This window comes from Chelativorans alearensis (genome assembly GCF_010993735.1).
Lineage (GTDB): Bacteria > Pseudomonadota > Alphaproteobacteria > Rhizobiales > Rhizobiaceae > Chelativorans > Chelativorans alearense.
In genome coordinates, this window is sequence record NZ_WQNI01000018.1 from 1 (window position 1) to 56,900 (window position 56,900).

At 65.8% G+C, this 56,900-nt stretch carries 52 protein-coding genes, 2 tRNA genes and 3 pseudogenes (1 of these 57 running past the window's edge); 44 read left to right on the forward strand and 13 right to left on the reverse strand.

The genetic code is table 11. The annotated features are described in order from the left end of the window. A pseudogene (locus tag GPJ75_RS23390) lies at nt 1–480 on the forward strand (bifunctional proline dehydrogenase/L-glutamate gamma-semialdehyde dehydrogenase); the annotation flags it as partial. Nucleotides 481–641: 161 nt separating this feature from the next. Here the strand turns inward: GPJ75_RS23390 and hmuQ are convergent. From hmuQ to GPJ75_RS23430, 8 genes are read right to left on the reverse strand one after another with little or no spacing between them, the layout of a single operon-like run. After that, a complete protein-coding gene (hmuQ, locus tag GPJ75_RS23395) occupies nt 642–956 on the reverse strand; it encodes a heme-degrading protein HmuQ (protein ID WP_163271918.1) in 315 nt (104 codons plus the stop codon). 11 nt (nt 957–967) lie between these two features. After that, a complete protein-coding gene (locus GPJ75_RS23400; RefSeq protein WP_163271916.1) occupies nt 968–1,198 on the reverse strand; it encodes a hypothetical protein in 231 nt (76 codons plus the stop codon). A gap of 15 nt (nt 1,199–1,213) precedes the next feature. Then, nucleotides 1,214–2,125 (reverse strand): energy transducer TonB, encoded by a 912-nt coding sequence (locus tag GPJ75_RS23405; protein WP_163271920.1) that lies wholly within the window; start codon nt 2,123–2,125, stop codon nt 1,214–1,216. After that, nucleotides 2,122–2,526, reverse strand: coding sequence for an ExbD/TolR family protein (locus GPJ75_RS23410; protein WP_163271922.1), 405 nt, complete (start codon nt 2,524–2,526; stop codon nt 2,122–2,124). Before GPJ75_RS23410 ends, GPJ75_RS23405 begins: the two co-directional genes overlap by 4 nt. Nucleotides 2,527–2,531: 5 nt before the next feature. Continuing rightward, complete coding sequence (locus tag GPJ75_RS23415; protein WP_163271924.1) at nt 2,532–2,915, reverse strand: biopolymer transporter ExbD; 384 nt, start codon at nt 2,913–2,915, stop codon at nt 2,532–2,534. Further along, nucleotides 2,905–3,606, reverse strand: coding sequence for a MotA/TolQ/ExbB proton channel family protein (locus tag GPJ75_RS23420; RefSeq protein WP_163271926.1), 702 nt, complete (start codon nt 3,604–3,606; stop codon nt 2,905–2,907). Before GPJ75_RS23420 ends, GPJ75_RS23415 begins: the two co-directional genes overlap by 11 nt. A 43-nt stretch (nt 3,607–3,649) precedes the next feature. After that, complete coding sequence (locus GPJ75_RS23425; protein ID WP_246249231.1) at nt 3,650–4,048, reverse strand: hypothetical protein; 399 nt, start codon at nt 4,046–4,048, stop codon at nt 3,650–3,652. Between the two features lie 29 nt (nt 4,049–4,077). Then, on the reverse strand, nt 4,078–6,189 hold the full coding sequence (locus GPJ75_RS23430) for a TonB-dependent hemoglobin/transferrin/lactoferrin family receptor (protein ID WP_205602622.1): 2,112 nt from the start codon (nt 6,187–6,189) through the stop codon (nt 4,078–4,080). A 283-nt stretch (nt 6,190–6,472) separates the two neighbouring features. Between GPJ75_RS23430 and hemP the strand changes: the two genes are divergently transcribed. The 12 genes from hemP (at nt 6,473) to GPJ75_RS23490 (ending at nt 18,376) form a co-directional block, all read left to right on the forward strand. Continuing rightward, on the forward strand, nt 6,473–6,676 hold the full coding sequence (gene hemP / locus GPJ75_RS23435; protein ID WP_159585992.1) for a hemin uptake protein HemP: 204 nt from the start codon (nt 6,473–6,475) through the stop codon (nt 6,674–6,676). Nucleotides 6,677–6,687: 11 nt separating this feature from the next. Next, nucleotides 6,688–7,746, forward strand: a complete 1,059-nt coding sequence (locus GPJ75_RS23440) for a hemin-degrading factor (RefSeq protein WP_163271932.1) — start codon at nt 6,688–6,690, stop codon at nt 7,744–7,746. 220 nt (nt 7,747–7,966) lie between these two features. After that, nucleotides 7,967–8,860, forward strand: a complete 894-nt coding sequence (locus GPJ75_RS23445; protein ID WP_163271934.1) for a heme/hemin ABC transporter substrate-binding protein — start codon at nt 7,967–7,969, stop codon at nt 8,858–8,860. Between the two features lie 142 nt (nt 8,861–9,002). Next, complete coding sequence (locus GPJ75_RS23450; protein WP_163271936.1) at nt 9,003–10,091, forward strand: FecCD family ABC transporter permease; 1,089 nt, start codon at nt 9,003–9,005, stop codon at nt 10,089–10,091. 112 nt (nt 10,092–10,203) lie between these two features. After that, nucleotides 10,204–10,995 (forward strand): heme ABC transporter ATP-binding protein, encoded by a 792-nt coding sequence (locus GPJ75_RS23455; protein ID WP_163271938.1) that lies wholly within the window; start codon nt 10,204–10,206, stop codon nt 10,993–10,995. A 316-nt stretch (nt 10,996–11,311) separates the two neighbouring features. Beyond that, nucleotides 11,312–12,652, forward strand: coding sequence for a DEAD/DEAH box helicase (locus tag GPJ75_RS23460; protein WP_163271940.1), 1,341 nt, complete (start codon nt 11,312–11,314; stop codon nt 12,650–12,652). A 182-nt stretch (nt 12,653–12,834) separates the two neighbouring features. After that, nucleotides 12,835–14,058, forward strand: a complete 1,224-nt coding sequence (locus GPJ75_RS23465; RefSeq protein ID WP_163271942.1) for an MFS transporter — start codon at nt 12,835–12,837, stop codon at nt 14,056–14,058. A gap of 151 nt (nt 14,059–14,209) precedes the next feature. After that, nucleotides 14,210–15,250, forward strand: coding sequence for a cysteine synthase A (locus GPJ75_RS23470; protein WP_163271945.1), 1,041 nt, complete (start codon nt 14,210–14,212; stop codon nt 15,248–15,250). A 239-nt stretch (nt 15,251–15,489) separates the two neighbouring features. After that, nucleotides 15,490–16,251: an alanyl-tRNA editing protein gene (locus GPJ75_RS23475; RefSeq protein WP_343036364.1), complete on the forward strand. Its 762-nt coding sequence runs from the start codon at nt 15,490–15,492 to the stop codon at nt 16,249–16,251. 142 nt (nt 16,252–16,393) lie between these two features. Continuing rightward, entirely contained in the window at nt 16,394–17,245 is an 852-nt protein-coding gene (gene sseA, locus GPJ75_RS23480) for a 3-mercaptopyruvate sulfurtransferase (RefSeq protein WP_163271947.1), read from the forward strand. Nucleotides 17,246–17,304: 59 nt separating this feature from the next. Then, nucleotides 17,305–17,814, forward strand: coding sequence for a GNAT family N-acetyltransferase (locus GPJ75_RS23485; protein ID WP_163272071.1), 510 nt, complete (start codon nt 17,305–17,307; stop codon nt 17,812–17,814). An 88-nt stretch (nt 17,815–17,902) separates the two neighbouring features. Beyond that, on the forward strand, nt 17,903–18,376 hold the full coding sequence (locus GPJ75_RS23490) for a DUF1203 domain-containing protein (protein WP_163271949.1): 474 nt from the start codon (nt 17,903–17,905) through the stop codon (nt 18,374–18,376). 54 nt (nt 18,377–18,430) lie between these two features. Here GPJ75_RS23490 and ald read toward each other — a convergent pair whose 3' ends face one another. Beyond that, nucleotides 18,431–19,546: an alanine dehydrogenase gene (ald, locus tag GPJ75_RS23495; protein ID WP_163271951.1), complete on the reverse strand. Its 1,116-nt coding sequence runs from the start codon at nt 19,544–19,546 to the stop codon at nt 18,431–18,433. Nucleotides 19,547–19,692: 146 nt separating this feature from the next. Here ald and GPJ75_RS23500 point away from each other — a divergent pair, with 146 nt between their 5' ends. Next, nucleotides 19,693–20,166, forward strand: a complete 474-nt coding sequence (locus GPJ75_RS23500) for an Lrp/AsnC family transcriptional regulator (protein WP_163271953.1) — start codon at nt 19,693–19,695, stop codon at nt 20,164–20,166. A gap of 16 nt (nt 20,167–20,182) precedes the next feature. Here the strand turns inward: GPJ75_RS23500 and GPJ75_RS23505 are convergent, their stop codons facing one another. Continuing rightward, the gene (locus tag GPJ75_RS23505) at nt 20,183–21,520 is read right to left on the reverse strand and encodes a mechanosensitive ion channel family protein (protein WP_163271955.1); all 1,338 of its coding nucleotides are present in this window, start codon (nt 21,518–21,520) and stop codon (nt 20,183–20,185) included. A 181-nt stretch (nt 21,521–21,701) separates the two neighbouring features. On the opposite strand from GPJ75_RS23505, the gene GPJ75_RS23510 reads away from it, so the two are divergent. Both GPJ75_RS23510 and GPJ75_RS23515 read left to right on the forward strand, forming a co-directional pair. Continuing rightward, complete coding sequence (locus GPJ75_RS23510; protein ID WP_163271957.1) at nt 21,702–23,678, forward strand: bifunctional 2',3'-cyclic-nucleotide 2'-phosphodiesterase/3'-nucleotidase; 1,977 nt, start codon at nt 21,702–21,704, stop codon at nt 23,676–23,678. A 94-nt stretch (nt 23,679–23,772) separates the two neighbouring features. Next, on the forward strand, nt 23,773–24,096 hold the full coding sequence (locus GPJ75_RS23515) for a Dabb family protein (RefSeq protein WP_163271959.1): 324 nt from the start codon (nt 23,773–23,775) through the stop codon (nt 24,094–24,096). Between the two features lie 176 nt (nt 24,097–24,272). Here the strand turns inward: GPJ75_RS23515 and GPJ75_RS23520 are convergent. Continuing rightward, nucleotides 24,273–24,347: transfer RNA gene (locus tag GPJ75_RS23520), tRNA-Asn, on the reverse strand. 193 nt (nt 24,348–24,540) lie between these two features. Here GPJ75_RS23520 and GPJ75_RS23525 point away from each other — a divergent pair. From GPJ75_RS23525 to GPJ75_RS23570, 10 genes are all read left to right on the forward strand, one after another. Then, nucleotides 24,541–24,831 carry a hypothetical protein gene (locus GPJ75_RS23525; RefSeq protein WP_205602623.1) on the forward strand — a complete coding sequence of 97 codons (291 nt, stop codon included), beginning with the start codon at nt 24,541–24,543 and terminating at the stop codon, nt 24,829–24,831. A gap of 197 nt (nt 24,832–25,028) precedes the next feature. Continuing rightward, nucleotides 25,029–25,102, forward strand: a tRNA-Cys gene (locus GPJ75_RS23530). Nucleotides 25,103–25,187: 85 nt separating this feature from the next. Next, nucleotides 25,188–25,862 (forward strand): protein-L-isoaspartate O-methyltransferase family protein, encoded by a 675-nt coding sequence (locus tag GPJ75_RS23535; RefSeq protein ID WP_163271961.1) that lies wholly within the window; start codon nt 25,188–25,190, stop codon nt 25,860–25,862. 181 nt (nt 25,863–26,043) lie between these two features. After that, complete coding sequence (locus GPJ75_RS23540; protein WP_163271963.1) at nt 26,044–27,408, forward strand: TolC family outer membrane protein; 1,365 nt, start codon at nt 26,044–26,046, stop codon at nt 27,406–27,408. A gap of 175 nt (nt 27,409–27,583) precedes the next feature. After that, entirely contained in the window at nt 27,584–28,210 is a 627-nt protein-coding gene (locus tag GPJ75_RS23545) for a PopZ family protein (protein ID WP_163271965.1), read from the forward strand. Between the two features lie 331 nt (nt 28,211–28,541). Continuing rightward, nucleotides 28,542–31,325 carry a valine--tRNA ligase gene (locus GPJ75_RS23550; RefSeq protein WP_163271968.1) on the forward strand — a complete coding sequence of 928 codons (2,784 nt, stop codon included), beginning with the start codon at nt 28,542–28,544 and terminating at the stop codon, nt 31,323–31,325. A gap of 368 nt (nt 31,326–31,693) precedes the next feature. After that, entirely contained in the window at nt 31,694–32,845 is a 1,152-nt protein-coding gene (locus GPJ75_RS23555; protein ID WP_163271970.1) for an OmpP1/FadL family transporter, read from the forward strand. Between the two features lie 239 nt (nt 32,846–33,084). Beyond that, the gene (locus tag GPJ75_RS23560; RefSeq protein WP_163271972.1) at nt 33,085–34,014 is read left to right on the forward strand and encodes a TerC/Alx family metal homeostasis membrane protein; all 930 of its coding nucleotides are present in this window, start codon (nt 33,085–33,087) and stop codon (nt 34,012–34,014) included. Nucleotides 34,015–34,212: 198 nt separating this feature from the next. Then, nucleotides 34,213–35,937: a dihydroxy-acid dehydratase gene (gene ilvD / locus GPJ75_RS23565; RefSeq protein ID WP_163271974.1), complete on the forward strand. Its 1,725-nt coding sequence runs from the start codon at nt 34,213–34,215 to the stop codon at nt 35,935–35,937. Next, nucleotides 35,924–36,718 carry a tetratricopeptide repeat protein gene (locus GPJ75_RS23570; RefSeq protein WP_163271976.1) on the forward strand — a complete coding sequence of 265 codons (795 nt, stop codon included), beginning with the start codon at nt 35,924–35,926 and terminating at the stop codon, nt 36,716–36,718. The genes ilvD and GPJ75_RS23570 overlap by 14 nt, the downstream gene beginning before the upstream one ends. 253 nt (nt 36,719–36,971) lie before the next feature. On the opposite strand, the gene xth is transcribed toward GPJ75_RS23570, so the two are convergent. Then, entirely contained in the window at nt 36,972–37,751 is a 780-nt protein-coding gene (xth, locus tag GPJ75_RS23575) for an exodeoxyribonuclease III (protein WP_163271978.1), read from the reverse strand. 122 nt (nt 37,752–37,873) lie between these two features. On the opposite strand from xth, the gene GPJ75_RS23580 reads away from it, so the two are divergent. Next, nucleotides 37,874–39,244 (forward strand): uracil-xanthine permease family protein, encoded by a 1,371-nt coding sequence (locus GPJ75_RS23580; protein ID WP_163271980.1) that lies wholly within the window; start codon nt 37,874–37,876, stop codon nt 39,242–39,244. Nucleotides 39,245–39,295: 51 nt separating this feature from the next. On the opposite strand, the gene erpA is transcribed toward GPJ75_RS23580, so the two are convergent. After that, nucleotides 39,296–39,646: an iron-sulfur cluster insertion protein ErpA gene (gene erpA / locus GPJ75_RS23585; RefSeq protein ID WP_163271982.1), complete on the reverse strand. Its 351-nt coding sequence runs from the start codon at nt 39,644–39,646 to the stop codon at nt 39,296–39,298. A 71-nt stretch (nt 39,647–39,717) separates the two neighbouring features. On the opposite strand from erpA, the gene GPJ75_RS23590 reads away from it, so the two are divergent. The 17 genes and pseudogenes from GPJ75_RS23590 to GPJ75_RS23665 all read left to right on the forward strand — a co-directional run. After that, complete coding sequence (locus GPJ75_RS23590; RefSeq protein WP_163271984.1) at nt 39,718–40,938, forward strand: deoxyguanosinetriphosphate triphosphohydrolase; 1,221 nt, start codon at nt 39,718–39,720, stop codon at nt 40,936–40,938. Nucleotides 40,939–40,998: 60 nt separating this feature from the next. Then, complete coding sequence (argS, locus tag GPJ75_RS23595) at nt 40,999–42,756, forward strand: arginine--tRNA ligase (RefSeq protein WP_163271986.1); 1,758 nt, start codon at nt 40,999–41,001, stop codon at nt 42,754–42,756. Nucleotides 42,757–42,855: 99 nt separating this feature from the next. Then, the gene (locus GPJ75_RS23600; protein ID WP_163271988.1) at nt 42,856–45,717 is read left to right on the forward strand and encodes an SPOR domain-containing protein; all 2,862 of its coding nucleotides are present in this window, start codon (nt 42,856–42,858) and stop codon (nt 45,715–45,717) included. Nucleotides 45,718–45,857: 140 nt separating this feature from the next. After that, nucleotides 45,858–46,877, forward strand: coding sequence for a beta-N-acetylhexosaminidase (gene nagZ / locus GPJ75_RS23605; RefSeq protein WP_163271990.1), 1,020 nt, complete (start codon nt 45,858–45,860; stop codon nt 46,875–46,877). Nucleotides 46,878–47,004: 127 nt separating this feature from the next. Then, entirely contained in the window at nt 47,005–47,859 is an 855-nt protein-coding gene (locus GPJ75_RS23610; RefSeq protein ID WP_163271992.1) for a segregation and condensation protein A, read from the forward strand. After that, nucleotides 47,856–48,593, forward strand: a complete 738-nt coding sequence (gene scpB, locus GPJ75_RS23615; protein ID WP_163271994.1) for an SMC-Scp complex subunit ScpB — start codon at nt 47,856–47,858, stop codon at nt 48,591–48,593. Before GPJ75_RS23610 ends, scpB begins: the two co-directional genes overlap by 4 nt. A 48-nt stretch (nt 48,594–48,641) precedes the next feature. After that, nucleotides 48,642–49,745 (forward strand): ABC transporter ATP-binding protein, encoded by a 1,104-nt coding sequence (locus tag GPJ75_RS23620; protein WP_163271996.1) that lies wholly within the window; start codon nt 48,642–48,644, stop codon nt 49,743–49,745. Nucleotides 49,746–49,787: 42 nt separating this feature from the next. Next, nucleotides 49,788–50,006 (forward strand): twin-arginine translocase TatA/TatE family subunit, encoded by a 219-nt coding sequence (locus GPJ75_RS23625; protein ID WP_163271998.1) that lies wholly within the window; start codon nt 49,788–49,790, stop codon nt 50,004–50,006. Between the two features lie 42 nt (nt 50,007–50,048). Further along, nucleotides 50,049–50,609, forward strand: coding sequence for a Sec-independent protein translocase protein TatB (tatB, locus tag GPJ75_RS23630; RefSeq protein ID WP_163272000.1), 561 nt, complete (start codon nt 50,049–50,051; stop codon nt 50,607–50,609). A 44-nt stretch (nt 50,610–50,653) separates the two neighbouring features. Further along, nucleotides 50,654–51,451, forward strand: coding sequence for a twin-arginine translocase subunit TatC (tatC, locus tag GPJ75_RS23635; RefSeq protein ID WP_163272073.1), 798 nt, complete (start codon nt 50,654–50,656; stop codon nt 51,449–51,451). Nucleotides 51,452–51,544: 93 nt separating this feature from the next. Beyond that, nucleotides 51,545–51,910 carry an endonuclease domain-containing protein gene (locus GPJ75_RS23640; RefSeq protein ID WP_163272002.1) on the forward strand — a complete coding sequence of 122 codons (366 nt, stop codon included), beginning with the start codon at nt 51,545–51,547 and terminating at the stop codon, nt 51,908–51,910. Nucleotides 51,911–52,359: 449 nt separating this feature from the next. Beyond that, complete coding sequence (locus tag GPJ75_RS23645) at nt 52,360–53,220, forward strand: hypothetical protein (protein WP_163272005.1); 861 nt, start codon at nt 52,360–52,362, stop codon at nt 53,218–53,220. 296 nt (nt 53,221–53,516) lie between these two features. After that, nucleotides 53,517–54,203, forward strand: a pseudogene (locus GPJ75_RS27680) (serine--tRNA ligase); the annotation flags it as partial. A 132-nt stretch (nt 54,204–54,335) separates the two neighbouring features. After that, a pseudogene (gene serS, locus GPJ75_RS27685) lies at nt 54,336–54,959 on the forward strand (serine--tRNA ligase); the annotation flags it as partial. A gap of 2 nt (nt 54,960–54,961) precedes the next feature. Further along, the gene (gene surE, locus GPJ75_RS23655) at nt 54,962–55,720 is read left to right on the forward strand and encodes a 5'/3'-nucleotidase SurE (protein ID WP_163272009.1); all 759 of its coding nucleotides are present in this window, start codon (nt 54,962–54,964) and stop codon (nt 55,718–55,720) included. 5 nt (nt 55,721–55,725) lie between these two features. Beyond that, a complete protein-coding gene (locus GPJ75_RS23660) occupies nt 55,726–56,367 on the forward strand; it encodes a protein-L-isoaspartate(D-aspartate) O-methyltransferase (RefSeq protein WP_163272011.1) in 642 nt (213 codons plus the stop codon). A gap of 77 nt (nt 56,368–56,444) precedes the next feature. Further along, nucleotides 56,445–56,900: the beginning of a M23 family metallopeptidase gene (locus tag GPJ75_RS23665; protein ID WP_163272013.1), read on the forward strand. 792 nt of this gene lie beyond the right edge of the window; 456 of the gene's 1,248 nt are visible here — the first part of the coding sequence; the start codon lies at nt 56,445–56,447; the stop codon falls past the right edge of the window.

Sequence of the window (56,900 nt, forward strand, 5' to 3'; positions counted from 1 at the left end):
CCCGACGCGCTCGCGGCCGCCGCCGCGCTCGACCACGGCCCCGTCGACCTGCCGGGGCCGACCGGCGAGGCAAACGCCCTGCAGCTCGTCCCGCGCGGCCGCGTCCTTTGCCTGGGCGCGGAGGGTGAGGCGCTCGCCGCGCAGGTGGTGCAGGCGCTCGCTGCGGGCAACGCGGTCCTGGCGGTCGGCGAGGGTGCGAGCGCGCTCCTGCAGCCGCTCATGAAGGAAAACCTGCCGCTTGCGGTCATCGACGGCGCGGTGGCGCCGGAGAGCCTGGAAAACCTGCCGGTCGATCTCGTCGCCGCCACCGGCGACAAGGCGTGGCTTGCCACGCTGAGACGCGCGCTCGCCCGTCGCGAAGGGCCGATCGTGCCGCTGGCGACGGAGACCATCCTTCCCGCCGCCTACGTGCACGAACGGGCCGTCTGCGTCGACACCACGGCAGCGGGCGGCAACGCGAGCCTTCTGGCGGCTGTGTGAGAATTTGGTTCCAGGCGCAGCCTAACCAAGCGCGGCATCCCGCCCTCGTCCTTCGACAGACTCAGGATGAGGGCTGTGTTTTGCGCCCTTACGTCGGCGTTGGGGCTTGCGCCGGCGTCGCCTTGCCTTCACCCTCATCCTGAGCCTGTCGAAGGCACGCACTATGCCCCCTCGACCGCCGTAAACCCTTCAAACACCGGCGGACCCTTATACAGCCCCCTGTTCTGGCCGGCGTTCTTGTGCGCATTGCGAAAATTCTCCGACTTCGTCCACGCCACGAAATCCTCGTGGCTCCGCCAGATCGTGTGCGAGGCGTAGAGCGTGTAGCCTTCCTCGGCATTGCTCGGCCCGCGCAGCAGGCGGAACTCGACGAAGCCGGGCATCTCCTTGAGGCTCGAATCCCGGTTCTTCCATACGTCTTCGAACGCCGCCTCGGAGGCTTCGAGCACCTTGAAGCGGTTCATCGCGATGAACATGCCTGATCCTTTCACTCGCTCTTTGCGCCTGCCTTGGCTTCCGGCACGGGAAACGGCAGCACATTGCCGGAAAGCGCTCCGGCCAGCGCCGGTATCGGGCTGGGCCCAGCCTGCCGGCCAATCTCGGCCATCTTGGGATTTGCTTCAATGGCGGTGCGGTGACGCAGGAGCGCCAGCAGTTCGGGCCTGAGCCCGTCGCCACGCGGAGCGGCCAGTTGGTGGAGCCTTTCGAAGGGAAGCATCGTCGATCCTTGTTCTTAGCGGGTGAAGGCGAGCGGCACCGTGAAGGGCCAGGACGAGCGTCCGGCGCCGTCGGGAATGGCCGGGAAGGGCGCGGCCCGCTGCACGCTCTCAATGGCCGCCTGGTCGAGGATCGGCGAGCCGGAGCTGCGCACGACGCGGATGCCGCTCACCGCCCCGTTGCCGGCGACGGTGAAGGCCACGCCCACCTCGCCGCGCAGCCGCTCGCGCTGCGCGGCACGCGGATAGCGCAGCGCCCGCCGCAGCCTGGAGACGATCTTGCCGGGATAGTTCGAGACGGCGGCGTTGCCGATCGCCGTTGCGCGGGCGGCCGTCCGGCCGCTGTTCGCCCTGGCGCTCTGCCCATCCTCTGAGGAGCCGCGCCTGGCGTCCTGGCTGTCGCGCCCGCCGGAGCCGGCGGAACGTTGCGCCTGTCGCCGCACCGGCGGCTGCACCGCGGCCTGCCTCGTCTCCTTCGGCGGCTCGTAGTCGGGGCGCGGCGTCGGGCGCGGGACGTCCACTATCGCCGTCACCGTCTCCTCGGGCTCGGCGGGCTCGATCTCGGCCGCCTCCGGCTCGGAGGGTTCGGCCTCCTGCGTTTGCGCGTCGGGCGTCGTCTCGGCCTCGGCCGGGACTACGGTCTCGACCGGAGGAACCGCCGTTACGACCGGCGCTTCGACCGCCGTCGTCTCGGTGGGCTCGACCGGTGCGGCCTCCACCGGCGCCTCGGTCACGGGCTCCACCGTCTCGGCCGGCGTTCCCGCCGCCGAAAGATCGGCGAAGGCGTTGCCCGCCATGGCGATCTCGATGCTGGAGCCCCCGGCAATCTCCACCTCCGGCTCGCGCGGCAGCATGAAGACCGCCGCGCCGGCATGGATCACGCCGGAAAGGCCGAGCGCCAGGCCCCATTTCCACGCATTGCCCTTCATTCGGCCGTCCGCTCCGTGACGATGCTGATCTTGCCGGCACCGGCCTGCCGCAGGGCGCCGACGATCTCGATCAGCCTGGTCGCCGGTAATTCGCGGTCGGCCGCCATCTTCACCTCGAGAGCGCCTTCCGCCGCATCCTCCGCCTTGAGCGCATCCACATAGCTCGCCGCGTCCGTCGCCCGCCCGTGGGCGCGCAATTCGCCATCGCGCGTCACGAAAAGCGCGTCCGGGGGCTCGGCGTGTTCGGCCGCCGCCGTCGAGATCAGGTCGACATCGCGCTCGAGCGGCGGCGTCAGGGTGCCGGCGACCAGGAAGAAGATCAGCATCAGGAACACGACGTTGATCAGCGCGATCGTGCTTTCGCGCCGGCGGGCGGGCAGGGGACGGGAAAGACGCAGCATGGCATTCACCTCGCGACGGTAAGGTTGAGGGTCGTCTCGCCCCGGATGCGCTCGATCGCCGTGACGAGCTCCTGTGAGGTCACCTCGCCGCGCACCAGGAGAACGGCGCGCGCGGCGCCTCGTTCCTGCAAACGTTTCAACTCGGCCACGGCCTCGTCGGCGCCTGCCGAAACACCGTTCACCTGCCAGTCGCCGCCGTCGAGGCGGATCAGGACGTCCGGCGCCTCGGCGGCCGTCCCGGCGGAGGCTGCCCCGCCGGTCACCTCCACCTCGGCGAAGCGCACGAAGGTGGAGGACAGCATGAAAAAGAGCAGCAGCAGGAAGATGACGTCGATCAGCTGCGTCAGCGGCAGCGGGCGGCGGCGGGCGGCGGCAAGGTCAATGCGCATGGCCGACCCCCGCGACCGCATCCAGTGCTCCATCCCTCGCCCGCTCCCGCCCGCGGCTTTCAACGCCGTGCGAAAGCACCGCACCGGTCATGGTCTCGATCGCCACGCGCTCGTTTTCCAGCCGCGTCTCGAACCAGGTGAGCACCAGCGAGACGGGCATGGCGACGGCAAGGCCCGTCGCCGTGGTGAGCAGCGCCACCCAGATGCCGCCGGCCAAAAGCGACGGGTCGACCGCGTTGCCCGCCTCCTGGAGCTGGCGGAAGGCCTCGATCATGCCGAGCACCGTGCCGAACAGGCCGAGCAACGGCGCCACCTGGGCGATGGCGTCGAGCGCCCGGAAGCCGCGCTGCAGGTCGTGCAGACGGGTCAGCGCGATGCGGCCCACGTCGTCCTCGATCTCGGCTTTCGGCACGTTCCTGAGGGCGGCAAGGCGCATGCAGGCGGCAAGCGCCGTGCCGGCCGGCGAGCGGTCGCCCTCGAGCGCGCCGCGCGCCTCGCCGTAGCCCTCGTGGAACCAGGCGTGGAGCGCGCGCTCGGCGCGCCCGTGCCGGCCGACGCGCTCGCGCCAGAACTGCACGAGCTTCAGGAGGATGAGCGCCAGCGCGAAGACCGACAGGACGATCAAGAGGGCGACCACGGGGCCGCCCAGCGTCAGGAAGGAGGCGATGGTATCGAACAGTCCGGCGGGCATCTTTGTCTTATCCTTTCGCTGGCTTGTCTGCTTGCTTGAATGTTCAGGTGCCGAAGGCGACGCTGCCGCGCGTTTCGGTCTTGAGTGCGTCCATACAGGCGTTCTCGCCGCCCTCGCAGGCCGTCGCCCCGTTGATAAGGACGCGGCCGAGCCCTTCGCAGTCGATGTCGGGAAGGTCGAACTGGCGCACCTTGGTCTGGCCGTCGGGCAGGTCCTTGAAGTCGAGCACCGTCAGGCGCTCGACCAGCCCGTCCGTGCCGAACAGCGCCACCTCGTAAGCGGCCCGCTCGATGTCCTCGCCCAGCCGGTTGGCGGCGACGAAGGTCAGCCGGCAGCCGCGCTCCGTCGCCTCCGCCCCGTTGAGCTCGAGGGAAAGGGAAGGCGGCTCGCCGCCGCCCTGGGCGCCGGCGGTGAGGGTGCCCGCCGTCAAAAGAAGCGCCATCGAGGATGTCCGTGCAACGCGCCCCATGATCACCACCCGAACTGCTTGGCCAGCGAGACCTTGAAGGTCCGGCCCTTGGCGGGATCGTTGTGGAGGAACTCCTTGTACTGCTTGTCGAAGATGTTATCGACGCCGAGCCCCGCCTCCCAGCCGGCGAACTTCCCGTCGTCCGGCTTCCAGGTCAGGAAGACGTCGTGAACGTCGAAGGACTTGGCGAAGCGGCGCGAGCTGTCGGTCCAGTTTGCCTCCGACGAGCGCCGTGCCCGGTCCTGCGGCGCGGCCACGATGCGCGCCCTCCAGCCGAAGCGCAGGTCGTGCTGGGGTAATTTGCCGCCGAGCGTCAGGGACAGTTCGTGCGGGGCGATGGTGGTCAGATAGTCGTCCGTGTCCCGGTCCTTGCCGACCACATAGGAGTAGCCCGCTTCGGCGAAGACGTGGTCGGCGTCGTAGGCTGCCTCGACCTCGAAGCCGTAGATTTCGGCGCTTTCGATGTTCACATAGCCCGGCACCGGGACGAAGCCCGTCTGCCCGTCGAGCGCCGGGTTGGTGTCGATGAGGTCGTTGACGCGGTTGTAGAAGCCGGTCGTCTTGATCTGCAGGCTGTCGCCCGGCTGCGCCAGATCGTAACCGGAAACGGCGAAGCCGGCTTCGAAATTGTTCGAGCGCTCCTTCTTCAGGTCATAGCTCGGCAGATAGGCCGTGCGCGAGCCGGCGGTCGAGAACACTTCGTCGATCGTCGGAAAGCGCTCGGTGTGCGCGATGGAGCCGAAGATGGCGAAAGTGTCGTTGAAGCGGTAGTGCGCGGCGATCTTGGGCGAGAAGGCGAAGTCTTCCTCCGCCTCGCCGAGGTCGGTCGAATCGTCGGGCGACAGCCGGTGCCAGTCGATGCGCATGCCGGGGATGAGGGTCAGCCGCTCGTTCCAGACGAACTCGTTCTGGACGAACACGCCCGACTTCAGGTCCTCGCCCTCGGGGTGGAAGGTGATGCCCACCGGCGTGCCCGTGAGGTCCACCGCCTCGGCGCTGCGGATCTGATAGGCGGTCTGCCAGCCATAGGTGAGGTAGTTTTCCCAGCCCTCGCCGTGCCATTCGCTGGTGTTCTCGGCGTTGAACTGCCAGGTCTGGTAGCCGTAGTCGGTGTCGCAGAAGAGAGCGCTGGTGGCGCAGGTGAGGAAGGGCGGAACGCCGGAGGCATCCCTCTGCTCCACTGTCGTGTCGGAGAAGGAGGCCGACAGCTTCAGGTCGAGCCAATCGTTGTCCGAGAACGGGTTTTCATAAGAGACGACGGCCGTCTTGTCGATCACGTGGCGGTCGACCGTGCCGAAACCCGACACCGTGCCGCCGGAGACGGATCCGCCCACCTGCGCATAGTCCTGGTCGTCCGCGTCCGAATCCCACTGCTGGTAGGAAAGCCGCAGCGTTCCCTCGTCGCCGACCTTGAACGTGCCCTTGGCAAGGCCCGACCAGGCCTCGAAATCGGAACTGCGGATGGTGGTTCCGTTACCGGTGACATAGGGATCGGCGCGGCGGTAGTTGCCGGTGAGCAGGAACTCGGCGTTCTCGCCCATGCGCTGGGCGAGGATGACCGAGCCGAGCCAGCCATCCTTGTTGGAGTTGTAGCTGCTCTTCAGGCGCAGGGCGCCGTTCTGGCCGTCGGCGATGAAGTCGGAGGCGTCCTTGGTCTCGAACCGGATGACACCGCCCAGCGCGCCCGAGCCGTAGAGCGTGGAGGAGGCGGGACCGCGCAGCACCTCCACCCGCTTGTAGAGCTCCGGCTCGGAGAAGAAGCCGCCCATGCGGTATTGCTCGTAATATTTCGTCACCCCGTCGACGGTGACGATGATGCGGCCCTCCTCGTTGGCCGATTCGGGCGCGCCGATGCCGCGGATGTTGAACGTCTGGCCGAAGACGCGGTCGGAACCGGAGGTGTTGACGCCCGGCACGCGCTTCAGCATCTCGCCCACGGTCATGGGCTGCTCCTCGTCGATGTCTTGCTGGTCGACAACGGTCACCGATTGCGGCGTGTCGATCGCCACCTTCTCGACGCCCGCACCCACCACCAGCCGCTGCAGCGCGGTGACGCCGATCGCGTTGTCGGCGGCCTGTTGTGCCGCAGCACCATGCATTGAAAGAACGGTCATGACAGCCGCCCCGCCGAGCGTCGCCGTCCTGTGTCGAGCCAGTAGCCCCTTCATCTCTTTACCCCTGATGTTCACGCGGCCTGATGCTGGCTCGCCCTGAAATCCAGGCTTGCTGGCGTGCCTTGCCCCCGGCGGGCTAATTTGTTGACTTGATTTGTCCGGTATTGCAGTGTCTATAAAACATGATACTTTCTGTCAACAAATGCTCCGTGCGAAATATTCCGCCGTTGCGGCGGGGCGGGCGGGCGAAGATTTCACGTGACGAGGAGAGAGGGTTCAGACCATGAGAAGCGACATTTCGGCCGACAGGATTCAGCCCGTGCCCGTCCGTCAGGGCGTCGATTTTCGCAATAGCGGCGCAATCCCGGATCGCACCGTCACCAGCGACGACCTTTTCTGCGGCCGCCGCGAGATCGCCATCGAGCATGCCGGATCGTTCTACCGCCTGAAGATCACGCGGCAGGGCAAGTTGATCCTCAACAAGTGACGGTGGCGGACATGACGGTGAAGACGGTTCTTCAGCCCGAGGACATCCGGCGCAAGCGCGCCGAGAACCCGAAGATGCGCGAGCGCGACCTTGCCCGGATCCTGGGCATTTCCGAAGCCGAGCTGGTGGGCGCCCATTGCGGCCACGGTGCAACGCGCATCGCCCCGCGCGTGGCGGATTTTCTCGCCGGCATGCCGGCCGTCGGCAACGTGATGGCGCTGACGCGCAACGAAAGCGCCGTGCACGAGAAGATCGGCGTCTACGAGAATGCGAAGGCAACGGACAAAAGCGCCATCGTGCTCGGCAAGGACATCGATCTGCGGATCTTCCCCTCGCAATGGGCGCACGCCTTCGCGGTGGAGAAGCGGGACGGCAGCGACGTGCGCCACTGCCTGCAGTTCTTCGACCAGGCGGGCGATGCTGCGCACAAGGTGCACTTGCGGCCCGATTCGAATTTCTACGCCTACCAGAACCTTATCGAGGCGCTGGCCTCGGCGGACCAGAGCCCCGATGTGCAGGTGGGGCCCGTCAAGGAAAGCGGGCCGCCGCAAGAGAGCGACGACACGGTGACGCAGACGCTGCGCGAGCGCTGGAGCGCCATGACCGACGTGCACCAGTTCGCCGGCATCCTGCGCACGCTGAAGCTTTCGCGCCGCCAGGCCGTGCGCATGATCGGCGAGGAGTACGCCTGGCGGCTCGACGAAGGGGCGCTGCCGGCGATGATGAGCCATGCCGTGCAGCAGGAAATCCCCATCATGTGCTTCGTCGGCAGCCGCGGCTGCATCCAGATCCATTCCGGCCCGATCGCCAATGTGAAGACGATGGGCCCTTGGCTCAACGTCATGGACCCGACCTTCCACCTGCATCTGAGGCTCGACCACGTGATGGAGGTGTGGTCGGTGCGCAAGCCCAACAGCGACGGCCACGTCACCTCGCTCGAAGCCTACGACGGCAACGGCCGCCTCATCATCCAGTTTTTCGGCAAAAGGCAGGAAGGCGAGGACGAACGCGGCGAATGGCGCTTCCTCATGGAGCACCTGCCGCGCGTGCCGCGGGCGACGGCGGCTTGACGTTATGGGACTCCTTATGGCCGCGCGTCATCCCGGAAGCCAGAGCGAAGCGGAGGCTGTCCGGGACCCATTCCGGAACATGGAAGAGTCACGGAATGGGTCCCAGCTCGCGGTCGCTCTGCTCCCTTGGCCGGGATGACGCGCGGTTGTGGAGCAACGCGTGGAAGAGGGAACAAGGGCTCCGCGGTACCTCCGAGAGGCGATCATTAGGATAAAGGCTATGTTGAAAAATTCCGTTCCCCTCCGCCTACTCGGCGCCCTCATCGCCGCCGCTCTCCTGGCAGCCCCCACCAACGCCGCCGAAGACCTCCCCCAGCCCTTCGAGGACACCTCGCGCCTCGTCTCCATCGGCGGCTCGCTGACGGAGATCGTCTATGCGCTGGGCGAGGAAGAGCGCCTCGTGGCGCGTGATTCGACCGGCACCTTCCCGCCCGAGGCGCAAGACCTGCCCGATGTCGGCTACATGCGCGCCATTTCGCCGGAGGGCGTGCTTTCCGTCACGCCGAGCGCCATCCTGGCGCTGGAAGGCAGCGGCCCGCCCGAGGCCATGGAGGTGCTGGAAAAGGCGAGTGTGCCGCTCGTCGTGGTCCCCGAAACCTTCGACCGCCAAGGCATCCTGCGCAAGATCCGCTTCGTCGGCGCCGCCCTCGGCGCGAGGGAGAAGGCGGACGCGCTTGCCGCCACGGTGGAACGGGACATCGAGACCGCCGAGCGCCTGACGGACGGCGTCGCCGAGCCCAAGCGCGTGCTCTTCATCCTCAGCATGCAGGGCGGGCGCATCATGGCGTCGGGGAAGGGCACCGCCGCCGACGGCATCATCGCCATGGCCGGCGGCGTCAACGCCGTCGACGGGTTCCCCGGCTACAAGCAGGTCTCGGAAGAAGCGGTGGCCGAGGCACGGCCCGACGTCATCCTGATGATGGACCGCGGCGGCGACCACGGGGCCGCCGACGAGGAGCTTTTCAGCCATCCGGCCATCGCGCCGACGCCGGCTGCCCGCGACAGGGCGGTCGTGCGCATGGACGGCGGCTATCTCCTCGGCTTCGGCCCGCGCACCGCCAGCGCCATCCGCGACCTTGCCGCCGCCCTCTACGGCCCGCCGGCGGCGAACTGAGACGAGGACACGCACCGATGGCCCCCTCTCTTGCAAGTTCCAAGGGCTTGGCTTCGCCAAATCCAAGAATTTGCTTCCGAGCTTGTCGACGAACTCCCCCGCCGGCCGTTTCCTCCTTCTTGCCCTCCAACAGGCCTCACCCATGCCAGCCGGGATGATCTCCCTGCGCGGCCTGAGCAGCGCCCCTGTGGGCGACCGCTCGGCGCGGGCGCGGCTGGCGATTGCGCTTCTTGTCGCAATGCTTGTCGTGGTCGCCGCGGTCAGCACCGCCACCGGCGCCTCGGATGCCTCCGTCCTCGGCGTCATCAAAGGCTGGTTCCATACCAGCGAGGAGGCGCTATCGGCGCGCGACCGGCTCATCGTCTATGAAATCCGCCTGCCGCGCGTCGCGCTCGGCATCCTCGTCGGCGCCGCACTCGCCGTCTCCGGGGCTCTCATGCAAGGGCTGTTCCGCAATCCCCTGGCCGATCCGGGCATTGTCGGCGTTTCGGCGGGCGCGGGGCTCGGCGCCATCACCGTCATCGTTCTGGGAAGCACGGTGCTCGGCCCCGTCGTCGCCGTGTTCGGCATCTACGCCCTGCCGCTCGCCGCTTTCGCCGGCGGCCTGGTGACCACGCTAACCCTCTACCGTATCGCCACGCGCCAGGGCCAGACGTCGATTGCCACTATGCTCTTGGCCGGCATCGCGCTCGGCGCGCTTTCCGGCGCCCTGTCGGGCATCCTGGTCTACATCGCCGACGACCGGCAGTTGCGCGATCTCACCTTCTGGGGGCTGGGTTCGCTCGGCGGCGCCACCTGGACCAAGATCTGGGCCGCCGGTCCCATCATCCTTGCAGCGCTCGCCGCCGTTCCCTTCCTCGCCCGTGGCCTCAACGCCCTGGCGCTCGGCGAGGCCTCGGCCCGCCATCTCGGCATCCCCGCCCAGCGCATGAAGAACACCGCCATCCTCGCCGTCGCCGCGGCCACGGGCGCGGCCGTCGCCGTTTCCGGCGGCATCGGCTTCGTCGGCATCGTCGTGCCGCACCTGCTCAGGCTCGTCATCGGCCCCGACCACCGCTACCTGCTGCCGGCCTCGGCACTCCTCGGCGCCAGCCTGCTTCTCCTGGCCGATGCCGTCAGCCGCACCATCGTCGCGCCGGCGGAGCTGCCCATCGGCATCGTCACCGCCGTCTTCGGCGCTCCCTTCTTCCTGTGGGTGCTCCTGCGCCGCCGCGGCATCCTGGACCTCTAGAGCATGATCCCGAAAAGTGGACACCGGTTTTCGGAAAAGATCATGCTAAAACAAAAGGATGGACCATGATGGCGATTCAGCGAAGCGTCATCGTGATCCAGCGGAAAAAACCATGATCGAAGCCCGCAACGTCACCGTCTCCTTCGGCCGCACGCGCATCCTTTCCAGCGTCGGCTTCACCGCCGAGCCTGGCCGCGTGACGGCCATCGTCGGCCCCAACGGCTCGGGCAAGTCGACGCTCGTCAAGGCGCTCTCGGGCGATCTTCCCTATGGCGGCAGCATCACCCTCAACGGCCGCGAACTGGCGCAGATGAAGCCGGTGGAAGCGGCAGCCTTGCGCGCCGTGCTGCCGCAGGCCGTCGCGCTCTCCTTCCCCTATACGGTGCGCGAAGTGGTGCGGCTGGGGCTGATGGGCGGGCGCTCGGGCGCGCTCGCCGGCCAGGACGAGCACCTGCCGGAACGCGCGCTCGCCAAGGTGGACCTCTCCGGCTTCGCTGGCCGCTTCTACCAGGAGCTTTCCGGCGGCGAGCAGCAGCGCGTGCAGCTTGCCCGTGTGCTATGCCAGGTGTGGGCGCCGGTGCTCGAAGGCCGCCCCCGCTACCTCATCCTCGACGAGCCGATCTCCAGCCTCGACATCAAGCACCAGCTTCTCGTCATGAAGATCGCCCGCGAGTTCGCGGCGCGCGGGGGAGGGGTGGTCGCCGTCCTGCACGATTTGAACCTGACCGCCGCCTTCGCCGACCACGTGCTCGTCATGCGCCGCGGCACGAGCGCGGCGGCGGGAGCGCCGGACGCGGTGATGCAGGACGCGCTTCTGTCCGAAGTATTCGACTGCCCCTTGAAGGTCGGCGCTGTGCCGGCAGGGGCGACACCGTTCGTCCTGCCGCAGGCCGTACTGGCCTGAGCGCCCTTTTTGCGCCGCACAATTATTCGTTTGCACTTTCGCCCGTCATGCGCCATATGGGCCCCATAGGCGCATGGGCCGGACCCTCCGGCTTTCTCGCAAAGAGACTGGTTGCGTCTCATTCTCCCTAACGTTCCCTTTGGACCGGCAGGCGGGAAAAGCCCCGGGCGGCAACGCTTCGGGCGCGACAGCGCAGCCGCGCGGAGCACGTCTCCGCCGCCTTGTCGTCCATCCAGAACCCATTTCGGCAGGTTGCGCCCTGCCGCAATCCGATTCGCGCGCCGAACCCCGGCGCCGCTTATGAAAGAGATAAGAATTGACCAATGACAACAACGCGAAGCCGCTTGGCTTCGCACAGCTCGGGATCTCCGGCACACTGCTCGACGCGGCCATTGCCGCCGGCATGTCCACGCCCAAGCCCATCCAGGAAAAAGCCATTCCCGCCTTCCTTGAAGGCCGCGACATCCTGGGCGTCGCCCAGACCGGCTCCGGCAAGACGGCGGCGTTCTCGCTGCCCATCCTGTCGAAGATCATCGGCCTCGGCAACAAGCGCCGGCCGCGCACGGCGCGTGCCCTGGTGCTGGTGCCGACGCGCGAACTCGCGGTGCAGATCGAGAAGGTCGTGCGCGAACTCGCCAAGGGGGCGCATGTCTCCACCGCACTCGTGCTCGGCGGCGTCTCGCGCCGCAGCCAGGTAAAGCGCATGGCGCCCGGCGTCGACGTCCTGATCGCCACGCCCGGCCGCCTGACCGACCTCGTGCGCGAGGGCGAGATCGTGCTTTCCGACACCACCTGGCTCGTCCTCGACGAGGCCGACCGCATGCTCGACATGGGCTTCATCAACGACGTGCGCCGCATCGCCAAGGCGACACACCCCGCGCGCCAGACGGCGCTCTTCTCGGCCACCATGCCGAGCGAGATCGAGAAGCTTTCGGCAAGCCTTCTGCGCGAGCCCGTGCGTGTCGAGATCGCCCGCCAGGGCACCACGGCGGCCGAAATCCGCCAGAGCGTGGTGATGGCGCGCACCAAGCAGAAGCGCAAGGTGCTCTCCGACATGCTGGCCGACGATAAGATGCGCCAGGTGATCGTCTTCGCCCGCACCAAGCACGGCGCCGACCGCGTGACGCGCGATCTTTCGCGCGACGGTTTCGAGGCCGCCGTCATCCACGGCAACAAGTCGCAGAACGCCCGTCAGCGCGCGCTCGACGGCTTCCGCAGCGGTTCGGTGCGCATCCTCGTCGCCACCGACATCGCCGCGCGCGGCATCGACGTGCCGGGCATCAGCCACGTCGTGAACTTCGACCTGCCGGACGAGGCGGAAAGCTACGTCCACCGCATCGGCCGCACCGGCCGAAACGGCGCGACGGGCGAAGCCATCACGCTCTGCGACCCCGCCGAGGCCTCCAAGCTCCGCCAGGTGGAGCGCATCATCCGCATGCGCCTCGACGTGACGCAGGACGTCACGCGCGAGCCCGATCCCGTGCACCGCGATCCCGCGCCGGCCCGTCAGGAGCCCGCCAACGACCGCCCGCGCGCCTTCAAGCCGAAGGGCAACGGCGCCGGCGAGCGGCCGGGTTCCAAGCCTCCACGCCGCAAACGCAACCGCCGCGGCGGACCCAAGAACGGCGCCGTCCGCTTCGGCTCGAAGGCCGCCTGACGCACCTGAGCCGGCGATCGCAACGGTCGCCGGCCTCCCGCCAGGCGCATCGCCGCATTCTGGCCCCCGTCACCGCCCATCCTGGCACAATTGCCTGGCCACTCCCCCTGCGATAGACCTCGAGCCGGCCCGCGCACCGCTTCGCACGCCTGCGCGCAAAAGGGCCGGGAGGAGGAGCATCGATGGCAGGAATTGCCGCGCTGGCGGCGGCTTACGTCCTTTCGCAGTTCTACCGCTCCTTCCTTGCCGTCCTCACCCCCGCGCTGACCGCGGAGCTTGGCGCTACCAAGGCCGATCTCTCCGCCGCCTCTGGCGCCTGGTTCGCCCTCTTCGCGCTGATGCAGTTCGCCGTCGGCGTGTCGCTCGACCGTTACGGCCCGCGCCTGACGGCCGGCATATTGCTTGGCCTTTGCGGAGGCGGCGGCGCCTTCCTCTTCGCCTTCGCAACCCAGCCCTGGATGGTGATCGCCGCCATGGCGCTGATCGGCATGGGCTGCGCGCCCGTGCTCATGGCCTCCGTCTTCATCTTCGCGAAATCCTTTTCGCCGGCCCGGCTGGCGGTCCTCACCTCCTGGATGATGGCCATCGGCACGATGGGCAACGTCGTCGGCGCTTCGCCCCTGGCGGCCGCGGCCGAGGCCTTCGGATGGCGCGAGGTGATGGCGGGGTTGGGCATCATCACGCTCCTCGTGGCCGGCGGGATCCTCCTGATCGTGCGCGACCCGGTACGCGAGGAAGGTGCTGCCGGCAACCCCGGCCTCGGCGGCTATCTCGAACTCATCCGGCTCAGGGCCCTGTGGCCGATCATCCCGCTCGCCGCGCTGAACTACGCCGCCGCCGCCGGCATCCGCGGCCTGTGGGCGGGGCCGTATCTCGCCGACGTCTATGGCGCCGACGCGCTGCTCATCGGCCAGGTCACCCTTTTCATGGCGCTCGCCATGGCCGCCGGCACCTTCATCTACGGCCCGCTCGACACAATCTTCAGAACGCGCAAATGGGTGGCGGCGGCGGGCAATACGCTCGGCGCCGCCGCCGTCGCCTGGCTCGCCGTCTTTCCGCTCGCCGGAGTCGGCGCGGCGACGGTCGCCCTCGTCTTGGTCGGGCTCACCGGCGGCAGCTACGGCGTGATCATGGCCCATGGCCGCGCCTTCATGCCCGCGCATCTGACGGGGCGCGGCGTCACGCTGCTCAATTTCTTTTCCATCGGCGGCGTGGGCCTGATGCAGTTCGCCACCGGCGCCGTCGTCACCGCGTCCACCGTGCCGGCGGAGCCGGCCGTCGCCTACCGCACGCTGTTCGTCTTCTATGCCGGCGTGCTTCTGGCGAGTGTTCTGGTCTATCTTTTTTCGCGCGACGCCCGGCCGGAGCCTATCTCTCGGCCGTCCCCCCGGCCGGCGGAGCGCTGAAACCTTGAGGGAAAATCGTCTTCCCACCGCCGCCCGCGCCGAACCGTATGCCAGCAGGGGGTATGCCGGCGCAAAAACACGCCTTGTCGAGGCTGACGGCGGCTTTTAGGCTTCGCCGGCAAAACGAGGCCGGAAAAACGAGGAATCCCCCATGCAGCCTTCGGTGATCGAAACCATCGGCAACACGCCGCTCATCCGCCTCAAACGCGCCTCCGAGGAAACGGGGTGCGAGATCTACGGCAAGGCCGAGTTCATGAATCCCGGCCAGTCCGTGAAGGACAGGGCAGGGCTCTTCATCATCCGCGACGCGGAGAAGAAGGGCCTGCTTCGGCCCGGCGGCGTCATCGTCGAGGGGACGGCGGGCAACACCGGCATCGGCCTCACCGTGGTCGCCAAGGCGCTCGGCTACCGCACGGTGATCGTCATCCCCGAGACCCAGAGCCAGGAGAAGAAGGACGCGCTGCGCGTCCTCGGCGCCGAATTGATCGAGGTGCCGGCGGTGCCCTACCGCAACCCCAACAACTACGTGAAGGTCTCCGGCCGCCTTGCCGAACAGCTCGCCCGCACCGACCCCAACGGCGCCATCTGGGCCAACCAGTTCGACAATGTCGCCAACCGCGACGGCCACCGGGCGACGACCGCGCAGGAGATCTGGCGCCAGACGGAAGGCAAGGTCGACGGCTTCGCCTCCGCCGTCGGCACCGGCGGCACGCTCGCCGGCGTCGCCGACGGCCTCAGGGAGAAGAAGCCGGGCGTCAAGATCGCGCTCGCCGATCCCATGGGCGCGGCGCTCTACAGCTACTATACGACCGGCGAATTGAAGGCCGAGGGAAGCTCCATCACCGAAGGCATCGGCCAGGGCCGCGTCACCGCCAATCTCACCGGCTTCCGCCCCGACTTCTCCTACCAGATCCCCGACGCCGAGGCGCTGCCCATCGTCTTCGACCTCGTTCAGGAGGAGGGCCTGTGCCTGGGCGGCTCCACCGGCATCAACATCGCCGGCGCCATCCGCCTGGCAAAGGAGATGGGCCCCGGCCACATGATCGTCACCGTGCTCGCCGACTACGGCACGCGCTACCAGTCCAAGCTCTTCAACCCCGTTTTCCTCCGCGAAAAGGGGCTCCCCGTCCCGGACTGGATGGAGAAGGAGGTGGCGATCCCGGTGCCGTACGAGGAGGTGCCGGCGCAGTAAGGTGGATGGAGGGCGCGGTGTGACCCCCTCAAACACGCGTTTGGAAGATCTGGGCAGCCCTTCCGACTCACCTCTCCCCCTCGAAGGGGAGAGGAGTAGGCGCCCGGCACTACGGCCGGCACTCCTCGCCCCCACAAACGGGCGCGTCCACCGGCATTCCGCCACGGCTTGAACGGAAATCGAAAACGCGCCGGTTCCAATATGATTATCGCCGGATTACGGTTCGCCGGACCGTTTCATTGGAGGATGCCGTGGAGCAGATGACGCGCACCGAAGCGCTTTTTCGCGACCAGCCCTATCTCACCTCGACGCAGGCCGCCGTTCTCGGCATAAACGACCGCGGCGGCGTCATCCTCGACCGCACGGTCTTCTACGCCACCTCCGGCGGCCAGCCAGGCGATACGGGCCGCTTTTTGCGCTCCGACGGCTCGAAGATCGCCGTCGCGGCCACCGTGACCGGCCTCACCAAGGACGAGATCATCCATGTGCCGGCGGCGGGCGAGCCGCTGCCCGAGGTGGGCGAAACGCTGAAGCTCGAGCTTGATTGGGACCGCCGCTACCGGCTGATGCGCATGCACACCGCCTGCCATCTCTTGAGCGCCATTTGCCCCTTTCCCATCACCGGCGCCTCGGTGGGGGAGGAGGATTCGCGCCTCGATTTCGACCTGCCGGACGCGGGCTTCACCAAGGAAGGGGTGACGGAAGAGCTGATGGCGCTGGTCGCCGCCGACCATCCCGTCTTCACGCGCTTGATCGACGAGGAGGAACTTGCCGCCAACCCATCGCTGGTGAAATCGAAGAACGTGCGCCCGCCGGTCGGCACCGGCCGCATCCGCCTCGTCTGCATCGGCGAGGGCTCCTCAGTCGACAGCCAGCCCTGCGGCGGCACGCATGTGGGGCGCACGGGCGAGATCGGCGAGATCCACATCGGCAAGATCGAGAAGAAGGGGCGGGAGAACCGCCGCTTCCGCATCCGCTTCGGGCCGTTGCCAGGCAAGTGAGTAGTGATTAGTGAGTAGCGAGTAGAGGTTTGCCGACACGTTGGCTCTAAATCATGTCGGATCCGCATATGGCTGTTTGTTCACTATTCACTACTCACTATTCCCTACTCACTGGTGCCACTCCATATCCCTGGAGAACCACATGAGCCAGAAGAGCCCTTTCATCGTTTCCGCCGACTGGCTGGAAGAACGCCTCCACGAGCCGGGACTGTCGATCCTCGATGGTTCCTGGTATCTGCCTGCGCAAGGGCGCAACGCGCGCGCGGAATACGAAGCGGCCCACATCCCGCGCGCCGTGTTCTTCGATCACGATCTGGTGGTCGATCCCGACTCCGACCTGCCGCACGCCCTGCCGGAACCGCTCACCTTCGAGCGCTTCGCCAGTTCCATGGGCATTTCCGAGCGCGATACCATCGTCGTCTACGACGGTTCGGGTCTCTTCTCCGCTCCGCGCGTGTGGTGGCTGTTCCGGGTGATGGGTGTGGAGGAGGTGTTCGTGCTCGACGGCGGGTTCGACCGCTGGCGCGCGGAAGGCCGCCCGGTGACGAGCGAGCCGACGAAGATCGCGCCCACCGCCTTCCTGCCGCATTTCGACAGGACCCGCGTTGCCCGGCTCGCCGACATGCGGCGGATCGTCGAGGAAGGCAGCGCGCAGGTCGCCGATGCGCGGCCCGCCGGGCGCTTTACGGGCGCGGAGCCGGAGCCGCGCGCCGGCATGCGCTCCGGCCATATGCCGGGCGCGATCAACGTGCCGGCCACATCGCTTTCCGAGGACGGCAGCCTGCTGCCGCCGGGCCGCCTGCGCAAAAGACTGGAGGACGCGGGGCTCGACCTTGAAAAGCCGGTGGTCACCTCCTGCGGATCGGGCGTGACGGCGGCGGTCATCACCTTGGCGCTCGAATCGCTTGGCCACCGCGACAACCGCCTCTACGACGGCTCGTGGAGCGAGTGGGGCGGGCGCGACGACACGCCGGTCGTCGCGGGGTCCGAGTGAACGCCGTCCTCAAGCAGCGCGGCGGCCGCACGCTGCGCGCCACCGTCATCCATCTGGAGATGGCGGCGCCGCCGCGCACCTATCCGGCCATACCCTCGGGGCGGCAGCTTGCGCTCCTGCGCTGCCACGACATGCCGCTTCACTTCTACCGCTACCTATACGACCGCGTGGGCCGCGAATGGCACTGGACGGCGGCGCTGAACCTTTCCGACACGGCGTTGGCCGAGCGTCTTCAAAGCGCGCAGACGGACATCCACGTCCTCAACATGGAGGGATGTCCCGCGGGCTTCTTCGAATTGCGGCTTCTGCAGGGCGAGGAATGCCGGCTGGTGCATTTCGGCCTGATGGCGCATGCCGTCGGCACCGGGCTCGGCCGCTGGTTCCTGGGTGCCGCCATTCGCACCGCCTGGTCGCATGGGCCGCGCCTGGTCTCGGTGGAGACTTGCACGCTCGACCACCCGGCCGCACTCGGGCTCTACCAGAAGATGGGCTTCAGCCCCGTATGGCGACGGGAGGAGACCGTCACCGTGCTCTCTCCCGAGGCGCGGGCGGCGGTGCTTCTGCGCTGATCGCATCGTTCTCGACCGCTCGTGAATCGGGTGGCCGGGCGGCCGGCGATCGCTAGTCTTCTTCTCCTTCGAAAGCTGGAGAAGAACCATGGGCCTCATACGTTTCATCGCCATGCCGACGCGGCAGGCGCGCGCTTTTCAAGGTGGCGGCATCGACGCCTACGGCAACCCGCCGGAGCGCCGCATCTCGGACGGCGACGGCGTTCCCTGCCGCCACTGCCTGCGCCATGTGCCGGCAGGGCGGCCCTACCTGGTGCTCGCCTACCGGCCATTCCCCGACCTCCAGCCCTACGCGGAGACGGGACCGGTCTTCCTGTGCGCGGATGAATGCCCGCAGGCGGAAGAGAGCGACGTGATGCCGGAAATGCTTCGCGCCTCCACGGAATTCCTGCTGCGCGGGTATGGCGCCGACGACCGCATCGTCTACGGCACCGGCGCGGTGACGCCGAAGCAGCACGTCTGCACGCGGTCGCATGAACTCCTGCAGCGGCCAGAGGTCGCCTACCTTCACCTGCGTTCGGCGAAAAACAATTGCTACCAGTGCCGCATCGAACGCGCATAAAAAAATGCCCGCCAGGGGTGGCGGGCAGTTTTTTCGGGAGGAAAGGCGGCAGGCTCAAGCGGCCAGCGCGGCCTTCGGCTCGGCCATCTCGTAGCCCAGCGCCTCGGCCACCGCGCGATTGGTGATGCGGCCCTTGTGGACGTTGAGGCCGCCCCGCAGGTTGGGGTCGTCGGCGAGCGCCTTCAGGCCCCTGTCGGCGAGTTGCAGGCCGTAATGGAGCGTGGCGTTGTTGAGGGCGTGGGCCGAGGTGACGGGGACCGCTCCCGGCATGTTGGCAACGCAGTAGTGGATGATGCCGTCCACCGCGTAGGTGGGGTCGGAATGGGTGGTCGGATGCGAGGTCTCGAAGCAGCCGCCCTGGTCGATGGCGACGTCGACGAGCACGGCGCCGGGTTTCATGCCCGACAGCATCTCGCGGGTGACGAGCTTGGGTGCCGCGGCACCCGGAATGAGCACGGCGCCGACGATCACGTCGGAGGAGAAGCATTCCTCTTCCAGCGCCTCGACGGTGGAATAGCGTGTATGCACGCGCCCGGCAAAGATGTCGTCGAGCTGGCGCAGGCGCGGGATGGAGCGGTCGATGATGGTGACGTCGGCTCCCAGTCCCACCGCCATCTTGGCGGCGTTGAGGCCGACGACGCCGCCGCCGATGATGGCGACCTTGCCCGGCAGGACGCCCGGCACGCCGCCCAGGAGGACGCCGCGCCCGCCATTCGCCTTCTGAAGTGCGGTAGCGCCGGCCTGGATGGCGAGCCGCCCGGCGACCTCGGACATCGGCGCCAGGAGCGGCAGGCCGCCGCGCTCGTCCGTCACCGTCTCATAAGCGATGGCGCTCACGCCCGATGCGACCAGCCCCTTGGTCTGCTCCGGGTCCGGGGCGAGATGCAGATAGGTGTATAGGATCTGGTCCTCGCGCAGCTGCACCCATTCGGAAGCCTGCGGCTCCTTGACCTTCACGATCATGTCCGCCCTGGCAAAAACCTCGTCGGCGGTCTTGGCGATCGCGGCGCCGGCTGCACGGTAAGCATTGTCGTCGGCGCCGATGCCAGCACCGGCGCCCGTCTCCACCAGCACGTCATGGCCATGCGCCACGTATTCGCGCACCGAGCCGGGGGTGAGGCCCACGCGGTACTCGTGGTTCTTGATTTCCTTGGGGCATCCGACGCGCATTTCGAGCGATCTCCAGCATGTGACGGGTTCGATACGCAAAGGTATCGCAAGTAGCCCCGCACGTCCTTGCGAAGTGGTTTGCCTTGTCGGCCCGCTTTCGTTATTTCTTGCGTAAAATATAGGTATCGATGGAGAAAATACGAAGGATGCCGCTCGACAGGATTGATATTGCCATTCTCGACACGCTCCAGCAGGACGGCCGCATTTCCAATGCAGCGCTTGCGGAAAAGGTGGGGCTTTCGCAATCGGCCTGCTCGCGCCGGCTCGACAATCTGGAGAAAACGGGCGTCATACGAGGCTATCACGCCCAGCTTTCCAACGCCGCATTAGGACATCGAATGACGGTGATCGTGCACATCTCGCTCACCGGCCAGTTCGAGAAGACGCTGACCGAGTTCGAGGCGGCGGTGAAGCGCTGCCCCAACATCCTGTCCTGCCACCTGATGTCGGGTGAATACGATTACATCCTGAGGATCGCCGCACGCGACCTGGAGGACTACGAGCGCATCCACAAGGAATGGCTGACGGGGATGCCGCACGTCATCAAGATCAATTCCTCCTTCGCGCTGCGCGAGGTGATCGACCGCACGGCGATCGGCATCCGGCCGGAAATGGCTTGATGTTCGAGCCCTGCTGTCAGTCGGCCGGCAGGCCGGCTATCCCGTCTGGCAGCTTTTGCGGCTGTTTCATGATGATCTCGCGGTGCGGGTAGGGGATCTGGACGCCGTTTTCCTTGAAGGCGTCCCATAGAGCCAGGAACACCTTGCCGCGGATATTGGTCAGTCCCTGCTGTGGATCGCGGATCCAGAACCGCAGCACGAAATCGAGGGACGAATCGCCGAAGCCGGTGAGCCAGCAGACCGGGCGGCGGCTCTCTTCCACACGGCCGACACCCGCTGCGGCCTCGATCGCCAGTTCGATGACCTTGTGCGGGTCGGCGTCATAGGAGACGCCGAATTCCACGTCGAGACGAACCAGCTCGTCCGAGAACGACCAGTTGATCACCCGCTCGGTGATGAAATCCTCGTTGGGAATGAGGTATTCGCGCCCGTCGCGCGTTATCACGGAAACGAAACGCGCCCGCAGTTCGCGGATCCAGCCGAATGTCTCACCGAGCGAGATCGTGTCGCCCGGCTTGATCGACTTGTCGAGCAGGATGATGATGCCGGAAATGAAATTGGAGACCACCTTCTGCAGGCCGAAGCCGAGCCCGAGGCCGACGGCGCCGGAAAAGACGGTAAGGGCGGTAAGGTCGATGCCGACGGTGGAAAGGGCGACGGCGCCGGCGATCAGGATCACGCCGATCTTGGCGACCTTGCCGACCAAGACGCGGATCGATGGCGTAAGGTCCGTCGTCTGCTGCACCCTTTCGTCGAGAAAATTGCCGGCAAGCACTGAGATCCACAGTGCAGCCGCCAGCACCAGCAGCGATTTCAGGACAACCAGTGCCGACAGCCTGAAGTCGCCCAGGGGGAGGGCGAGCGAATCGAGAAGGGCCGCGATCGGCTGGTCGAGGCCGAGGATGACCAGCGCGGCATAGACCCACACCAACCAAGCGACAATGCGCGCGGCGAGCCTGTTGCGGATGACGCGCGACAGAACGGAGGCAGCGATCCAGGCCGCGGAGAGCGACAGCACCACCGCGATCAGCCAGCTGCGGCTCGGCCAGGTGACGGCGCGCATGACCGACAGAGCCAGGAACAGGAGCGCCGCGAAGATGATCCAGTCCGTCTGCTGGATAAGCGCTACCGCGATGCGCATGAAGCCCCGGTGGCCGTGGATCTGGCGTGCCCGGTCCTCCAGCCTCGGCACGACCCTGCGCGACAGGAACTTGGCGCCCGAAAAGACGATCAGGATGATGACAAGCTGATAGGCGAACCAGGGTTCGGTTACCTGGTTGAAACCTTGCTCCAGCAGGCCGAGGAGCGAATTCGCAAGCCCGCCCAGATCGGGAGCCTCAACTGGCTGTTCCATAACCAACCCCTTGCCTTTTGCGCCCCTCGACCGTCGAATACTAAGGTCACCGCCACGGCCCGACAACTGTGGCGGAAGGGGCCCGCTTCGTCACGCTGCCGTCACTCGAATTTGCTGGACTGGGCAGGCATTAGGCGCAACACTTCTTCCTTGTTATCAAGGCCTGCCAGAGAGGGAATTCATGTCCGCGACGCACCATCCCATTTCCCGCCGTTCCTTCCTTGCCGGAGCCGGAGCGACGGGTGCGCTGATCGCTCTTCACCCCTTCTCCGCGCGGGCGGCCGCCAATCAGGCGCACCTGCGCATCATGGAGACGACGGACCTGCACGTGCACGTCTTCCCCTACGACTATTACGCCGACAAGCCCAATGACACGATGGGACTGGCCCGCACGGCGACGATCATGGACCAGATTCGCGCCGAGGCGACCAATGCGATGCTGATCGACAACGGCGATTTTCTCCAGGGCAACCCGATGGGCGACTACGTCGCCTACGAGCGCGGCATGAAGGAGGGCGACGTCCACCCGATCATCAAGGCCATGAACACGCTCGGCTACGACTGCTCCACCCTCGGCAACCACGAATTCAACTACGGCCTCGACTTCATGTTCAAGGTGCTGGCCGGCGCCAATTTCCCGTTCGTCTGCGCCAACCTGACCAAGGGCGGGCTTGCCGCCAACGCGCGCGACGACGAGCTTTTCCTCAAACCCTACATCATCCTCGACAAGACGCTTACGGACGGAGCGGGGGAAGAGCATCCCATCCGCGTCGGTCTCATCGGCTTCGTGCCGCCGCAGATCATGACCTGGGATTCGAGGCACCTCACCGGCAAGGCGATGACGCGCGACATCGTCAGGTCCGCCGAGGCCTGGGTGCCGCAGATGAAGGAGGAGGGCGCGGACATCGTCATCGCGCTTTCGCACTCCGGCGTCGGCCCGGCGCAATACGAGGAGAACCTTGAGAATGCCTCGCTGCTGGTGGCCGGCGTCGATGGCATCGACGCGGTTGTGACCGGTCATAGCCATCTCGATTTTCCGGGATCGAAGTTCGACGGCGTTGAAGGGGTGGACAATGCCAAGGGCCTGATCGGCGGCAAGCCCGGCGTGATGGGCGGCTTCTGGGGCTCGCATCTCGGGCTTATCGACCTGATGCTCGAGCGCGACGGCAATGCCTGGCGGGTCATCGGCTCCACCAGCGAGGCGCGGCCCATCTTCAATCGCGTCGAGCGGGCGGTCGAGCCGACGGTGGAGAGCAAGGCGGACGTGGAAGAGGCGGTGCGCGAAGACCATCAGGCGACGCTCACCTACGTGCGCACGCCCGTCGGCAAGACGTCCGCGCCGCTGCATTCCTATTTCGCGCTCGTTGCCGACGACCCGTCGGTGCAGATCGTCTCGAAGGCGCAAGTCTGGTATATCAAGGACATGCTGAAGGACACGGAGTACAAGGATATTCCCGTGCTTTCGGCGGCCGCCCCCTTCAAGGCGGGCGGGCGCGGCGGTCCCGACTACTATACCGACGTTCCGGCGGGCGACGTGGCCATCAAGCACGTGGCCGACCTCTACCTTTATCCCAACACCGTACAGGCGGTGCTCGTCACCGGGGCGGATGTGAGGGAATGGCTGGAGCGGTCGGCCGGCATCTTCAACCAAGTCGAGCCGGGCAAGGCGGACCAGCCGCTGTTGAACACGGCCTTCCCTTCCTACAATTTCGACGTGATCGACGGTGTGACCTATGCGATCGATCTCAGCCAGCCGTCGCGCTATTCATCGGACGGGGAGCTGATCAATCCCGACGCCCACCGTATAACGGACCTGATGTTCGACGGTGAACCCATTGACCCGGAACAGAAATTCGTCGTCGCCTCCAACAACTACCGCGCCGGCGGCGGCGGCAACTTTCCCGGCATCGGGCCGGACAAGCTGATCTTCGAGGCGCCCGACACCAACCGCGACGTGATCGTGCGCTACATCATCGAAGAAGGCACCATCAACCCGTCAGCCGACGCCAACTGGCGTTTTGCGCCGCTGGAGAACACGTCGGTTCTGTTCGAAACCGGGCCGAAGGGCGCCGAGTTCGCGGCCGACGTGGAAGGGGTTTCGATCGAGCCGGCGGGTGAGGGGCAGGAGGGCTTCGCACTCTACCGCATCGCCCTATGAGCGGTGGGGTGAGCGGCGGGCGCGGCAGCGCGGCACATTGACAACCTCCCCTCCGGCGCACGAGTCCTGCAGGTGAGAAAGCCGGAGGCCGCCCGTGATTCGCCACATCGTTTTTTTCAGTGCCCGAAAGCGCGAGGACGTCGAGCGCATCGCCGAGGAACTGGGTATGCTGGGGCAGATCCCGCATTCGGATTTCTTCGAGATAGGCATCAACCGCAAGGTCGATCAGCTTGGCGGGGAGGTCGACGTGGTGGTCTATGGCGAGTTCCGCGACGAGGCGGCGCTCGCCGCCTACAAGGCGCACCCCATCTATGCCGAGTGCATCACCAAGGTGCGCCCGCTGAGGGAGATGCGGCTGGCCGCGGACTTCGTTTCCAAGGCCGGTGCCGCCGGTTCGGGCGGCCGGAAAGGGCGTTGAAGCGTCCGGCCTGGCGCGGCATGGCAACGCCAGACCGTTCATCTTTTCATGGAACCGATGAGCGGGTCCAACTCTTTAGTTTTGTTGCAATTCCGGACGAAAACCGGTGTCCGCTTTCCCGGAATCGCTCTGGAAACCGTGCAATTCCGGTATTTCAACGTCGGTAAAGGAGAAAATGGCTCCCCGGGCCGGATTCGAACCAGCGACCAACCGGTTAACAGCCGGTTGCTCTACCGCTGAGCTACCGGGGAATGCCTGTGCTCTGGCGCGTGGCTATAGCAAAGAGCTTTCACTTTTGCAAAGCGCCATCGGCGACTTTTTTCCACTATTTTCGAGGGCGGCCTCGCATTCGCCGCTGCATGGCCACATATGGGGGAACGCCGGACGGGCGGCAAGAGGGAACCCGGGCGGGAGGAGGCTGAATGGAATGGACAACGCAAGCCAATGCAACAGCACAACACCTCGCCGCAAGACGCTGACGATGATCGGCGCAGGAAAAAGCGGCCGCACGTCTCCATAGCCGGGCGGCGCCTGCCTATCCCGCATTCCCGTCCGGCGCGGCTCTTGAGCGGCGGTGTGCTGGTCCTGCTCGGCATTTTCGGCTTCCTGCCGGTTCTCGGCTTCTGGATGATCCCCGTGGGCCTGCTTATCCTTTCCTACGACCTGGCCGCTATCAGACGGTGGCGGCGGCGCCTCGAGGTCTGGTGGCACCGGCGAAAGGGAAGGCGGGACTGACGGGCGCCGCGGCCGGATGCGATCACCGTCAACGACAATCGCCTGGCGTGTTCCCATTCTGCCGTCCCGATACTACATGAAGCGCGGGGGAAGGCGCTTGCCGAAGATGCGCAGGAAACCGTCAGTAATCACATATGTCGGCTTGACGCGAATTTCGGCGCCACCTATTGAACCTCCTCGCCGCTCATGGGCGGCATGGCCTCGTGGCGGAGTGGTTACGCAGAGGACTGCAAATCCTTGCACCCCGGTTCGATTCCGGGCGAGGCCTCCAGTTTTGACACCGACGGTGCGGCAGCGGCCCGCACTTTGAGGGGAAAGGGTGCGCGCCCGGCGCGCCGGAGACGGGAACGAGGGTGATGAACGCCGATTTTTCCGTGCAGCGCGCCAAGATGATCGAGGGCCAGCTTCGCACGCGCGACGTGACCAACGTGCCGCTTCTTGAGGCGTTTCGCGAAACGCCCCGCGAGGCCTTCGTGCCCAGCCGGCGCCGCAGTCTTGCCTATATCGACGAGGATTTGGAAGTTTCGGCGGCCACCGAGGGTCAACCGGCGCGCTACCTCATGGAGCCGGCGCAGTTCGCACGGCTGGTGCAGCTTGCCGGCGTGAAGCCATCGGATCTCGTTCTCGATATCGGTTGCGCGACGGGCTACTCGACCGCCATCATCTCCCGGATCTCGAGCTTCGTTGTGGCGCTGGAGTGCGATCCGGCCCTGGCCGAGACCGCCGCCTCCACCCTTGCCGAGCTCGACTGCGTCAACGTTACGGTCGTCACCGGCCCGCTGGAGAAGGGGCACCCGAGCGAAGCGCCCTACGACGTGATCTTCATTGGCGGCGCCGTGGAGACCGTGCCCGACGCGATTCTCGACCAGTTGGGTGAGGGCGGCCGCCTGGTCGCGGTGGTCGGCCACGGCAATGCGGCAAGGGCGCATCTGTTCGTCAAGGAGGACGGGGTATTGTCGTGGCGGGAGGAGTTCAATGCCGCGGTGAAGCCGCTGCCAGGCTTCGAGCGGGAGAAAGGATTTGTTTTTTGAGAGGCGGCGTGTTGCGAATGCGCAACGGATTTGATCGGGCTTATGATGTAACCTCTCGCTCGTAGAACCGGAATCATGCGGCTTGCTCGCGTGCCCGGGGGGTGCTCAAGGCCGCAAAGGCCCAGAAAAACAAGCCGTACGGGCACGAGAGGCCCGTGCGAAGCACAATGTGAGGTTGGTCGTGCCGTTCTTTCGCCGTTGCTTGCTCCCTGTTCTTGCTGTTTCAGCCCTTGTTCTCGCTCCCGTTCCGGCCAGCGCCGAGACAATCGAGGGGGCCCTCGCCAAGGCTTACCAGAACAATTCCAGTCTCAATGCCTCGCGCGCCGGCGTCCGCGTGACGGACGAGGATGTGGCGATTGCCAAATCGGGTTTGCGGCCGCGCATCTCGGCAACCGGCTCCTTGCAACTGAGGAGCACCGATGGCACGGAAATCCGCACCGGTGAGTTCGGCATCAACCTGCAGCAACCGATCTTCGACGGCTTTCAGACGCGCAACAACACCCGCGCGGCGGAAGCCCAGGTGCGCGCCGCCAACGAATCGCTGCGCAACGAGGAATTGAACACCCTGTTCGACGCCGCGAGCGCGTACATGGACGTCATCCGCGACCGTCAGATCTCCGTGTTCAGGGCCCGCAACCTCGAATTTCTGGAAGAGCAGGTGCGCTCGGCGCGCTCGCGTTTCGAAGTGGGCGAGGGCACACGCACCGACGTGGCCCAGGCCGAGGCGAGCCGGCAGGCCGCCCTGGCGCAACTTTCGGCGGCGCGCGCGCAAGTTGACGCGAGTGCGGCGACCTATCGGGAGCTGGTGGGCGAGGAGCCTGGCACGCTGAAGATGCCGAGCCCGCTGACGAGGCTTCTGCCGTCGAGCCTGGAGCAGGCGGTGGGGTTGGCGCTCGCGCAGCATCCGGCCATCGTCGCCAGGCAGCATCAGGTGGACGCGGCGGCTTTCTCGGTGAAGGCGAGGGAAGGCACGCTCCTGCCGAACCTTTCGGCAACGGCGGGTTTGAGCAGGAACTACCAGGATCCGAGCCAGGGACTGGACGGGGACACCACCTCGGACTCCGCCAGCATCGGACTTACGCTGACCGTGCCCATCTATCAGGGCGGCGAGGCCTCGGCGCGGGTCCGCCAGTCGAAGGAATCGCTCGGCCAGGCGCGCATCAACGTCGATGTGACCCGTGACACCGTGCGCCAGGCCATCACATCGGCCTGGACCCAGTACCGGGCGGCGGTCGAGAGCGTGTCGGCCAACCGGGAACTAGTCAATGCCGCGCAGCTCGCACTTAACGGTGTCATCGAGGAGCGGGACGTCGGACAACGCACCACGCTCGATGTGCTGGACGCCCAGGCCGACGTCATCGACGCGCAGATCGATCTCGTGGAGTCCCAGCGGAACGTGGTGGTGGCGAGCTACGCCATCGTTTCGGCCATGGGGCGGCTTTCGCCGAGCCAGCTTGGCCTTCAGGTTGCCACCTATCGGCCGGAAGAGCATTACAACGCCGTCAAGGACAAGTGGTTCGGCCTGCGCACGCCGGACGGGCGGTAATGCGCTCGGGGCAGTCCCGGCAACTCCTGTGTGAAAGAGCCGTAAATCCGCGTTGAGGGATTCTCACCCGCGCAAGCCTTCGTTACCCTTGTGTGGTGATTCGCAAGGACGTTCTGTCCGCGACAGAGCGGTCGGATGATCGGCGGGGGCAGATAAAGTGGCGGAATTATCGGCAATGGCACAGGCAGGCAGTGCGCAGCGTGAACCCTCGATGGAGGAGATACTGGCGTCGATCCGGCGCATCATCGAGGATGGCGAATCCGGACACAAGGACGCCAAGTCCGAGGCGGACGGCAGCCGCGAGGTTGAAGCCTTCCGCGATGAACTGAAGCCGGCCGCCACATCGCAGCCGGAGCCGGTTGCGGAAAAGAAGGTACCGGAAGCGAAGAACGAAACCGGCCGCGCCTTCGAATGGCTGCAACCGGAAAGCCGAGAGCCGGATGCCACCGCGGCGGACAAGACCGGCGGCGAGGAGCCAAAGGCCGCCGCGTTGCGTCCGGTCGATACGTCCGGGGCGTCGCAATCGCCAGTGGGCGAGCCTGTGCGGCAAGCAGCGGCGCCTGCCCCCCAGCCTTCCGGAGACAACCGCCCGGCCATTCTATCGGAAGTGTCCGGCCGCAAGGTCGCGGCCGCCTTCGAGGAGCTCAGCGAGGCCTTCGAGGCAAGCCGCCGCAAGAGCCTTGGCGAGGCCGCCGAGGAAATGCTGCGCCCGATGCTGCAGGAATGGCTCGACAACAATCTGCCGCAGCTGGTGGAAAGGCTGGTGCGCGAAGAGATCGAGCGCGTGGCCCGCGGGGCATAGGACCGGTCATTCCTTCTTCATCCCGGGCTAGCCTTCTGCCTGTTCCCGGTTGTGGGGCGCGGGTAGTCGGCTTTCGGACGATTGCCAGCGCTTCTGCGCTGGTGCTCTGATGCAAACAGGTGGTACTGTCTGCCGAGATCGCACCACTACGGCGCCGTGCGTCCTTTCAGACACTACACAAGGGGCGCTGTAAGCTATTGAAACTGCGCATCGTGCTTTCCGAAACCGATTCCGGCTTTCGGGCCGGTGCCGTAGTCACGGTTGACTTGCCCTGACCCTTCGGCTTTACACCGGGCACATATCAATACGCCGGCAAGCGCGGACATCCCTCATGCTTGAAAAGACCTATGACGCCGCGGGCGTCGAGAAGAAAATCGCCGAACGCTGGGAAGAGGCGGGCGCCTTCGCCGCCGGCGCCGGGGCCGAACCCGGCGCGGAAACCTTCACCATCGTCATCCCGCCGCCCAATGTGACCGGCTCGCTGCACATCGGCCACGCGCTCAACAACACGCTGCAGGACATCATGGTCCGCTTCGAGCGCATGCGCGGCAAGAACGTCTTGTGGCAGCCGGGCATGGATCATGCCGGCATCGCCACGCAGATGGTGGTCGAGCGGCAGCTGATGGAGCGCCAGATAAACCGGCGCAAGCTCGGCCGCGAGAAGTTCATCGAGAAGGTCTGGGAGTGGAAGGAGGAGTCCGGCGGCGCCATCATGAACCAGTTGAAGCGCCTCGGCGCCTCCTGCGACTGGGACCGTGAGCGCTTCACCATGGACGAGGGGCTTTCGAAGGCCGTTCTCGAAGTGTTTGTCACGCTTTACAAGCAGGGGCTCATCTACCGCGACAAGCGGCTGGTCAACTGGGATCCGAAGCTTCTCACGGCGATCTCCGATCTGGAGGTGGAGCAGGTCGAGGTCAATGGCCATCTCTGGCATTTCCGCTACCCGATCGAAGGTATGGCCTTCGACCCCGAGGACCAGAGAACCTATCTCACCGTCGCCACGACGCGGCCCGAGACGATGCTGGGCGACACCGCCGTCGCGGTGAACCCGGACGACGAGCGCTACAAGCACCTGGTCGGCAAGAACGTCATCCTGCCCATCGTCGGGCGGAGGATTCCCATCGTCGCCGACGAATATTCCGACCCGGAAAAGGGCAGCGGTGCGGTGAAGATCACGCCCGCGCACGATTTCAACGATTTCGAGGTCGGCAAGCGGCATCGCCTGCGCGCGATCAATGTCATGACCGCCGAGGCGGCCATCGATATCCTGGAGAACGAGGATTTCCTCGAAGGCCTCGAGCCGACCGGGATGCAGCGCGGCGTGTGGCAGCAGTTGCAGGGGCTCGACCGGTTCGAGGCGCGCAAGCTGATCGTCAGGATCATGGAAGAGGGCGGGCTGGTCGGCAAGATCGAAGACCACGTCCACATGGTGCCGCACGATGAGAAGTCGAAATCGACGATCATCGAGCCGTTTCTCACCGACCAGTGGTACGTCGACGCCAAGACGCTCGCCAAGCCGGCGATCGAATCCGTGCGCGCCGGGCGCACCTCCTTCGTGCCGAAGAACTGGGAGAAAACCTATTTCGAGTGGATGGAAAACATCCAGCCCTGGTGCATCTCGCGTCAGCTCTGGTGGGGACACCGGATTCCGGCCTGGTACGGCCCCGACGGGCAGGTCTTCGTCGAGAAGGACGAAGAGACGGCCCTGGAAGCGGCCATCCAGCACTACATCGCGCTGGAAGGGCCGTGGAAGGCCTGGGTGGAGGAGAAGCTCGAGAATTTCGCCCCCGGCGACATCCTGACCCGCGACGAGGACGTGCTGGATACCTGGTTCTCGTCGGCGCTATGGCCCTTCTCGACGCTCGGCTGGCCGGACAAGGCGCCGGCGCTCAAGACCTATTATCCGACCTCCGTTCTCGTCACCGGGTTCGACATCATCTTCTTCTGGGTCGCCCGGATGATGATGATGAGCCTGCATTTCATGGACGAGGAGCCGTTCCACACGGTCTACGTCCATGCGCTGGTGCGCGACAAGAACGGCGCCAAGATGTCGAAGTCGAAGGGCAACGTCATCGACCCGCTGGAACTGATCGATGAGTACGGCGCCGACGCGCTGCGCTTCACGCTGGCTATCATGGCCGCCCAGGGGCGCGACGTGAAGCTCGACCCGGCGCGGGTGGCAGGCTACCGCAACTTCGGCACCAAGCTGTGGAACGCCACGCGCTTCGCGCAGATGAACGGCGTGGCGCGCGATGCCACGTTCCGGCCGGAGAACGCCAAGCTGGCGATCAATCGCTGGATATTGACGGAGCTGACGAAGGCTGCGGCGGCGGTGACCGACGGCATCACCTCCTACCGGTTCAACGATGCGGCGGGCGCGGCCTACCGTTTCGTCTGGAGCCTGTTCTGCGATTGGTACCTGGAACTGCTCAAGCCCGTCTTTTCCGGCAAGGACGAGGCGGCCAAGGCCGAGGCGCGGGCTTGCGCGGCCTATGTGCTGGACGACATCTACAAGCTTCTCCACCCCATGATGCCCTTCATGACGGAGGAATTGTGGGCGCTGACGGCGGGCGAGGGCGGCCGCAACGACCTCCTGGCCCTGACGCGCTGGCCGCGGCCGGGCTTCGAGGACGACGAGGCGGCAGCCGACATCAACTGGCTGGTCGATCTCGTCTCCGGCATCCGTTCCGTGCGCGCCGAGATGAACGTGCCGCCTGCATCCGTGGCGCCGCTGATCGCCGTCGGTGCGGACGAGACGACGCGGGCGCGTCTTGCCCGCCACGATCCGGCCATCCGGCGGCTGGCGCGTGTCGGCGAGGTGGGCTTTGCCGGGGAAGCGCCGAAAGGTTCGGCACAGATCCTGCTGGGCGAGGCGACCTTCTGCCTGCCGCTCGGCGACCTCATCGACCTTAAGGCCGAGGTTGCGCGGCTGGAGAAGGAAATCGCCAAGATGGCGGGCGAGGTCCAGCGCCTGGAAAAGAAGCTCGGCAATGACAAGTTCGTCGCCAATGCGCCGGAGGAGATCGTCGCCGCCGAGCGCGAGAAGCTGGCCGAGTTCGTCGAGGCCAGGACGCGGCTCGAAGCCGCCCTGGCGCGCGTGCGCGAGGCGGGCTGAGCGCCCGCCAGCGGGCCGGGCCGATTCGCCCCGGCCCCTCCGCGGGGGTCCCGAAAGCGCAAAAGAGGTAGTGCGTAGACCGCCTCTTCCTCCATGGTTCATCTTTTTGGAGGGATGTCACGTTTTTGCAACAGCGGCTTCGACTGCCGGCGTTTGTTGCTGAAAAACGGCCGATTTGCGGCCAAAATGGGCATGGCCTCGCCACGTTTTGCACCGCCGCAGCACCTCTTGTCCGCCAAAATGGGGCTTACGTACAGGTAAAAGCTGGCCTTCTCCCGCTGCGCGACGCGCGAAGTTAATTGTCTGCGATAATAGCCTTGTTATCCTGCCTTCACACGAGCGTTTAAAGGTAAGGGAGGGTCCTCGTAATGCGTTTCAGTCTTTTGGGATATTCGGCTTTGACCGCCGTGCTCATCGCGGGCAGCGCCCAGGCCAACGGGTTTTCGCGCGGCACGGCGGATACGGATATTCTTTATGACGACGGGAATTTCACTTTCCGCGCCGGCGCGATCTATGTCACGCCCAGCCACAAGCTGGAGTCGACCCCAACCGCGGCGCCCAATCCGGCCATTGAGGGGCATAACTATCTTGAAAACTACATCATCCCGACGGGGGCGGTGAAGTTCGGATTCACCGAAAACCTGGCCTGCGCGGGAACCTTCACGACCCCCTATGGCGCGAATTCCAGCTACGATTCGTTTTATGGTCCTTCCGGCAAATTGCTGGAAGAGTTCACGGTCGCGGAATTCGGCGCCACATGTGCCGTCTTCTTGCCCGTCGGGCCTGGGCGCCTCGCCATTCTGGGCGGCGCGTTCATCGAGTCGTTCGATTACACGCTGGAGGCCGAACCGTTGCTCCTTGGCGGAGCTCCGCTGAGTGTCGATCTTGATAGCCGTGCCTATGGCTGGCGAGCGGGCATCGGTTATGAGATTCCCGAATACGCGTTCCGCGCCGAACTCATGTACCGGTCGGGAACGACGCATGACGCCACGGGCAGCGGGGTGTTTATCCATCCGGTGTTTGGTCCTGTCCCGCTTTCGGCGGACGGCAATGGCGAGCTTCCCCAAAGCGTGGAGTTGAAGCTTCAATCGGGCATCGCGCCGGGCTGGCTTGCTTTCGGTTCAGTCAAATGGACGGATTGGTCCGTGAATGAGACGCTGGATCTGTCCGTATCGAACCCCGCCGTTGGAACGATTGATAGTCTCAATCAATATTATTGGGACGACAGCTGGACCATCACCGCCGGCGTCGGTCACGCCTTCACGGAAAAGGTCTCCGGTTCGGTTCTGCTGCAATGGGACCAGGGCGTCAGCACCGGGTTCGACCTGCGTGGAGACAAGTGGATGGTCGCAGCGGGCGCCAGCTTCAAGGATTCGCTTGGCGGCGAGTTGCGCCTCGGGGCCGGCGCCGTCCACCTGGCTTCGGTGGACATCGACGATCCGACCGCGATCAATGCGGGAGCTTCCGCCGATTCCGGCTGGGCCGGCATCTTCTCGGCCTCCTACAAGGTGAAATGGTAATACCGCGGCAGATCCGTTCGATCTGCATCTCGACCCGGCCTTCGTGCCGGGTCTTTTCTTGTGCGGCGAGCGGCCGGAAGTTGCGGCAAATTGCGTCGAAGGGCTTGAAACCGAAGCCGAACTACCGCAGATAGATGGGGTATGTCACCCGGGCCGGGCCCCTCTGGCAGGCAAGGCGTTGCCTGTGATGTCGGACCGATCGACAACGCGCTAACGCGGCGCAACCTTCAACCCAACAAATGACATTGCATGATTGGCTGTGGCCCGGCTTCCTGGCGTTCGTCGCCATTATTCTCTTTGTCGACCTTTTCGTTCTTCACCGCCGGGATCACGTCATCTCGACGTCCGGGGCGTGCCGTACCGTGGGCGCCTATGTGGGACTGGCGATGCTGTTCGCCGCCGGGGTGTTCGCCTTTGCTGGCGCTGACCGGGGAGCCGAGTTCCTTACCGGCTATCTGATCGAGCAGGCGCTTTCCCTCGACAACATCTTCGTCATCGCGCTCATCTTCACCTATTTCAAGGTGCCGGCGGAAGCCCAGTACCGGGTGCTGTTCTATGGCATCGTCGGCGCCATCGTCATGCGGCTGTCGCTCATCGTGCCGGGCGTGAAGCTGGTGGACCAGTTCCACGTGGTGGCCATGGCGCTGGGCGGGCTCCTCATCTTCTCCGGCTTCAAGATGATGACGAGTGGCGACGACATGGTCGACCCCGGCGAAAGCTTCGCCGTCAAGTTGCTCATGCGCACCGGCCGTGTCACGCCGGAATATGACGGGGCGAAGTTCCTCACCCGCCGCAACGGCCTTCTCTACATGACGCCGCTCTTCGTCGTGCTGGTAACGGTCGAGATCACCGACCTCGTCTTCGCTGTGGACTCCATTCCGGCGGTGCTGGCGGTTTCAAACGATGCCTTTATCGTCTTTTCCTCCAATGTCTTCGCCATCCTCGGCCTGCGCGCGCTGTTCTTCGTGCTGTCGGGCATGCTGCGCACCTTCCGCCACCTGAAGACCGGGCTGTCGCTGGTTCTCGTCTTCATCGGCCTGAAGATGCTGTTTGCCCAATATATCGAGATTCCCTCGATGGTGGCGCTCGGCGTGACCGCGCTCATTATCGGCGCCTCGGTGGTGGCCTCCATACTGCATCGCGAGGAGAGCTCCGAGACGGAGCGTTAGCCCGCGTCCTATCTGCCGATCCGCTATCAAAATGTTGCGGATCGGCAACACTTTCTCAAGATGCTATGCGCTAGAACTGTGCGGGGACGATACGTCAATTTCCCGCCATAAACCGGGCGCACCGAAAACATCTCTCGGACCGCGCCATTACGAAAACGCGTGTCAGGAGAAGCCGCAAAGCTGCGGCAAAGGTGAATTATGGACGCTCGAGCGATTTCAAAGGCAAAACTTCCCAGCCGCCACGTGACCGTCGGCCCGGCGCGTGCGCCGCATCGGTCCTACCTCTACGCCATGGGCCTTTCGCCGGAGGAGATCGCACAGCCGCTGGTAGGCGTCGCTACCTGCTGGAACGAAGCCGCTCCGTGCAACATTTCGCTGATGCGCCAGGCGCAGGTGGTCAAGAAGGGCGTGGCCGCCGCCAGGGGCACGCCGCGCGAGTTCACCACCATCACCGTCACCGATGGCATCGCCATGGGCCATCAGGGCATGAAGGCCTCGCTGGTGTCGCGCGACGTCATCGCCGATTCCGTCGAGCTGACCATGCGCGGCCACTGCTACGATGCCCTGGTGGGGCTCGCCGGCTGCGACAAGTCGCTGCCCGGCATGATGATGGCCATGGTGCGGCTCAACGTGCCGTCGGTCTTCATCTACGGCGGCTCCATCCTGCCCGGCACCTTTCGCGGGCGCCAGATCACCGTCCAGGACGTTTTCGAGGCCGTGGGCCAGCATTCGGTCGGGACCATATCCGACGACGACCTTTCCGAGATCGAGCAGGCGGCGTGTCCCTCGGCCGGCTCTTGCGGGGCGCAATTCACCGCCAACACCATGGCGACGGTGGCAGAGGCCATCGGCCTGGCGTTGCCCTATTCCTGCGGCGCGCCGGCGCCTTACGAGATGCGCGACCGCTTCAACTACGCTTCGGGCGAGAAGGTGATGGAGCTGATCGCCAAGCAGATCCGCCCGCGCGACATCGTCACCCGCAAGGCGCTGGAGAACGCGGCGGCCGTGGTCGCCGCCTCGGGCGGCTCGACCAACGGGGCGCTGCACCTGCCGGCCATCGCCCATGAGGCGGGCATCAAGTTCGATCTCTTCGACGTGGCGGAGATCTTCAAGAAGACCCCTTATATCGCCGACCTGAAGCCGGGCGGCAAATATGTCGCCAAGGACATGTTCGAGGCTGGCGGCATCCCGCTTCTGATGAAGACGCTGCTGGATAACGGCTACCTGCACGGCGACTGCATGACGGTGACCGGCCGCACGGTGGCCGAGAACATGGAGCGCGTTCAGTGGAACGACGCGCAGGACGTGGTGTACCCGGCCAACAAGCCCATCAGCCCCACCGGCGGCGTCGTCGGCCTGAAAGGCAATCTGGCGCCCGAGGGGGCCATCGTGAAGGTCGCCGGCATGAAGAACTTGAGGTTCTCCGGTCCGGCGCGCTGCTTCGATTCGGAAGAGGAGTGCTTCGCCGCCGTCAACGAGCGCCGCTACGAGGAAGGCGAAGTGCTGGTGATTCGCTACGAGGGCCCCAAGGGCGGCCCCGGCATGCGCGAGATGCTGGCCACCACCGCCGCCCTCTACGGCCAGGGCATGGGCGACAAGGTGGCGCTGATCACCGACGGTCGCTTCTCAGGCGCCACGCGTGGCTTCTGCATCGGCCATGTGGGGCCGGAGGCCGCCACCGGCGGGCCCATCGGCCTTCTGCGTGATGGCGACGTCATCACCATCGATGCGGTGGAAGGCACGATCGATGTGGCACTCAGCGAGGAAGAGCTTGCCGAGCGCCTGAAGGGCTGGACGCCCCGCGAAACGGACTACCAGTCCGGCGCGATCTGGAAGTACGCGCAGACGGTCGGTTCGGCTCGCTACGGCGCCGTGACCCATCCCGGCGGGGAGAAAGAAACCCACTGCTATGCGGATATCTAAGCAAATCACGGGCGGCTTTGCCGCCGCCGCACTGGTGCTGATGGGCCCCATCGGCCCTGCGCTCGCGCTCGATGAGAACGTGGTGGTGCAGCAGCCGCGCAGCCCTTGGGACGTCTTCCGCTTCGGCTTCTCCGCCTACAAGAGCGGCAAGAAGGAAGAAGCGGTGGAGGCCTACCGCTACGCCGCCGAGAACGGCCAGGTCGGCGCGAGCTGGAAGCTTGCCCGCATGTATGCCGAAGGCGACGGCGTTGCCCGCAACGACTACGAGGCCTTCAAGTTCTTCTCCGAGGTCGCCCAGCAGGATGTGCGGCCCGGCAGCCGTGACGAAAGCTATGTCTCGGACGCGCTGGTGGCCGTCGGCCGGTATCTTAAGACGGGGATTCCCGGTTCGCCCGTCGAGGCCAATCCGGCCGCCGCGCAGCAGTATTTCATGCGTGCGGCCGCTGCATACCGCAACGCATCGGCGCAATACGAGCTCGGCCACATGTTCCTGACCGGCGAGGGCGGGACGCAAAACGTCCAACAGGCCGCACGCTGGCTGCAGCTCTCCGCCGAGAAAGGCCATGCCGGTGCCCAGGCGACCCTCGGCAACCTCCTGTTCCATAGCGGCAAGGTCGTGCGCGGGTTGGCACTGATGACCGCAGCACTGGAGCGGGCGGCACCTGCCGACGTTCCCTGGATCCGCGCCATGCAGGAGGAGGCATTCGCCGTGGCCGCCGAATCCGACCGCCGCACGGCCATCGCGCTGGCCGAGGATTATCTGTCGAACGGGATGGAATAGTGCTGAGGCCCGCCCTCGTGGTTCGACAAGCTCACCATGAGGGCTTCCGTGCGCGCCCAACCTTCAACGTCGAGGCTTGCACGACGGTGATCTGCCTTCGCCCTCATGGTGAGCTTGTCGAACCACGAGGGTGAAGGCACGCGCCTATGTCTTAGAGCAATTCCAGGAAAAGTGGAAACCGGTTTTCCGTCCGGAATTGCGTGAAATCAAAAGGTTAGATCCTTTCATCGTTTCTGTGAAATGATGAAAGGATCTAAATCAGCTCCACCACCACCGGCACGTGGTCCGACGGCTTTTCCCAGGCACGGGTGTGCTTCTGCACGGCGGTTGAAGACAGCCGGTCCGCGGCCTCCGGCGACAGCATCAGGTGGTCGATGCGGATGCCGTTGTTCTTCTGCCAGGCGCCGGCCTGGTAGTCCCAGAAGGTGTAGACGCCCGGCTCGTCGTTGACGGCGCGCAGGGCGTCGGTCATGCCGAGATTGGCAAGCCTGCGGAAGGCCTGCCGGCTTTCCGGCTGGTAGAGTGCGTCGCCGAGCCATGCCTCGGCGTTCTTGGCATCGGCCGGTTCAGGGATGACGTTGTAGTCACCCGCAAGCACCAAAGGCTCCTCCAGCGCCAGCCGCGCCTTTGTCCAGCCTTCGAGCCGTTCCATCCAGCCGAGCTTATAGGCGAATTTCTCGCTGGCGACCGGGTTGCCGTTGGGCAGATAGAGCGAGGCGACCCTGAGGGCGCCCGTCTCGGTGGAGAAGACCCCTTCGATGAAGCGCGCCTGCTCATCCGCGTCGTTGCCCGGAAGGCCACGGTTGACCTCGTCGAAGCGTAGCTTCGACAGGATCGCGACGCCGTTGAAGCCCTTCTGGCCACTGGTTTCCACGTGGTAGCCGAGGGCTTCTATCGGCTCGCGCGGAAACTGCTCGTCGACGGACTTGATCTCCTGCAGGCAGACGATGTCGGGCCCCGCCTCCTGCAGCCAGTGCAAGAGATTGTCGATGCGCGCCTTGACGCCGTTTATGTTCCAGGTGGCGATCTTCATGCAGAGCTTGTTTCTCTTTCAAAAAAACCATGGGTGGTGACATGTGCAACTCTGCGTGATCTTTTCACGTCCGCCAACAAAAAAAGATAACGAAAGGGCGGTTATCAGAGAGGGGTCACACAATGACAGGAGCGACAGTCGACCTGCGTGCAAGCCCGGATGAGCTGCGCGCAAGGCTCAGGAATCCCGATTATACGCCACCGCTTGCGCAGGCTGTGCCGCTTGGCATCCAGCACGTGCTGGCAATGTTCGTCTCCAACGTTACGCCCGCCATCATCGTCGCGGGTGCGGCCGGATTCGGTTTCGGCTCGAACTCCCCCGACTTTCCCAACCTCATCTACATGATCCAGATGTCGATGCTGTTCGCTGGCATTGCCACACTTTTCCAGACGGTCGGACTGGGGCCGGTCGGCGGCCGCCTGCCGATCGTGCAGGGAACGAGCTTCGCATTCCTGCCGGTCATGATACCGATCGTGGCGGGGCAGGGCGTCGCCGCGATGGGAGCGCTGATGGGCGGGGTCGTCATCGGCGGCATTTTCCACTTCCTGCTCGGCACCTTTATCGGCCGGCTGCGCTTTGCATTGCCGCCGCTCGTCACCGGTCTGATCGTACTCATGATCGGCCTCGCGCTGATCAAGGTCGGCATCCAGTATGCCGCGGGCGGCGTGCCGCTGATCGGCACACCGCAGTATGGCAGCCTCGCCAATTGGAGCGTCGCTCTGGTGGTCATCGTCGTCACGCTGCTCCTGAAATTCTTCACCAGGGGCATGTGGTCGATTGCCGCTGTGCTCCTCGGCCTGATTGCCGGCTATCTGGTCGCGCTCGCCATGGGGATGGTGAGCTTCGCCAATGTCGGCAGTGCCGGCTGGGTAGCGGTGCCGGTTCCCTTCAAATGGGGCTTCGACATAACGGCGGCCGCGGTGATCGGCATGTGCTTCATGGCTGTCGTCTCGGCGATCGAGACGGTCGGCGACGTGTCGGGCATCACCAAGGGCGGCGCCGGCCGCGAGGCGACGGAGAAGGAGATCGCGGGCGCGACCTATGCCGACGGCCTCGGCACCTTCGTGGCAGGCATCTTCGGCGGGCTTCCCAACACCTCCTTCAGCCAGAACGTCGGTCTCATCTCCATGACCGGCGTCATGAGCCGCCATGTGGTGACCTATGGCGCGATCTTCCTGATCGCCTGCGGGCTGATCCCCAAGGTCGGCGCGCTGATCTCGACCGTGCCGATCACGGTCTTGGGCGGTGGCGTGATCGTCATGTTCGGCATGGTGGCGGCAGCCGGCGTCAACATGCTTTCGGCGGTCAAGTGGAACCGGCGCAACATGGTGATCTTCGCCGTGTCGTTGTCGGTCGGTCTCGGCCTTCAGCTGGAGCCCGGCGCCCTGCAGCACCTGCCGAAGACGGCACAGATCCTGCTCACTTCGGGCCTGCTGCCATCCGCTTTCCTGGCGATCGTGCTCAACCTCATCCTGCCGGAAGAGGTGGATTAGGAGCCCAAGGATGGAATCGAAAAGGGCCCGCATTGCGGGCCCTTTGCCTGATCAGATGGAGAAGCTGGTGCCGCAGCCGCACGAAGCGACCGCGTTTGGATTCTTGATCTGGAAGGACTGGCCGATGAGGTCGTCGACGAAATCGATGACCGAACCGCCCATATAGACGAGCGACAGGTCGTCGATCAGCACCAATGCGCCGTCCTTCTCGATGGCGACGTCGTCGTCGTTGCGGCTGTCGGCAAGGTCGAACCTGTAGGAGAATCCCGAGCAGCCGCCGCCCTCCACGGACACGCGCAGCCCAATCTTGCCGGGCTCGTCGCCGAGGATCTTGGCGATGCGCTTGGCCGCGGCTTCAGTCAGTTCCACGCCCTTCATGTCGATTTTGGCATCAATGCCCATGGAGATCACCTTGCATTCGCTTATGTCGAATAGGTATGAACGGCGAGGCGGCGAGTCAACAAGCGGCGGATATGGCAAGCCCGGCACATCTTCATGGCATCGGCTTCGGCTACCGGCCGCGCGCGGTCTATGCCTGTGATCCGGCGCTCTCGCGCGGGCGCTTTTGCGAGGAGCCCGAAAGCCCGACGCGCACGCCCTTCCAGCGCGACCGTGACCGCATCATCCATTCCACGGCCTTCCGCAGGCTCAAGCACAAGACGCAGGTCTTCATCGCGCATGAGGGCGATCACTATCGCACGCGGCTTACCCACTCCATCGAGGTGGCGCAGATCGCCAGGGGACTCGCCCGCGCCCTTTGCTGCGACGAGGACCTGGCCGAGGCGGTGGCGCTGGTGCACGATTTCGGCCACACGCCCTTCGGGCATACGGGCGAGGAGGCGCTGAACGACAAGATGGCGCCATGGGGCGGCTTCGACCATAACGCCCAGTCGCTGCGCGTCGTCACCAGGCTGGAGCGCCGCTACGCGGAGTTCGACGGTCTCAATCTGGCGTGGGAGACGCTGGAGGGGCTCGTCAAGCACAATGGGCCGCTGACCGACAGGCAAGGCAATGGCCTCAACGGCCCCGTGCCGCAAGCCATCCGCGACTATTCGGAACTGCAGGACCTCGAACTTTCCCGCTTCGCCAGCGTGGAGGCGCAATGCGCGGCGATTGCCGACGACATAGCCTACAACGCACACGACATCGATGACGGCCTGCGCGCCGGCCTCCTGACGCTCGACATGCTGCGCGGGGTGGACCTGCCGGGGCGGATCCTGCGCGCGGTCGGGGAGCGTTATCCCGACCTTGACCCGGTGCGCACCGGGCACGAGTTGATGCGCCGGCAGATCACGGCCATGGTCGAGGATGTCATCGACACGGCGCGCGAGACCCTCGATGCCTTGCAGCCGCGCTCGGTCGAGGACGTGCGCGACGCCGGGCGGACATTGGTCACCTTCTCACCGGCCATGGCGGTGGAGGAGAAGGCGCTGAAGTCCTTCCTCTACGCAAACCTATACCGCCACCCGGACGTGCTTGAGGTGCGCAGCCGCGCCGACCGCGTCGTGCGCGATCTGTTCGACGCCTATTTCGCCAATCCGCGCGAGATGCCGGAAGGCTGGCGCGAGGGGCTCGACCGGGCAGAGGAGCGCGTCAAGGCGCGCGATGTAGCGGACTTTTTAGCAGGAATGACCGATACCTATGCACTCAAGGAGCACGAGCGCCTGTTTGACCGCACACCCGATTTGCGATAGGGCGCAGGCCACTTGCGGCGGCGCGTGCTGCCGCGCGGTTCTCAATCCGGGACATCGTCCATGAACATCTTTGCCGATTTTTCCGATCGGGTCGTCAAGGCCGTCAACGCGCTGGGGCTTGAGCCGAAGGAGGGCGGGGCGCTCGATCTCTCCCGCGTGGCGGTGGAGCCGCCGCGTGATGCCAGCCACGGGGATCTCGCCACCAATGCAGCGATGGTGCTGTCGAAGGCGGTGGGCGAAAACCCGCGCGCGCTGGGCGAGCGGCTGGCCGCGGTGCTGGCCGAAGACCCCGACGTGATGGAAGCGAGCGTGGCCGGCCCCGGCTTCGTCAATCTGCGCCTCGGCGACGCGTTCTGGCAGGCCCGGCTCGGCGAGATGCTCGATCTTGGTACCGACTACGGCCGCTCGACGGTCGGCACGGGGCACAAGGTGAACGTCGAATATGTCTCGGCCAACCCGACCGGCCCGATGCATGTCGGCCACTGTCGCGGCGCCGTGGTGGGCGACGCGCTGGCCAACCTTCTGGCTTTCGCGGGCTACGACGTCGTCAAGGAATACTACATCAACGACGCTGGTGTGCAGATCGATGCGCTGGGGCGGTCGGTGATGCTGCGCTACCGCGAGGCGCTGGGTGAAGAGATCGACGCCATCCCCGAGGGGCTTTATCCGGGCGATTATCTCAAGCCGGTCGGCAAGGCGCTGGCCGACGAATTCGGCACGAGGCTGCAGTGGATGCCGGAGCCGGAGGCGCTGGAAATCGTCAAGGACCGCACCATCGACGCCATGATGGCGATGATCCGTGAGGATCTCGCCGCCCTCAACGTGCATCATGACGTCTTCTTCTCCGAGCGCTCCCTTCATGCCGGCAATGGCGGCGTGATCCGCTCCGCCGTCAACGACCTGACCATGAAAGGTCATGTCTACAAGGGCAAGCTGCCGCCGCCCAAGGGGCAGTTGCCGGAAGACTGGGAGGACCGGGAGCAGACGTTGTTCCGGTCGACGGAAGTGGGCGACGACATCGACCGGCCGCTGATCAAGTCGGATGGCAGCTTCACCTATTTCGCCGCCGACGTGGCCTACATGAAGGACAAATACGCGCGTGGCTTCGAGCACCTGATCTATGTGCTGGGCGCCGACCACGGCGGTTATGTCAAGCGGCTGGAGGCGCTCGCCCGCGCCATCTCCGACGGCAAGCTGAACCTGACGGTGGTTCTGTGCCAGCTCGTCAAGCTCTACCGCGGCGGCGAGCCGGTGCGCATGTCGAAGCGGGCAGGGGAGTTCGTCACCCTGCGGGACGTCATCGACGAGGTGGGGCGCGACCCCGTGCGCTTCATGATGCTCTACCGCAAGTCCGACGCGCCGCTCGACTTCGACTTCGCCAAGGTGACCGAGCAGTCCAAGGACAATCCGGTTTTCTACGTGCAGTACGCCTCGGCGCGCTGCCACTCGGTCTTCCGCCAGGCGCGCGAGCAGCTTGGCGTCGAGAATTTCGACCGCGCCGCCATGCGCGCGGCACTGCACCTGCTCAAGGACGAGGGCGAAGTCGCGCTCATCCGCAAGCTGGCGGAGTACCCGCGACTCATCGAAAGCGCGGCCCAGGCGCTGGAGCCGCACCGCATCGCATTCTACCTCTACGACCTTGCCAGTCAGTTCCATGCACAGTGGAATCGCGGCACGGAGACAGACGACTTACGTTTTGTTAAGGTTAACCACCCAGAGTTGACCCACGCCAGGCTGGGCTTGGTGCAGGCTGTCTGCGACGTCGTGACGTCAGGGCTGGCGCTCGTGGGTGCGGAGGCGCCGGCGGAGATGCGCTGATCGTGGACAGAGACTGTCACCATTTGCCCACAATGCGCTGGTAGGGCCAACCAAGTATAGTGCGACGTTGCCCGCGTCCGACCGAGTGTGGGAAAAGGCATGGCTGACAGTAATTATTCGAATGCCAGAGGGCCGAGAGATCTGGCGCAAGACGATCCGTTTGCTGAACTGACACGGATCATGGGCCACGACGCGCGTGCCATTCCAAAGTCGGAGCCGGAGCAAGAAGAACCGGCAGACAATCTTACCCTCGAACTAGAGAACGAGTTGCTGGGGGATCTGGCCGACGAGACAGATCAGGCCTATGCAGCCGATACAGCGCTCGATGAGGAGGAGGCCAGCTTCCGGCAGTATGCTCAGGCGCCCGAGCCCGACCTTACGGCCGAGGAGACCGCGGAACCCGACCCCACCCTCGACGACACGTTCGAGAGTGCATTCGACGACGTGTTCGCCGTCGGCGAACCCGCCGCGATCGAGGATAGTGAGGCGGCCGACGATGCCGATGCCGAGCCTGCCGCGTTTGCGGAGGAGGGCGGTGCAGAGGATCGCGCCGGAGATGATCGGTTCATGATCCGCGAAGAGGATCTGGCGACGCTTGATTCCGACTTCGCCATGTATGGTCAGGAGGCCGAGGCCGCAGCAGCCGACGGCGACGAGCCGCCGGCCTCCGAAGAGGCTGAATACGGTGCCCCGCTCGGGAATGACGAGCCTCTGTACGACCATGAGCCCGAGGCCGCGGCAGCCATCGGCGACGAGCCGCAGGCCCCTGAAGAGGCCGAGTACGGTGCCCCGTTCGAGAATGACGAGCCTCCGTACGACCATGAACACAATGCCGCAGCAGCCGTCAGCGACGAGCCGCAGGTCCCTGAAGAGGCTGCCGAATACGGTGCCCCGTTCGGGAATGACGAGCCTCTGTACGGCCATGAGCCCGATGCCGCAGCAGCCATCGGCGACGAGCCGCAGGCTCCTGAAGAGGCCGAGTACGGTGCCTCGTTCGGCGACGACGAGCCTCTGTACGACCATGAACCCGATGCCGCTGCAGCCATCAGCGATGAGCCGCAGGCTCCTGAAGAGGCTGAGTACGGTGCCTCGTTCAGCGATGATGAGCCCTTGTACGACCGCGAGGCCGATGCCGCGGCAGCCATCGGCGACGAGCCGCAGGCTGCTGAAGAGGTCGAATACGGCGCTTCGTTCAGCGATGACGAGCCTGTCCCCGAAGAGCCCGAGTACTTCTCTGCCGCCGATGCGGCCGGAGCGACCTATAGCCAGGCCCCGGAAGACGGCTGGATGGCTGCTTCCACGCGGGCTGAAGACGACGCGGACGTGCCGGCGGATGAACCGCAGGCGGGTAGGGAAGGCGGCGATGTTCTGGGTGAGTGGTCGCCGGAAGCCCTTTTTGCCGGCCTGGGTGATCAGGATTGGCATCAGGGCGGTGAAGGCGATGCGGAGCCGGAGGCCCCGGTAGCCGATCCCATGCCACCGGAGGTCGATACGATCGAGGTGCCCGAAGGCGCCGTCGCCCTGGCCGATAACTTCGATGTGCCCGAGGTTCCCTATCAGAAGGAAGAGGTGAAGGCGGAGCTCGACGAGATCGAGGAGATGCTGGCTGGCGCTTTCGGCGAAGGGAACGACGCGGCCGACGGGCTGGACGATGGGTGGATGGAAACCGCTCCCCGCCCGGCCGAGGCACCGCAGGAGCCCGACGACGATGAGATCGACGACTATCTTGCCGCCGGCATCGGTGCAGGCGTGGGAGCCGGGATTGCCGCCTACGCGGCACAGCAGTCAGGCGAAGACGTTTACGGCCACCCTGTTTCCGCACACGATCGGGGCATGCGGGAGTGGAGCGCGGCTTCCGACGAGTTGAAGCCGGCGCCTGGCGCCGCACCGCCCGTGGCCGAGGGCGGACGCCTCTTCGGTTCACGCGCGGTAATGGCGGCTGCGATCGTCGGCGGTGTCGCCATCTTGGGCGGCGTGACGATGTTCGCGCTCACCTTCAGCGGAGGTGACGCCGAAGAGCCGGCGCTGGTGAAGGCGGACGACACGCCGGTGAAGGTGAAGCCCGAGAATCCGGGCGGCACGACCATCCCCAATCAGGACAACCAGGTCTACAGGCGCGTATCCGGCGAAACCCAGGAGGCCGAGCCAGGGCAGACGCGGCTCGTCTCGACCACCGAGGAGCCGGTCGACCTGCCCGCCGCCGAGCCGCAGACGAGTGACAACGGGGCGGCCAAGCTGGAGGAACGGCTGGAGAATCCCGTCGAGGAGGCTACCGGCGGTAACGAAACGGCGACGCTCACGCCGCGCCGTGTCCGCTCGTTTGTCGTGCAGCCGGACGGCACGATGGTGCCGAACGACGTACCGGAGCCGGTCGAGACGGCGAATGACAACGCCGACAGCGTGGCGAGCGCTGCTGCCGCGAACGATCCCGAGACACTGGCCGCCACGCGAACCGAAGCGACGGATGAGCCATCCGCCGCAAGAGAGGACGCGCAGGCCGCCGCTGGCGACAACACCGTCGAGACCGCCGCTCCGAACGCGGTTTCGGTGCCGCGTTCCGGGCCGATCCCACCTGCGCGGCCGAGCAATATCGCCCCGGCGCAGCAGCAGGCCAACGCGCAGCCCCCCTCCACCAATGCCAACGCGCAGGCGCAGCAGCAGAGCACGCCCACGCAGGTGGCCGCCGCCCCGCCGCAGCCCACGCAGACGGCTGCAGAGCCCGGTTGGTCGGTGCAGATCTCCTCGCAGGCCAGCGTCGAAGGCGCGCAACAATCATACCAGGAACTGGCACAGCGCCACGGCAACCTGCTGCAGGGCAAGGGCGTGAACATCGTCAAGGCCGATATCGAGGGCAAGGGCACCTATTACCGGGTGCGCATTCCATCCTCTTCGAAGGACGAGGCGATCCGGTTGTGCGAACAACTCAAGGCGGCTGGCGGAAGCTGCTTCGTTTCAAAGTAGCCGGGTAGACGCAAGACCTGTGAAACCGCCGCCCTCCGCGGCGGTTTTTGCTTGCATGAACTGCATGGCCGGCTTGCGCCAATGGTCGCCGCCCCGCACTCGGAGGTGCCAATGCCGGCGCTAGCCGCTATGATTCCTGCATGAGCGAATCAAAAGCAATGATCCTGGGCGCTGCCGGCACGCGGCTTGGCGCCGACGAAGCGGCCTTCTACCGCGATGAGCGGCCCTGGGGCTTCATCCTTTTTGCGCGCAATATCGCCGAGGCCGATCAGGTGCGCGATCTGGCGGCGGCGATGCGCGAGAGCGTGGGCAGACCGGACGCGCCCATTTTCGTCGATCAGGAGGGCGGGCGGGTGCAGCGGCTGCGTCCTCCGCTGGCGCCGGACTATCCCCCTGCGGCGGCGCTCGGGGGGCTTTGCGGCCGGGACAAAGCGGCCGGCTTGCGCGCTGCGTGGCTGATGTCGCGCCTTCACGCCTTCGATCTGGCGCGTCTTGACCTTTCGGTCGACTGCCTGCCGGTGCTCGACGTGCCGGTGCCCGGCGCGCACGATGTGATCGGCAAGCGCGCCTATTGCGGCGCGCCGGAAGTGGTGGCCGCGCTCGGCCGCGCGGCAGCGGACGGGCTGTTGGCGGGCGGTGTCCTGCCGGTGATGAAGCACATTCCCGGCCACGGGCGTGCCGGCGCGGATAGCCACCATGCATTGCCGCGCGTCGAGGCGCCGCTCGAGGAGCTGCGCGCGCGCGACTTCGTGCCCTTCAAGGCGCTTTGCGACCTGCCCATGGCGATGACGGCGCATGTGGTGTACACGGCGGTCGACCCGGACAACCCGTCCACCACCTCGGCGCGGGTAATCGCCGATATCATCCGCGGCGAGATCGGCTTCGACGGGCTCTTGATGAGCGACGACGTGTCGATGAACGCGCTTTCTGGGGATTACGGCGCTCGCGCGCAGGCAATCCTTGCGGCCGGTTGCGATGTCGTTCTTCACTGCAACGGCGTGATGGACGAGATGCAGGCCGTCGCCCAACGAACGCCGGAATTGACGGGCAAGGCAAAGGCGCGGGCGGATGCCGCGCTTGGCATGCTCGGCCGGCGCGACGACACGGACGAAGCCGCCGCGCGGGCTGAATTTGCGAGCCTGTTCGAGGCTGCGGCCTAGAGCAATTCCAGGAAAGGTGGAAACCGGCTTTCCGTCCGGAATTGCGACAAAACGGCGAGTTGGGCCCGTTCATCGATTCCATGAAACGATGAACGGCCTAGACGCGGGAAGAAGGAACGGCTGAGAAGTGGCCGAGGCAGCGAAGAAGACGGCGGGGCAGGGGGGAACGGGCAAGCCCATCCCTTTTGATAAGCTGTGGGCGCAGGAGGGCGAGCGCGGCGTCTCCGAGCCGGCGCTGACCGTCGATGTCGAAGGCTTCGAGGGGCCGCTCGACCTGCTTCTGCATCTGGCGCGCAACCAGAAGGTCGATCTGGCGCGCATTTCCGTCCTGGCGCTGGCGGAGCAGTATCTCACCTTCGTCGAGCGGGTGCGGCGTATGCGGCTGGAGCTTGCGGCCGACTATCTGGTGATGGCGGCCTGGCTCGCCTATCTGAAGTCGCGCCTCCTGATCCCCCAGCAGAAAGACGACGAAGAGCCCTCCGGCGAGGAAATGGCCGCGCTGCTGCAGTTCCGCCTGAAGCGGCTGGAGGCCATGCGCGACGCGGCCGCCCGCCTCGTCAACCGCAACCGGCTGGGGCGCGACGTCTTGGCCCGCGGCATGCCCGAGCCGGTGGTCGTTCAGAAAAAGAGCGACTATTCGGCAACCCTCTACGACCTCCTGACCGCCTATGCCGGCCAGCGCCAGCGCCGCGCCATCACCAACGTGCAGATCGCCAAGCGCGGCGTGTGGTCGTTGAAGCAGGCGCGCGACATCCTCACCCGCATGGTCGGCGAACTCTCCGATTGGACCGCGCTCGACCGCTTCCTGATCGCCTATCTGACGCGGCCGGAGGATCGGAAGACGGCGGTTGCCAGCACCTTCGCCGCGAGCCTGGAATTGGTGCGCGAAGGGGCATTGGAAATCCGCCAGCACGAGCCCTTCGCACCGCTCTACATGCGAAACGGGCCCAAGCGGCCGCTAAACAACCGGGAAATGCCATGAACGAGAGCGCGAACGTGGTTCCATTCCGCGCCGAGGACAACGGGTCGGCGGAGGACGCGCGGCAGCGGCCGGCGGGCGGCATCGCCTTCGCCGAGGCCAAGCGCATGGCCGAAGCTTTGGTCTTCGCAAGCGCTGAGCCCGTGCCTTCCAAGGCGCTGGCCGAGCGGCTGCCGGACGGCACCGACATCGCGGCGGTCATGGAGGAACTGAAAAGCGACTATACGCGCCGCGGCGTCAATCTCGTGCGCGTGGACGACTGCTGGGCCTTCCGCACTGCCGGCGACCTCGCGTTCCTGATGAGCCGCCAGTCGACGCAGCAGAAGAAATTATCGCGCGCCGCCCTCGAGATGCTGGCCGTCATCGCCTATCACCAGCCGGTCACGCGCGCCGAGATCGAGGAGATCCGCGGCGTGGAGACCTCCAAGGGCACGCTCGACATCCTTCTGGAGACCGGCTGGGTGCGCATGCGCGGGCGCCGCCGCACGCCCGGCAGGCCCGTCACCTACGGCACGACAACCGATTTTCTCGACCATTTCGGCCTCGAAGAACTGCGCGATCTGCCTGGGCTCGACGAATTGAGGGGGGCGGGGCTGCTTTCTTCCCGCATGCCCACGAACTTCTCCGTGCCGCAGCCGCCGGCCGACGCGGATATGCTCGGCGAGGACGAGGATCCGCTCACCGATATCGACCTTGAAGAGCTCGGCCTGTTGACACCGCGTGTCGAGGGTGATTGACCGCTTCCGGCGCACGGAAAGCGCCGGAAGGATGAGAACGCCATAACGATGAGCGAGACGGACGAAAAGCCGGCGCGGGTGACCGCCGGGGTGACCTTCGCCGCCCGCCTGGCGTTCGAAAAGGTCAGCCACCGCTTCGCGCCGGACCAGATCACACTCGATGACGTGACGCTGACCGCCGAGCCGGGCGAGGTCTTGTGTCTCCTGGGGCCGTCGGGCTCCGGCAAGACGACGCTTCTGCGGATTGCCGCCGGCATCGAGACCCAGAGCTCCGGCCGCGTGCTCCTCAACGACCGGGAGATTGCCGGGCCCAACGTCTTCCTGCCGCCCGAGCAGCGCTCCATCGGCCTCGTCTTCCAGGATTTCGCGCTCTTTCCGCATCTCACCATTCTCGACAACGTGCGCTTTGGCCTCACGGCGCTGTCGCGCGAGGAGGCTAGGAGCGAGGCGATGATCGCGCTCAGGAGGGTAGGGCTGGAGGGCTATGCCGGGGCCTATCCGCATGTGCTTTCGGGCGGCGAGCAGCAGCGCGTGGCGCTCGCCCGGGCGCTTGCCCCGCGCCCCGCGGTGCTTTTGATGGACGAGCCGTTCTCCGGCCTCGATTCCAGGCTCAAGGACACGGTGCGGGCCGAGACGCTCGCCATCCTGCGCCAGAGCCGGGCGACGGCAATCGTGGTGACCCACGATGCGGAAGAGGCAATGCGGCTCGGCGACCGCATCGCGCTCCTGCGGGCCGGGCGGCTGGTGCAGGTGGGAACGGCCGAGGAACTCTACCTGAGGCCGGCCGATCTCTTCGTCGCCGGCTTCTTCTCCGAGCTCAACCTTTTCGAGGCGCGAATGGCGAACGGGGCGGCCGATACGCCGCTCGGCCGGTTTGCCGCGCCGGATCTGGCCGACGGGACGCCGGTGACGGTGGCCATCCGGCTTTCCGGGTTCGAGGTGGGCGAGGAAGGGCAGGGCGTGCCGGCGCGGATCATCTCCAGGCGCTTTCTCGGCGTGGTGATGCTTCTCGAACTGGCGGTCGAGGGGAGCGAGGATCACGTGCGCGCCCGCATCCGCCGCAGCCAGCTCGCACCCGGTGTGCGCGACATATCGCTCAACGTGCGCCCCAGCGACGTTCTAGTGTTTGAAAGACGGCGCGAAAGCGCATAAATCAGAACGACAACTGAACTTCAGGCAAAAGAGATCATAATCATGGGTTCCCTATCGATCTGGCACTGGCTCATCGTGCTTGTGGTGGTTCTGCTCCTGTTCGGCCGCGGCAAGATCCCCGAGCTGATGGGCGACATGGCAAAGGGCATCAAGAGCTTCAAGAAAGGCATGTCCGACGACGAAGCCGAAGAGGCCAAGACCGTCGAGCACCAGGCCAACGAGCCGGTGAAGAACGCCAAGGAAAAGGCGAGCAAGTCCTGACGCTGACCTTGGCGCCAGCCGCCGTATCCTTGGAAACGACCGATGTTTGACTTGGGATGGCCTGAACTTCTTGTCATCGCGATCGTGCTGATCGTCGTCGTCGGGCCGAAGGATCTGCCCGGCGTCCTGCGCGGCTTCGGCCGCACGACGACCAAGCTGCGCGCGATGGCAGGCGACTTCCGCAAGCAGTTCGATGAGGCGCTGCGGGAGGCCGAGCTCGAGGACGTGAAGGGCCTTGTCGACAATGCGCGAAAGCTCGACCCGCGCGGCGAGATCAAGAAGCATCTCAGCCCCCTCGAAAAGGCGGGGCGTGACGTCCGAAGCGGGCTTGACGAGGCGATGAAACCGAAGGCAACTCCGGCGGCTGCCGAGGCGAAGCCCGCCGTGCCGGCGAGCGAGAAGCCTGCACCCGCCGAGCCCACGGTGGCCAAGTCTACTGCGGCCAAGCCCGCCGCGGTCAAGCCCAAGACGGCGAAACGCACCGCCAAGCCTGCGACGAAAGCCACCGCGACGAAGAAGGCGCCGAGCGCCAAACCCACCGCCAGGCGGGCAGAGGCCAAGCCCGCCGCGCGCGGGAAGAAGACAACGGGAACCGCGTCGTGAGCGCCAAAGAAGACGACGATATCGATAAGTCATCAGCGCCGCTGATGGAGCACCTGATCGAGCTGCGCTCGCGTCTCATGTGGGCGATCGCCGCCTTCTTCGTCGCGTTTCTCGTCTGCTTCTTCTTCGCCAAGGGCATTTTCAACCTCCTGGTCATCCCCTTCCAGTGGGCGAGCGAGTGGGCGGGCCTCGATTCGCAGAAGGTCGACCTCATCTACACCGCGCCGCAGGAGTTCTTCTTCACGCAGATCAAGCTCGCCATGTTCGGCGGGCTGGTGCTGGCCTTCCCGGTGATCGCCATGCAGGTCTACAAGTTCGTGGCGCCGGGCCTCTACCGCAACGAAAGGCGGGCCTTCCTGCCCTTCCTCGTCGCCTCGCCCATCCTGTTCCTGATCGGCGGCAGCCTGGTCTATTTCTTCTTCATGCCCATGGTCATGTGGTTCTTCCTGTCCATGCAGCAGGTGGGGCCGGGCAACGAGGTGCAGATTTCGCTTTTGCCGCGCGTTTCCGAATATCTCGGCCTCATCATGACGCTGATCCTGTCCTTCGGCCTGGTCTTCCAGCTGCCCGTGGTCACGACGCTGATGGCGCGGGTGGGGCTCCTGACAGCGCAAGGCCTGGTCGACAAGCGCAAATACGCCATCGTCGCCGCCTTCGTGGTCGCCGCGGTGCTCACCCCGCCCGACCCGGTGAGCCAGATCGGTCTCGCGGTTCCCACCATCCTTCTCTACGAGATCGCCATCTGGAGCGCCCGGATGGTGGAGCGCAGACGCGAGAGGGAAGAGGCGGAAAAAGAGAAGGCCGAAGCCTCGGCCGAGGGCAAGGCCAACCCCGCCGAATAGAAGAGCGCGCTGGCGAGGCGCCCCTCTCTTGCAAATTCTAAGACTTAGCCTTCGGCTAAATCTAAGAATTTGCAAGAGAGGGGGCCGACAACCGTGCCACGCCAGCCCATCCCACCACCCCACCGCACCTTCGCCCGCACCATGCGCGCCGACGCGACCAAGCCCGAAACCCTCCTCTGGCAAGCCCTCCGCAACAAGCAGCTCGAAGGCCTGAAGTTCAAGCGCCAGGTACCGCTTAACGGCACCATCCTCGATTTCGTCTGCTTCGAGGCGCGGCTGATCGTCGAGGTGGACGGTGGCCAGCATGCCGAATCCGCGCCGGATGCCGAACGCGACAGACGCTTCGAGGACGAAGGCTTCAAGACCCTGCGCTTCTGGAACGACGAGGTAGCGAGGAACCTCGACGGCGTATGCCTGACGATCCTGCACGAGGCGCAGGGGCGGCTGGGCGACGGGTAGGCTGGCGAGGCGCCCCCTCTCTTGCAAATTCTAAGACTTGGCATTCGCTAAGCCCAAGAATTTGCTTTCTCCCCCACCAAGGGGGAGATAGGCGCGTTGCACGACCGCCTGTGCCAATCTCCGACGTTGGCGAGTGGCAAGAGCATCGGCGCCGCCGCTATCTCCCCCTTGGTGGGGGAGAAAGCGATTTCTTAGGTTTAGCGAAGCTAAGCCTTAGAAATCGCAAGAGAGGGGGTCCCGCCATCCACCCCCCACACCACCGGCGCACATTCCCGCCCTCGCTCATCTCCACCTGGTCGAACACCCGGCTCCTCTCCTTCAGTTCCTCCGCCAGCGGCGGCAGCCGCCGCTGCATGTCTGTCAGCACCTGTCAGGAATGTTTTCCTATACCCATTCACGCCCCTCCCGACCCGTGCGATAATCCGCCACTTGGACGAAAGGAGGCGGCCATGGACGGAACTGCGGCAATCGAGCGGGATCGCGTGGCGCTGAAGCGCATCGTGGCTTCCCTCGTGGCCATGGCCGGGCTTGCCGTGGGGCCTCATCCCGAGGCGCGGGCCGAGGGCGAGCCGCCAAAGACCCTGCCCCGCCATCTCTGGCGCGCCATCCTCCGCCTGCTGCGCCCGACTGAGGCCGCCGCGCGGCGGCTGGTCATCGCCGCCGCACGCGGTCTCACCGTCTGTCTGCCGCCCCCGCGCAAACAGAGGCCCGCAAGCCCGGCGCCGCTCCTGCGCAGCCTCGGCATCGCCGTGATGGCCTCGCCCGCGGACCTCTCCGCCATAGCGCGCAGAGCGAGGGCGGAAGCCAGGCGCGCCGCCGCCCCCGCCCGTCCGCGAAGCGTGAGCCTGCCGCTCTTCGACCCGCTGCGGCTTTCTCTGAGCCCTGAGCTTGCCGAAGGGGGCCGCGGCCGCCATGGGCCCGCGCACGCCGTCCCGCGCATCCTGTTTCCCGGCCTCATCGAGCCGTCTCCCCTCCCGCGGCCGCCATCGCGCGACGATCCCGTCAGCGCCGCGCGTCTTGGCCAGCGGCTGGCGGCACTCGCCGCCGCCCTTGACGATCTGCCGGGGCAGGCCAGGCGCTTTGCCCGCTGGAAGGCGCGCCGCGATCTGGGGCTTACGCGCCGCACCGCACCGCTGCGCGGCGGCCGGCCGCCCGGCGGCCGGCTGTCCCGCTTCGACCCGTCCGACGTCCGCGACGCCGCAGGCGCGCGAGGACAAAAAGCACCCCGCAACGTCCGCGAGGTCGACGAGATCCTGGCGCACGCCCATTCGCTGGCCCTGTACGCGCTGGAGAGCCCCGATACCTCATGACACGGGCGGCACGGACCGGCTTTCGGCGGAGCATTTCAACAAGCTTGGAGATGGGGTAATCGGCCTTGCCGGTTGCCCATGGAGGCATTGGGTATGGAAAGGAGCAGCTGCGGTGAAACCGATCGCACGCTCCGGATGTCCCCGCGCGCTCATCCGAGTTCGCAGCTCGGAGGGCGCCTCAACGCCCTTGCGTCATCCTCGATTGCGGTTTACCCCCTCTGCGTCTTCTCCGGCGGCACTTGCCGGAAAGAGCGCCAAGGGGCGCTGCCCGACCAGTCACAGGAATCGTTCACGCCATGCTCGACATAAGATGGATTCGCGAGAACCCCGAAGCCCTCGTGCTCGCGCTCAAAAAGCGCGGTCAGGCGGAGGCCGAGGCGCGCTCTACGGTCGAGAAGGTGATCGCCGCCGACGAGGCCCGCCGCACGCACCTCACGAAGCTGCAGGAAGCCCAGGAACGCCGCAACGCCGCCTCCAAGGAGATCGGCAAGGCAATGGGCACGGGCGATCAGGCGCTGGCCGAGAAGCTGAAGGCCGAGGTGGCGGAGCTGAAAAGTTTCGTGCAGGACGGCGAGGCGAAGGAGCGCGAGCTTGACGCAAGCCTGCGCGATCAACTCGCCAGCATCCCCAACGTGCCGCTCGACGACGTGCCGGAGGGCGCGGACGAGAGCGACAATGTCGAAGTGCGCCGCGTCGGAGACCCGAAGCGCGCCAATTCCTCGAAGGAGCACTTCGAGCTAGGCGAAGCGCTGGGGATGATGGATTTCGAGCGCGCCGCGAAGCTCTCGGGGTCGCGTTTCACCATCCTTTCGGGTGGGCTCGCCCGCCTCGAACGCGCCCTCGGCCAGTTCATGCTCGACCTGCACACGACCGAACACGGCTACACGGAGGTGCAGCCGCCGCTTTTGGTGCGCGATGAGGCGATGTTTGGGACCGGGCAGTTACCGAAGTTTAAGGAAGATCTCTTTCCAACGCCTGCGGGCACGTGGCCGGAGAAATACCTATATGAGGCGATCAAGGGGACTCTCGATGCCTTTGACTCAGCACAGACAATTGATCTGGAGCGTGTGAAGCGAGCCACGTCTAGTAGCTGGTCTCATGCGCTTCGTGATCTAAGGAACACAAGGCGCTGGATGATCCCCACCGCCGAAGTCCCCCTCACCAACCTCGTCCGCGAGGAAATCCTCGACGCCGAAAAACTCCCTCTCCGCTACACCGCGCTCACCCCCTGCTTCCGTTCCGAGGCCGGCTCGGCGGGCAAGGATACGCGCGGCATGCTGCGCCAGCATCAGTTCTACAAGGTGGAGCTTGTGTCGATCACCGACGCCGAATCCTCACTCCAGGAGCACGAGCGCATGACCGAATGCGCCGAGACGGTGCTGAAGAAGCTCGGCCTTCCCTTCCGCACCGTCGTCTTGTGCACCGGCGACATGGGCTTCGGCGCTCAGAAGACCTATGACATCGAAGTCTGGCTGCCCGGCCAGAACGCCTACCGCGAAATCTCCTCCTGCTCGGTCTGCGGCGATTTTCAAGCGCGCCGCATGAACGCGCGCTATCGTGCGGCCGGCGGGAAGCAGACGCAGTTCGTCCACACGCTTAACGGCTCGGGCGTGGCGACGGGCCGCGCCCTCATCGCCGTCATGGAAAATTACCAGAACGAGGACGGTAGCATTAGCATTCCTGAAATCCTCCAGCCCTATATGGGAGGGATGACACGGATCGAGGCTGTGAGAGGCTAGCGTTGCGCATTCTTCTGACGAACGACGACGGCATCCACGCCGAAGGGCTCCAAGTGCTGGAGCGCATCGCCCGCACGCTGTCGGACGACGTGTGGGTGGTGGCGCCGGAGACGGACCAGTCGGGCTTCGCGCATTCGCTGTCGCTGTCCGAACCGCTCCGGATACGCAAGATCGACGACCGGCACTATGCGCTGCGCGGCACGCCGACCGATTGCGTCATCATGGGCGTGCGCAAGGTGATGGATGCCCCGCCGGACCTGATCCTGTCTGGTGTCAACAACGGCACCAATCTCGCCGACGACGTCACCTATTCCGGCACCGTCGCGGGCGCCATGGAGGGCACGCTGCTCGGCATCCGCGCGATCGCGCTCAGCCAGGCCTACGATTTCGCCGAGGATATCCGCTATATCCCGTGGGACACGACCGAGGCCGTTGCGCCGCCGCTCCTGAAGAAGCTGGTCGCCACCGATCTGCCCAAGGGCGTGTTCCTCAACGTCAATTTCCCCAACTGTCCGCCCGAGGAGGTGAAGGGCACCATCGTCACCTCCCAGGGCAAGCTCGTGCACGGGCTGTGGATCGACGAGCGCAAGGACGGTAGGGGCTTTCCCTATTACTGGCTGCGTTTCGGCCGCAAGGAGGAGGAAGTGCGCAAGGGAAGCGACCAGGCCGCCGTGCGCGACGGCTATATCTCCGTCACGCCGCTGCATCTCGATCTCACCGCGCACGAGGTGCGCGAACGGCTTTCGAAGGCGCTTGCGTGACGGCAATGGACGACGAACGCGAGGGCTTTGCCGCATTCATGCTGCGCTGCCGTCAACGCGGCATCGCCTCGAACGCGCTTTTTTCGGCGATGGAGGCGACGCCACGCGCCGGCTTCGTGCCCGCCGAATGGCAGAAATGGACGTGGTCGAACCGCACGGTGCCCATCGAGTGCGGCGAGACGCTGGAGGCCTGCGACCTGCAGGCGACCGTGATCGACGCGCTGGAACTCCAGCCGGGCGTGCGCGTCCTGGAGATCGGCACGGGGTCCGGCTATACGGCCGCGGTGATGGCTAAGCTGGCGGAGCGTGTCCTGACCGTCGACCGCTACAAGACGCTGGTCGAACAGGCGCATCTGCGCCACGAGGCATTCGGCCTCGAAAATATCATCGCTCGTCAGGAGGATGGCCTGAACGGCGTCGCCGACGGTCCCTTCGACCGCATCGTCGTATGGGCCGCCTTCGAGGAGCCGCCGCGCCGCTTCGTCGATCTTCTGACCAGCGGGGGTATCATGGTGGCGCCCGTCGGCCCGGCCGAGGATGTGCAGGTGATGGCCAGGTTCCAGAAGATCGGCAGCCGTTTCGAGCGCGCCGACCTCGAACCCGTGCGCCTGCAGCCGCTGATCAAGGGCGTTGCCGAAGCCCTTTAGCGGATTAACCGGCCAGTAACATTAACGCGCTTTAATCATCCCTGTTTCGAGTAACGGGATAAGTGCGGGTAGTATCCATGCGTTTCGGCATCACAGGACAACATCGAAGCACTCTGGCACGAGGCGCGGCTGTCCTCGTGGTGGGTGGTATCGCCGCCGGCTGCACCTCGGGCGCCGCCAGCCTGAACGACGGCCTCGTCACCAATTCCACCAGCAGCAACGCTCCGGTCATGGTGGCCCAGGCGGATCAGCCTTACCCCGGCGATGCGCAGTCCGGCCGGCGGCAGCAGCCCCGTTACGGAAGGATCGTCCGCCCGCAGGTGCCGGTGGGCGGCGCAATGCAGAGCAGCAGCGCGCCGGCAGCACTTCCCAGCCCTTCCTCGCCGGTCTACTCCGCGCCGGCCGCAAGCCAGCCAACCGTGTCTTCCCAGCCGTTGCCCCCGCCGGCAAGCGCGCAGAGCTCCGCGCCCGCCGCCGCCAGCCCGCAGCAGGCGCGCGGCGAGCAGCAGCCCGCTCCCACTCCGCCGCAGCCG

Bases quoted from the DNA above. Each gene is read 5' to 3' on its own strand.
- hmuQ (WP_163271918.1), bottom strand. From the start codon at position 956: ATGTTCATCGCGATGAACCGCTTCAAGGTGCTCGAAGCCTCCGAGGCG.
- GPJ75_RS23400 (WP_163271916.1), bottom strand. From the start codon at position 1,198: ATGCTTCCCTTCGAAAGGCTCCACCAACTGGCCGCTCCGCGTGGCGAC.
- GPJ75_RS23405 (WP_163271920.1), bottom strand. From the start codon at position 2,125: ATGAAGGGCAATGCGTGGAAATGGGGCCTGGCGCTCGGCCTTTCCGGC.
- GPJ75_RS23410 (WP_163271922.1), bottom strand. From the start codon at position 2,526: ATGCTGCGTCTTTCCCGTCCCCTGCCCGCCCGCCGGCGCGAAAGCACG.
- GPJ75_RS23415 (WP_163271924.1), bottom strand. From the start codon at position 2,915: ATGCGCATTGACCTTGCCGCCGCCCGCCGCCGCCCGCTGCCGCTGACG.
- GPJ75_RS23420 (WP_163271926.1), bottom strand. From the start codon at position 3,606: ATGCCCGCCGGACTGTTCGATACCATCGCCTCCTTCCTGACGCTGGGC.
- GPJ75_RS23425 (WP_246249231.1), bottom strand. From the start codon at position 4,048: ATGGCGCTTCTTTTGACGGCGGGCACCCTCACCGCCGGCGCCCAGGGC.
- GPJ75_RS23430 (WP_205602622.1), bottom strand. From the start codon at position 6,189: ATGACCGTTCTTTCAATGCATGGTGCTGCGGCACAACAGGCCGCCGAC.
- hemP (WP_159585992.1), top strand. From the start codon at position 6,473: ATGAGAAGCGACATTTCGGCCGACAGGATTCAGCCCGTGCCCGTCCGT.
- GPJ75_RS23440 (WP_163271932.1), top strand. From the start codon at position 6,688: ATGACGGTGAAGACGGTTCTTCAGCCCGAGGACATCCGGCGCAAGCGC.
- GPJ75_RS23445 (WP_163271934.1), top strand. From the start codon at position 7,967: ATGTTGAAAAATTCCGTTCCCCTCCGCCTACTCGGCGCCCTCATCGCC.
- GPJ75_RS23450 (WP_163271936.1), top strand. From the start codon at position 9,003: ATGCCAGCCGGGATGATCTCCCTGCGCGGCCTGAGCAGCGCCCCTGTG.
- GPJ75_RS23455 (WP_163271938.1), top strand. From the start codon at position 10,204: ATGATCGAAGCCCGCAACGTCACCGTCTCCTTCGGCCGCACGCGCATC.
- GPJ75_RS23465 (WP_163271942.1), top strand. From the start codon at position 12,835: ATGGCAGGAATTGCCGCGCTGGCGGCGGCTTACGTCCTTTCGCAGTTC.
- GPJ75_RS23470 (WP_163271945.1), top strand. From the start codon at position 14,210: ATGCAGCCTTCGGTGATCGAAACCATCGGCAACACGCCGCTCATCCGC.
- sseA (WP_163271947.1), top strand. From the start codon at position 16,394: ATGAGCCAGAAGAGCCCTTTCATCGTTTCCGCCGACTGGCTGGAAGAA.
- GPJ75_RS23485 (WP_163272071.1), top strand. From the start codon at position 17,305: ATGGCGGCGCCGCCGCGCACCTATCCGGCCATACCCTCGGGGCGGCAG.
- GPJ75_RS23490 (WP_163271949.1), top strand. From the start codon at position 17,903: ATGGGCCTCATACGTTTCATCGCCATGCCGACGCGGCAGGCGCGCGCT.
- ald (WP_163271951.1), bottom strand. From the start codon at position 19,546: ATGCGCGTCGGATGCCCCAAGGAAATCAAGAACCACGAGTACCGCGTG.
- GPJ75_RS23500 (WP_163271953.1), top strand. From the start codon at position 19,693: ATGCCGCTCGACAGGATTGATATTGCCATTCTCGACACGCTCCAGCAG.
- GPJ75_RS23505 (WP_163271955.1), bottom strand. From the start codon at position 21,520: ATGGAACAGCCAGTTGAGGCTCCCGATCTGGGCGGGCTTGCGAATTCG.
- GPJ75_RS23510 (WP_163271957.1), top strand. From the start codon at position 21,702: ATGTCCGCGACGCACCATCCCATTTCCCGCCGTTCCTTCCTTGCCGGA.
- GPJ75_RS23525 (WP_205602623.1), top strand. From the start codon at position 24,541: ATGCAACAGCACAACACCTCGCCGCAAGACGCTGACGATGATCGGCGC.
- GPJ75_RS23535 (WP_163271961.1), top strand. From the start codon at position 25,188: ATGAACGCCGATTTTTCCGTGCAGCGCGCCAAGATGATCGAGGGCCAG.
- GPJ75_RS23545 (WP_163271965.1), top strand. From the start codon at position 27,584: ATGGCACAGGCAGGCAGTGCGCAGCGTGAACCCTCGATGGAGGAGATA.
- GPJ75_RS23550 (WP_163271968.1), top strand. From the start codon at position 28,542: ATGCTTGAAAAGACCTATGACGCCGCGGGCGTCGAGAAGAAAATCGCC.
- GPJ75_RS23555 (WP_163271970.1), top strand. From the start codon at position 31,694: ATGCGTTTCAGTCTTTTGGGATATTCGGCTTTGACCGCCGTGCTCATC.
- GPJ75_RS23560 (WP_163271972.1), top strand. From the start codon at position 33,085: ATGACATTGCATGATTGGCTGTGGCCCGGCTTCCTGGCGTTCGTCGCC.
- ilvD (WP_163271974.1), top strand. From the start codon at position 34,213: ATGGACGCTCGAGCGATTTCAAAGGCAAAACTTCCCAGCCGCCACGTG.
- GPJ75_RS23570 (WP_163271976.1), top strand. From the start codon at position 35,924: ATGCGGATATCTAAGCAAATCACGGGCGGCTTTGCCGCCGCCGCACTG.
- xth (WP_163271978.1), bottom strand. From the start codon at position 37,751: ATGAAGATCGCCACCTGGAACATAAACGGCGTCAAGGCGCGCATCGAC.
- GPJ75_RS23580 (WP_163271980.1), top strand. From the start codon at position 37,874: ATGACAGGAGCGACAGTCGACCTGCGTGCAAGCCCGGATGAGCTGCGC.
- erpA (WP_163271982.1), bottom strand. From the start codon at position 39,646: ATGGGCATTGATGCCAAAATCGACATGAAGGGCGTGGAACTGACTGAA.
- GPJ75_RS23590 (WP_163271984.1), top strand. From the start codon at position 39,718: ATGGCAAGCCCGGCACATCTTCATGGCATCGGCTTCGGCTACCGGCCG.
- argS (WP_163271986.1), top strand. From the start codon at position 40,999: ATGAACATCTTTGCCGATTTTTCCGATCGGGTCGTCAAGGCCGTCAAC.
- GPJ75_RS23600 (WP_163271988.1), top strand. From the start codon at position 42,856: ATGGCTGACAGTAATTATTCGAATGCCAGAGGGCCGAGAGATCTGGCG.
- nagZ (WP_163271990.1), top strand. From the start codon at position 45,858: ATGAGCGAATCAAAAGCAATGATCCTGGGCGCTGCCGGCACGCGGCTT.
- scpB (WP_163271994.1), top strand. From the start codon at position 47,856: ATGAACGAGAGCGCGAACGTGGTTCCATTCCGCGCCGAGGACAACGGG.
- GPJ75_RS23620 (WP_163271996.1), top strand. From the start codon at position 48,642: ATGAGCGAGACGGACGAAAAGCCGGCGCGGGTGACCGCCGGGGTGACC.
- GPJ75_RS23625 (WP_163271998.1), top strand. From the start codon at position 49,788: ATGGGTTCCCTATCGATCTGGCACTGGCTCATCGTGCTTGTGGTGGTT.
- tatB (WP_163272000.1), top strand. From the start codon at position 50,049: ATGTTTGACTTGGGATGGCCTGAACTTCTTGTCATCGCGATCGTGCTG.
- tatC (WP_163272073.1), top strand. From the start codon at position 50,654: ATGGAGCACCTGATCGAGCTGCGCTCGCGTCTCATGTGGGCGATCGCC.
- GPJ75_RS23645 (WP_163272005.1), top strand. From the start codon at position 52,360: ATGGACGGAACTGCGGCAATCGAGCGGGATCGCGTGGCGCTGAAGCGC.
- GPJ75_RS23660 (WP_163272011.1), top strand. From the start codon at position 55,726: ATGGACGACGAACGCGAGGGCTTTGCCGCATTCATGCTGCGCTGCCGT.